The organism is Rhizobium album (genome assembly GCF_003122325.1).
In the GTDB taxonomy this organism is placed as follows: domain Bacteria; phylum Pseudomonadota; class Alphaproteobacteria; order Rhizobiales; family Rhizobiaceae; genus Metarhizobium; species Metarhizobium album.
Genome location: NZ_QFBC01000005.1, coordinates 57,672 through 115,342, shown reverse-complemented (window position 1 = coordinate 115,342; position 57,671 = coordinate 57,672). Strand labels below are relative to the sequence as shown.

At 63.6% G+C, this 57,671-nt stretch carries 45 protein-coding genes (1 of these 45 only partly in view); 25 read left to right on the top strand and 20 right to left on the bottom strand.

The genetic code is table 11. The features are described from left to right. The first annotated feature begins 190 nt into the window (after positions 1 to 190). From DEM27_RS13470 to purU, 5 genes are all read left to right on the top strand, one after another. Entirely contained in the window at positions 191 to 1,099 is a 909-nt protein-coding gene (locus tag DEM27_RS13470) for a class II glutamine amidotransferase (protein WP_109458763.1), read from the top strand. Positions 1,100 to 1,155: 56 nt separating this feature from the next. Continuing rightward, positions 1,156 to 1,842 (top strand): GltB/FmdC/FwdC-like GXGXG domain-containing protein, encoded by a 687-nt coding sequence (locus DEM27_RS13465; protein WP_109458960.1) that lies wholly within the window; start codon positions 1,156 to 1,158, stop codon positions 1,840 to 1,842. Between the two features lie 9 nt (positions 1,843 to 1,851). Further along, positions 1,852 to 3,180 (top strand): FMN-binding glutamate synthase family protein, encoded by a 1,329-nt coding sequence (locus tag DEM27_RS13460; RefSeq protein ID WP_109458762.1) that lies wholly within the window; start codon positions 1,852 to 1,854, stop codon positions 3,178 to 3,180. Between the two features lie 163 nt (positions 3,181 to 3,343). Beyond that, positions 3,344 to 4,651: a type III glutamate--ammonia ligase gene (glnT, locus tag DEM27_RS13455; RefSeq protein WP_109458761.1), complete on the top strand. Its 1,308-nt coding sequence runs from the start codon at positions 3,344 to 3,346 to the stop codon at positions 4,649 to 4,651. A 112-nt stretch (positions 4,652 to 4,763) separates the two neighbouring features. Further along, complete coding sequence (gene purU / locus DEM27_RS13450; protein WP_109458760.1) at positions 4,764 to 5,648, top strand: formyltetrahydrofolate deformylase; 885 nt, start codon at positions 4,764 to 4,766, stop codon at positions 5,646 to 5,648. A 292-nt stretch (positions 5,649 to 5,940) separates the two neighbouring features. Here the strand turns inward: purU and DEM27_RS13445 are convergent, their stop codons facing one another. After that, positions 5,941 to 6,477: an MgtC/SapB family protein gene (locus tag DEM27_RS13445; protein WP_109458759.1), complete on the bottom strand. Its 537-nt coding sequence runs from the start codon at positions 6,475 to 6,477 to the stop codon at positions 5,941 to 5,943. 366 nt (positions 6,478 to 6,843) lie between these two features. On the opposite strand from DEM27_RS13445, the gene DEM27_RS13440 reads away from it, so the two are divergent. From DEM27_RS13440 to repB, 6 genes are all read left to right on the top strand, one after another. Beyond that, positions 6,844 to 8,076, top strand: coding sequence for a 3-methyl-2-oxobutanoate dehydrogenase (2-methylpropanoyl-transferring) subunit alpha (locus DEM27_RS13440; RefSeq protein ID WP_109458758.1), 1,233 nt, complete (start codon positions 6,844 to 6,846; stop codon positions 8,074 to 8,076). Between the two features lie 3 nt (positions 8,077 to 8,079). Continuing rightward, the gene (locus DEM27_RS13435; protein ID WP_109458757.1) at positions 8,080 to 9,093 is read left to right on the top strand and encodes an alpha-ketoacid dehydrogenase subunit beta; all 1,014 of its coding nucleotides are present in this window, start codon (positions 8,080 to 8,082) and stop codon (positions 9,091 to 9,093) included. A 2-nt stretch (positions 9,094 to 9,095) separates the two neighbouring features. Then, positions 9,096 to 10,385: a dihydrolipoamide acetyltransferase family protein gene (locus tag DEM27_RS13430; RefSeq protein WP_109458756.1), complete on the top strand. Its 1,290-nt coding sequence runs from the start codon at positions 9,096 to 9,098 to the stop codon at positions 10,383 to 10,385. 3 nt (positions 10,386 to 10,388) lie between these two features. Next, the gene (lpdA, locus tag DEM27_RS13425) at positions 10,389 to 11,783 is read left to right on the top strand and encodes a dihydrolipoyl dehydrogenase (protein WP_109458755.1); all 1,395 of its coding nucleotides are present in this window, start codon (positions 10,389 to 10,391) and stop codon (positions 11,781 to 11,783) included. A gap of 89 nt (positions 11,784 to 11,872) precedes the next feature. Further along, the gene (gene repA / locus DEM27_RS13420; RefSeq protein ID WP_420028817.1) at positions 11,873 to 13,093 is read left to right on the top strand and encodes a plasmid partitioning protein RepA; all 1,221 of its coding nucleotides are present in this window, start codon (positions 11,873 to 11,875) and stop codon (positions 13,091 to 13,093) included. A gap of 89 nt (positions 13,094 to 13,182) precedes the next feature. Next, positions 13,183 to 14,193: a plasmid partitioning protein RepB gene (gene repB, locus DEM27_RS13415; RefSeq protein ID WP_109458753.1), complete on the top strand. Its 1,011-nt coding sequence runs from the start codon at positions 13,183 to 13,185 to the stop codon at positions 14,191 to 14,193. Between the two features lie 211 nt (positions 14,194 to 14,404). On the opposite strand, the gene DEM27_RS13410 is transcribed toward repB, so the two are convergent. Then, the gene (locus DEM27_RS13410; RefSeq protein WP_165823422.1) at positions 14,405 to 14,977 is read right to left on the bottom strand and encodes a TetR/AcrR family transcriptional regulator; all 573 of its coding nucleotides are present in this window, start codon (positions 14,975 to 14,977) and stop codon (positions 14,405 to 14,407) included. Between the two features lie 209 nt (positions 14,978 to 15,186). Here DEM27_RS13410 and DEM27_RS13405 point away from each other — a divergent pair, with 209 nt between their 5' ends. Further along, positions 15,187 to 18,618: an acyl-[ACP]--phospholipid O-acyltransferase gene (locus tag DEM27_RS13405; RefSeq protein ID WP_109458751.1), complete on the top strand. Its 3,432-nt coding sequence runs from the start codon at positions 15,187 to 15,189 to the stop codon at positions 18,616 to 18,618. A 102-nt stretch (positions 18,619 to 18,720) separates the two neighbouring features. On the opposite strand, the gene DEM27_RS13400 is transcribed toward DEM27_RS13405, so the two are convergent. Continuing rightward, a complete protein-coding gene (locus DEM27_RS13400) occupies positions 18,721 to 19,581 on the bottom strand; it encodes a DUF4344 domain-containing metallopeptidase (RefSeq protein ID WP_109458750.1) in 861 nt (286 codons plus the stop codon). 341 nt (positions 19,582 to 19,922) lie between these two features. Between DEM27_RS13400 and DEM27_RS13395 the strand changes: the two genes are divergently transcribed. Continuing rightward, positions 19,923 to 20,315 carry a hypothetical protein gene (locus DEM27_RS13395; protein ID WP_109458749.1) on the top strand — a complete coding sequence of 131 codons (393 nt, stop codon included), beginning with the start codon at positions 19,923 to 19,925 and terminating at the stop codon, positions 20,313 to 20,315. A 20-nt stretch (positions 20,316 to 20,335) separates the two neighbouring features. On the opposite strand, the gene DEM27_RS13390 is transcribed toward DEM27_RS13395, so the two are convergent. Both DEM27_RS13390 and DEM27_RS13385 read right to left on the bottom strand, forming a co-directional pair. After that, a complete protein-coding gene (locus DEM27_RS13390; RefSeq protein ID WP_109458959.1) occupies positions 20,336 to 20,923 on the bottom strand; it encodes an IMPACT family protein in 588 nt (195 codons plus the stop codon). A gap of 60 nt (positions 20,924 to 20,983) precedes the next feature. Next, positions 20,984 to 22,171: an acyl-CoA dehydrogenase gene (locus DEM27_RS13385; RefSeq protein ID WP_109458958.1), complete on the bottom strand. Its 1,188-nt coding sequence runs from the start codon at positions 22,169 to 22,171 to the stop codon at positions 20,984 to 20,986. Positions 22,172 to 22,263: 92 nt separating this feature from the next. Here DEM27_RS13385 and DEM27_RS13380 point away from each other — a divergent pair, with 92 nt between their 5' ends. Continuing rightward, positions 22,264 to 23,172, top strand: coding sequence for a LysR family transcriptional regulator (locus DEM27_RS13380; protein WP_109458748.1), 909 nt, complete (start codon positions 22,264 to 22,266; stop codon positions 23,170 to 23,172). Between the two features lie 42 nt (positions 23,173 to 23,214). Here the strand turns inward: DEM27_RS13380 and DEM27_RS13375 are convergent, their stop codons facing one another. Then, a complete protein-coding gene (locus tag DEM27_RS13375; protein WP_109458747.1) occupies positions 23,215 to 23,997 on the bottom strand; it encodes an SDR family oxidoreductase in 783 nt (260 codons plus the stop codon). 81 nt (positions 23,998 to 24,078) lie between these two features. Here DEM27_RS13375 and DEM27_RS13370 point away from each other — a divergent pair, with 81 nt between their 5' ends. Continuing rightward, the gene (locus DEM27_RS13370) at positions 24,079 to 24,888 is read left to right on the top strand and encodes a phosphate/phosphite/phosphonate ABC transporter substrate-binding protein (protein ID WP_109458746.1); all 810 of its coding nucleotides are present in this window, start codon (positions 24,079 to 24,081) and stop codon (positions 24,886 to 24,888) included. Between the two features lie 6 nt (positions 24,889 to 24,894). Here DEM27_RS13370 and DEM27_RS13365 read toward each other — a convergent pair whose 3' ends face one another. Continuing rightward, a complete protein-coding gene (locus DEM27_RS13365; protein WP_109458745.1) occupies positions 24,895 to 25,875 on the bottom strand; it encodes a TIM44-like domain-containing protein in 981 nt (326 codons plus the stop codon). 140 nt (positions 25,876 to 26,015) lie between these two features. Between DEM27_RS13365 and DEM27_RS34005 the strand changes: the two genes are divergently transcribed. Next, positions 26,016 to 26,171 (top strand): hypothetical protein, encoded by a 156-nt coding sequence (locus DEM27_RS34005; RefSeq protein WP_165823421.1) that lies wholly within the window; start codon positions 26,016 to 26,018, stop codon positions 26,169 to 26,171. 102 nt (positions 26,172 to 26,273) lie between these two features. Beyond that, on the top strand, positions 26,274 to 27,569 hold the full coding sequence (locus tag DEM27_RS13360; RefSeq protein ID WP_109458744.1) for an O-acetylhomoserine aminocarboxypropyltransferase/cysteine synthase family protein: 1,296 nt from the start codon (positions 26,274 to 26,276) through the stop codon (positions 27,567 to 27,569). Positions 27,570 to 27,671: 102 nt separating this feature from the next. Here DEM27_RS13360 and DEM27_RS13355 read toward each other — a convergent pair whose 3' ends face one another. Then, positions 27,672 to 28,862, bottom strand: a complete 1,191-nt coding sequence (locus DEM27_RS13355) for an acyl-CoA dehydrogenase family protein (protein WP_109458743.1) — start codon at positions 28,860 to 28,862, stop codon at positions 27,672 to 27,674. Between the two features lie 184 nt (positions 28,863 to 29,046). Here DEM27_RS13355 and DEM27_RS13350 point away from each other — a divergent pair, with 184 nt between their 5' ends. Beyond that, positions 29,047 to 29,652 (top strand): RBBP9/YdeN family alpha/beta hydrolase, encoded by a 606-nt coding sequence (locus tag DEM27_RS13350; protein ID WP_109458742.1) that lies wholly within the window; start codon positions 29,047 to 29,049, stop codon positions 29,650 to 29,652. Between the two features lie 358 nt (positions 29,653 to 30,010). Beyond that, positions 30,011 to 31,432 carry an FAD/NAD(P)-binding protein gene (locus tag DEM27_RS13345; RefSeq protein WP_109458741.1) on the top strand — a complete coding sequence of 474 codons (1,422 nt, stop codon included), beginning with the start codon at positions 30,011 to 30,013 and terminating at the stop codon, positions 31,430 to 31,432. Positions 31,433 to 31,443: 11 nt separating this feature from the next. On the opposite strand, the gene DEM27_RS13340 is transcribed toward DEM27_RS13345, so the two are convergent. After that, positions 31,444 to 32,172 (bottom strand): glutathione S-transferase, encoded by a 729-nt coding sequence (locus DEM27_RS13340; RefSeq protein ID WP_109458740.1) that lies wholly within the window; start codon positions 32,170 to 32,172, stop codon positions 31,444 to 31,446. A 56-nt stretch (positions 32,173 to 32,228) separates the two neighbouring features. Continuing rightward, entirely contained in the window at positions 32,229 to 32,477 is a 249-nt protein-coding gene (locus DEM27_RS13335; RefSeq protein ID WP_109458739.1) for a hypothetical protein, read from the bottom strand. 236 nt (positions 32,478 to 32,713) lie between these two features. Between DEM27_RS13335 and DEM27_RS13330 the strand changes: the two genes are divergently transcribed. Next, the gene (locus DEM27_RS13330; protein ID WP_337250473.1) at positions 32,714 to 33,385 is read left to right on the top strand and encodes an HAD family hydrolase; all 672 of its coding nucleotides are present in this window, start codon (positions 32,714 to 32,716) and stop codon (positions 33,383 to 33,385) included. A 26-nt stretch (positions 33,386 to 33,411) separates the two neighbouring features. Here the strand turns inward: DEM27_RS13330 and DEM27_RS34000 are convergent, their stop codons facing one another. From DEM27_RS34000 to DEM27_RS13315, 4 genes are all read right to left on the bottom strand, one after another. Continuing rightward, the gene (locus tag DEM27_RS34000) at positions 33,412 to 33,549 is read right to left on the bottom strand and encodes a hypothetical protein (protein ID WP_165823420.1); all 138 of its coding nucleotides are present in this window, start codon (positions 33,547 to 33,549) and stop codon (positions 33,412 to 33,414) included. Positions 33,550 to 33,903: 354 nt separating this feature from the next. After that, positions 33,904 to 35,988: a penicillin-binding protein 1C gene (gene pbpC / locus DEM27_RS13325; RefSeq protein WP_109458738.1), complete on the bottom strand. Its 2,085-nt coding sequence runs from the start codon at positions 35,986 to 35,988 to the stop codon at positions 33,904 to 33,906. Between the two features lie 7 nt (positions 35,989 to 35,995). Next, on the bottom strand, positions 35,996 to 41,440 hold the full coding sequence (locus DEM27_RS13320) for an alpha-2-macroglobulin family protein (protein ID WP_109458737.1): 5,445 nt from the start codon (positions 41,438 to 41,440) through the stop codon (positions 35,996 to 35,998). A 320-nt stretch (positions 41,441 to 41,760) separates the two neighbouring features. After that, entirely contained in the window at positions 41,761 to 42,684 is a 924-nt protein-coding gene (locus tag DEM27_RS13315) for a PP2C family protein-serine/threonine phosphatase (RefSeq protein ID WP_165823419.1), read from the bottom strand. Between the two features lie 210 nt (positions 42,685 to 42,894). On the opposite strand from DEM27_RS13315, the gene DEM27_RS13310 reads away from it, so the two are divergent. Genes DEM27_RS13310 through DEM27_RS13290 form a run of 5 tightly spaced genes read left to right on the top strand, consistent with a single transcriptional unit; the run spans position 42,895 to position 47,897 of the window. Then, positions 42,895 to 43,413 carry a ubiquinone biosynthesis methyltransferase UbiE gene (locus DEM27_RS13310; RefSeq protein WP_128755503.1) on the top strand — a complete coding sequence of 173 codons (519 nt, stop codon included), beginning with the start codon at positions 42,895 to 42,897 and terminating at the stop codon, positions 43,411 to 43,413. Beyond that, positions 43,413 to 44,588 (top strand): class I SAM-dependent methyltransferase, encoded by a 1,176-nt coding sequence (locus DEM27_RS13305; protein ID WP_109458734.1) that lies wholly within the window; start codon positions 43,413 to 43,415, stop codon positions 44,586 to 44,588. The genes DEM27_RS13310 and DEM27_RS13305 overlap by 1 nt, the downstream gene beginning before the upstream one ends. Further along, positions 44,585 to 46,972 (top strand): SpoIIE family protein phosphatase, encoded by a 2,388-nt coding sequence (locus DEM27_RS13300; RefSeq protein ID WP_109458733.1) that lies wholly within the window; start codon positions 44,585 to 44,587, stop codon positions 46,970 to 46,972. The genes DEM27_RS13305 and DEM27_RS13300 overlap by 4 nt, the downstream gene beginning before the upstream one ends. Positions 46,973 to 46,977: 5 nt before the next feature. Further along, on the top strand, positions 46,978 to 47,526 hold the full coding sequence (locus tag DEM27_RS13295) for a slr1658 superfamily regulator (RefSeq protein WP_109458956.1): 549 nt from the start codon (positions 46,978 to 46,980) through the stop codon (positions 47,524 to 47,526). 32 nt (positions 47,527 to 47,558) lie between these two features. Further along, the gene (locus DEM27_RS13290) at positions 47,559 to 47,897 is read left to right on the top strand and encodes a slr1659 superfamily regulator (RefSeq protein WP_109458732.1); all 339 of its coding nucleotides are present in this window, start codon (positions 47,559 to 47,561) and stop codon (positions 47,895 to 47,897) included. On the opposite strand, the gene DEM27_RS13285 is transcribed toward DEM27_RS13290, so the two are convergent. The 6 genes from DEM27_RS13285 to DEM27_RS13260 all read right to left on the bottom strand — a co-directional run. Then, positions 47,887 to 48,660 carry a protein kinase domain-containing protein gene (locus DEM27_RS13285; protein ID WP_128755502.1) on the bottom strand — a complete coding sequence of 258 codons (774 nt, stop codon included), beginning with the start codon at positions 48,658 to 48,660 and terminating at the stop codon, positions 47,887 to 47,889. The two genes, DEM27_RS13290 and DEM27_RS13285, sit on opposite strands and share 11 nt — an antisense overlap. Before the next feature lie 8 nt (positions 48,661 to 48,668). Further along, the gene (locus DEM27_RS13280; protein ID WP_109458730.1) at positions 48,669 to 50,210 is read right to left on the bottom strand and encodes a class I SAM-dependent methyltransferase; all 1,542 of its coding nucleotides are present in this window, start codon (positions 50,208 to 50,210) and stop codon (positions 48,669 to 48,671) included. Between the two features lie 18 nt (positions 50,211 to 50,228). Then, on the bottom strand, positions 50,229 to 51,320 hold the full coding sequence (tssG, locus tag DEM27_RS13275; protein ID WP_109458729.1) for a type VI secretion system baseplate subunit TssG: 1,092 nt from the start codon (positions 51,318 to 51,320) through the stop codon (positions 50,229 to 50,231). Then, positions 51,284 to 53,119 (bottom strand): type VI secretion system baseplate subunit TssF, encoded by a 1,836-nt coding sequence (gene tssF / locus DEM27_RS13270; RefSeq protein ID WP_109458728.1) that lies wholly within the window; start codon positions 53,117 to 53,119, stop codon positions 51,284 to 51,286. The genes tssG and tssF overlap by 37 nt, the downstream gene beginning before the upstream one ends. A 153-nt stretch (positions 53,120 to 53,272) precedes the next feature. Next, a complete protein-coding gene (tssM, locus tag DEM27_RS13265; RefSeq protein WP_109458727.1) occupies positions 53,273 to 56,782 on the bottom strand; it encodes a type VI secretion system membrane subunit TssM in 3,510 nt (1,169 codons plus the stop codon). Further along, a protein-coding gene (locus tag DEM27_RS13260) for a type VI secretion protein IcmF/TssM N-terminal domain-containing protein (protein WP_109458726.1) crosses the window boundary here: on the bottom strand, positions 56,779 to 57,671 show its 3' portion. It continues 925 nt past the right edge of the window; the window shows 893 of its 1,818 coding nt (coding positions 926-1,818); the start codon falls outside the window, past its right edge — the gene reads right to left on this strand; its stop codon occupies positions 56,779 to 56,781. Before DEM27_RS13260 ends, tssM begins: the two co-directional genes overlap by 4 nt.

The following is a 57,671-nucleotide window of genomic DNA, read 5'->3' as shown; positions in this document are numbered from 1 at the left end:
AACGGGTCCGATGGACCGTCAAGATCATCGGCGCCATGCCGGTCTCCGGTTTCGAGCCGCCATAGGGAATGCGGGCCTTGAAGTGTATACGGAAGGCGTGTTTCTTTTTATGAAATATAATTTCTTGTAAGTTGATTTTTTCACCCGCTGCTGTTAGGCCTCTGTCGAGGCTGGTTTCTGGAGATCGTCTATGTGTGGGATTGTTGGTTTGTTTCTGAAAGATCGGGCCCTTGAGCCGCATCTGGGGGCGCTGCTCTCCGACATGCTGGTGACCATGACCGATCGCGGCCCCGATAGCGCCGGCATCGCCATCTACGGCGCGCCCGATCCGGTGCGCGCCAAGCTGACGGTGCAATCGCCCCATCCCGGCCGCGATTTCGAAAACCTCGAGCACGATCTCGGCGCGGCCATCGGCGACAAGGTCGAGGTGGTGGTCAAGGACAGCCATGCCGTCATCGGCGTCGATCCCGAATGGCTGGGTGTCGCCCGCGCCGTGCTGGCCTCGATCCGGCCGGACGTGCGGGTGATGTCGAGTGGCGAGACCATCGAGATCTACAAGGAAACCGGCTTGCCGAAGGATGTCGTCGGTCGTTTCGATATCCGTGCGATGGGCGGCACGCACGGCATCGGCCACACGCGCATGGCGACGGAGTCGGCGGTGACGACGCTCGGTGCTCATCCGTTTTCCACCGGCGCCGACCAGTGCCTGGTGCACAACGGCTCGCTTTCCAACCACAACAATCTGCGCCGCGAACTGGTTCGCGAAGGCATGACCTTCGAGACGGAGAACGACTCGGAAGTCGCCGCCGCCTACCTGACGGCGGAAATGGCACGGGGCAAGAACCTCGGGCAGGCGCTGGATGGCGCCGTCAAGGATCTCGACGGCTTCTTCACCTTCGTCGTCGGCACCAGATCCGGTTTCGGCGTGCTGCGCGACGCCATCGCCTGCAAACCCGCCGTGATGGCCGAGACGGACCAATATGTCGCGTTCGGCTCGGAATACCGCGCCCTGGTCAACCTGCCGGGCATCGAGACCGCCCGCATTTGGGAGCCGGAGCCGGCGACGGTCTATTTCTGGGAACATGAAAAGGCGGCGTGATCCGCCCCGGTTTTTCGCCCGTTATTTCGATTGAAGACGACGACAAGGACAGTTCCATGCCGGTCATAGACCTCGCGGTCACGCCATTGCGCGAACTCAACCAGGCCCTCCACGATCTCACCTCGGGCAGCAACGATACCCATTTCGAAGTCATCAATCCGCGTGGGCACCACGCCGTTGCCGTCGGCGTCGACCAGCCGGTCACCGTCGATGTGAAGGGCAGCGTCGGTTATTATTGCGCCGGCATGAACGAGCAGGCGACGATCACCATCCATGGGTCGGCTGGCCCGGGCGTGGCCGAAAACATGATGTCCGGCACGGTGGTGGTGAAGGGCGATGCCAGCCAGTATGCCGGCGCCACCGGCCGCGGCGGCCTGCTGGTGATCGAGGGCAATGCCTCGTCGCGCTGCGGCATCTCGATGAAGGGCATCGACATCGTCGTGCACGGCAATATCGGCCACATGTCTGCCTTCATGGCCCAGGCCGGCAATCTCGTCGTGCTCGGCGATGCCGGCGAGGCGCTGGGCGATTCCCTCTACGAGGCGCGTATTTTCGTGCGCGGCGCGGTGAAAAGCTTAGGCGCCGATTGCATCGAGAAGGAGATGCGGCCGGCACATCTCGAAATCCTCGCCGGCCTGCTGGACAAGGCGGGTGTCGCCGATGTGCGGCCGGAGGAGTTCAAGCGCTACGGCTCGGCCCGCAAGCTCTACAATTTCCACATCGACAATGCCGATGCTTATTGAGGCAAGACCATGAGCTATCAGAACCCGCCGACCACACCGCGCAAATCGGCCACCTTCGACGATTTTACGACCTCCGAAATCCGCCGGGCCGCGGCGACCGGCATCTACGACATCCGCGGCGGCGGCGCCAAACGCAAGGTGCCGCATTTCGACGACCTGTTGTTCCTCGGTGCCTCGATCTCGCGCTATCCGCTCGAAGGCTATCGCGAGAAATGCGAGACGAGTGTCGTGCTCGGCGCGCGGTTTGCCAGGAAGCCGATCGAGTTGAAGATCCCGATCACCATCGCCGGCATGAGTTTCGGCTCGCTCTCCGGGCAGGCCAAGGAAGCGCTGGGGCGCGGCGCGACGCTGGCCGGCACCTCGACGACGACGGGCGACGGCGGCATGACCGAGGAGGAGCGCGGCCATTCGCAGACGCTGGTCTACCAGTACCTGCCGTCGCGCTACGGCATGAACCCGCGCGACCTGCGCCGCGCCGACGCTATCGAGATCGTCATCGGCCAGGGCGCCAAGCCCGGCGGCGGCGGCATGCTGCTCGGCCAGAAGATTTCCGACCGCGTCGCCGATATGCGCACGTTGCCGAAGGGCATCGACCAGCGCTCCGCCTGCCGGCATCCCGACTGGACCGGCCCGGACGACCTGGAAATCAAGATCCTGGAACTGCGCGAAATCACCAACTGGGAAAAGCCGATCTATGTGAAGGTCGGCGGTGCGCGTCCCTATTACGATACCGCGCTGGCGGTGAAGGCCGGTGCCGATGTCGTGGTGCTCGACGGCATGCAGGGTGGTACGGCGGCGACGCAGGAAGTCTTCATCGAGAATGTCGGCATGCCGACGCTCGCCTGCATCCGCCCGGCCGTGCAGGCGCTGCAGGATCTCGGCATGCACCGCAAGGTGCAACTCGTCATCTCCGGTGGCATCCGCTCCGGTGCGGATGTGGCCAAGGCGCTGGCGCTCGGTGCCGATGCCGTGTCCATCGGTACGGCGGCGCTGATCGCCATCGGCGACAACGATCCGCGCTGGGAGGCGGACTACAACGCGCTCGGCACCACCGCCGGTGCTTATGACGACTGGCACGAGGGCAAGGACCCGGCCGGCATCACCACGCAGGACCCGGAATTGTCGCAGCGTCTCGATCCGGTTGCGGCCGGACGGCGGCTCGCCAACTATCTGAAGGTCATGACGCTGGAGACGCAGACCATCGCGCGGGCCTGCGGCAAGAACCATGTCCACAATCTCGAGCCGGAAGATCTCTGCGCGCTGACGATCGAAGCCTCGGCCATGGCCCAGGTGCCGCTGGCCGGCACCAGCTGGATACCCGGAAAAGGCGGGTTCTGATCGGTTCCAGCCAAGCTTCCCGTAAGGAGGAGACGGAAGGCGATGCGCGGACCCGAATGACAGGTAAGCGTTTCCTTCCCCGGTCTCGGGGAGGGATCAGGATGAGGAGAACACTCCCATCCGCATCGACCATAAGTGTCTCGAAAATCCAAAAGGGGAACATATGACACTGGATCTTGCAGGCTATGCCAAACAGCATGGCATCAAATATTTCATGATCAGCTATACCGATCTTTTCGGCGGCCAGCGCGCCAAGCTGGTGCCGGCCCAGGCGATATCCGGCATGCAGGCGGAAGGCGCCGGCTTTGCCGGCTTTGCCACCTGGCTCGACATGACGCCGGCCCATCCCGACCTCTTCGCCCTGCCGGATGCCTCTTCGGTGATCCAGCTTCCGTGGAAGAAGGATGTCGCCTGGGTGGCGGCCGATTGCATGATGGACGGCAAGCTGGTGGCACAGGCGCCGCGCAACGTGCTGAAAGCGCTGGTTACCGAAGCGACGGCCATGGGCAAGCGGGTGAAGACCGGCGTCGAGGCGGAATTCTTCCTGGTGACGGCGGACGGCTCGGCGATCTCGGACAGTTTCGATACGGCGGAAAAACCCTGCTACGACCAGCAGGCGGTGATGCGGCGCTATGACGTCATCGCCGAGATCTGCGATTACATGCTGGAACTCGGCTGGGGGCCGTACCAGAACGACCACGAGGATGCCAACGGCCAGTTCGAGATGAACTGGGAATTCGACGACGCGCTGATAACTGCCGACAGGCATTCCTTCTTCAAGTTCATGGTCAAGTCCGTTGCCGAAAAACACGGGCTGAAGGCGACCTTCATGCCAAAACCGTTCAAGGGGCTGACGGGCAATGGCTGCCATTGCCACATCTCGGTCTGGGATGCGGGCGGCAAGGTCAACGTCTTCGCCGACAAGACGGCCGACTTCGGCCTGTCCGCCGAGGGCCGGCACTTCCTCGGCGGCATCATGGCGCATGCCTCGGCGCTGGCGGCGATCACCAACCCGACGGTCAACTCCTACAAGCGCATCAACGCGCCGCGCACCACCTCTGGCGCCACCTGGTCGCCGAACACGGTCACCTGGACGGGCAACAACCGTACCCACATGGTGCGCGTGCCCGGCCCCGGCCGCTTCGAGCTGCGCCTGCCGGATGGCGCGGTCAACCCCTACCTGCTGCAGGCGGTGATCATCGCCGCCGGGCTGAACGGGCTGAAGAGCAAGGCCGATCCCGGCCCCCATTACGACATCGACATGTATGCCGAAGGGCATCTGGTGAAGAATGTGCCGCGCCTGCCGCTCAATCTTCTTGATGCGCTGCGCGAATACGACGCCGATCAGCGCCTGAAAGACGCAATGGGGACGGAATTTTCCGCAGCCTTCCTTAAGCTCAAGCATAACGAATGGAACGCCTACGCTTCGCATTTCACTGAATGGGAGCGCCAGACGACGCTGGATATCTAGCGCCGCCGGGCAAGGCGATGATTTCGGTCAGGAGGCGGGCGCCGGAGGCTTTCCGGCGCTTTTGATTTGATTTAAGCAAGCCGCCGAAGGCCTGCTTTGAAAGGGAAGATCGATGACGAATTATGTTCTGACGGTGAGCTGCAAATCGACACGGGGTATCGTCGCCGCCATCACCGGTTATCTTGCCGAAGAAGGCTGCTACATCACCGACAGTTCGCAGTTCGACGACATGGAGACCGGGCTCTTCTTCATGCGCCTGACCTTCATCAGCCAGGAAGGCGCCTCGCTGGAGAAGCTGCGGGCCGGTTTCGAAGCCGTGAAGACCCGCTTCGGCATGGATGCCGAAATCCGCAACAGCGAGCATCGCATGAAGGTGCTGCTGATGGTGTCGCGCTTCGGCCACTGCCTCAACGACCTGCTCTATCGCTGGAAGATCGGCGCGCTGCCGATCGATATCGTCGGCGTCATCTCCAACCACTTCGATTACCAGAAGGTGGTCGTCAACCACGACATTCCCTTCCACCATATCCCGGTGACCAAGGCCAACAAGCCGCAGGCCGAAGCGCGGATCATGGACGTGGTCGAGCAGACCGGCACCGAGCTGATCGTGCTCGCCCGCTACATGCAGATCCTGTCCGACCAGATGTGCCAGAAAATGTCCGGCCAGATCATCAACATCCACCACTCCTTCCTGCCGAGCTTCAAGGGCGCCAACCCCTACAAGCAGGCCTATGAGCGTGGCGTGAAGCTGATCGGCGCCACGGCGCATTACGTTACCGCCGACCTCGACGAAGGCCCGATCATCGAGCAGGATATCGCCCGTATCACCCATGCCCAAAGTGCGGAAGATTATGTCTCGATCGGCCGCGACGTCGAAAGCCAGGTGCTGGCGCGCGCCGTGCATGCGCATATCCATCACCGCACCTTCATCAACGGCAACCGTACCGTCGTGTTCCCGGCGAGCCCGGGCTCCTACGCTTCCGAGCGCATGGGTTGAAAAAAATATCGACTGCTTGAATTTTTTTCGGGAACCATTCGCCTCCGGAAACGTTTGGGATGTGGCTGAACAACGGGTGGCGATATACGAGGTATCGCCACTTTGTCTTTTTGTCGCGAGATGGAACAGACGGAGGCGCAAACGCCGGTAACCGTGAGGAAATCGGCAGACCAGGCGGAATTTTCCGGGGCAGTTTCTGCTGGCGGGCCACCGATGACGGAATCGTCGGTCTGAATTCGCGCTTCTTCCATCTTTCCCCGTGCCGGCTTTCGCCGGCGCGGGGATTTTCATTTTAGCTGCCGGCTTTTTCATTCCCGGCGGTCGTCAGGCGTTGCTTTTCCTCCACCTCCGAGGCGACCTGTCCCAGGGCGGCCTGCATGCGGGCAAGGATGAACAGCACGACAAGGGCAGCGCCCGTGGCAAAGGCGGCGATGAACCAGTGGCCGAAACCCAGCGCCAGGCCGATGCCGCCGGACAGCCACATGCCGGCGCCGGTGGTCAGCCCCTTCACCTCGCCGCGCGCGAAGACGATCATGCCGGCGGCGAGAAAGGCGACGCCGGCGGTGACGGCCTCGATGACGCGCAGCGGATCGATGCGCACCTGGTCGTCGGCAAAACCCGGCATGTGGACGCTCTCGATTGAGATGATCGCAAACATCGCCGCCGCCAGGCTGATGAGGATATGGGTCCGCAGGCCGGCGGGCCGATCTTTCGCTTCGCGCTCCAGGCCGATGACGCCGCCGAACAGGATCGCTGCCACCAGCCGTGCGAAGATGACGGGATAGGGTGTCTGGGTCTGGTGATACATGTCGGCAACGATCTGCTCCATTTCGCCAAAAACTCCTCTGAAATCCGATTCTGTAAAATCACCCGGCGCTGGCCAGCCGGTCGGCGTCCGAAAGAAACGCAGGAACCGTCTTTCCGGTTCGAAACGATCGTAAAAACATCGTGAATCGCACTTTTGCTGCGAATATCGGCGGCGGGCCGCAAGGGTCTCGCCAAAAGGGCGGTTTTCGGCTCAATTCGAACAGTGCTTCAGAAAAACCGCATTGCCTCGGCCCGCCGTTGCGAACAGTTTTTGCCGGAGCAACCGCCCGTTTGAGGAGACCGGCGAGAGGAGAACGCCAGCATGTGCCGCCGCAATCGAACCGGCCGGCAGGCGCAGGCGTTGTTCCTGCCGAGGAGGAGGAAACCGATGCCTGACGCGCCACGTCTTTCCCTGCATGTGCCGGAGCCGGAATGGCGGCCGGGAGACCAGCCGGATTTTTCGCATGTGAAGATCCCGCGCGCCGGCACCATCCGTCGTCCCGAGATCAACGAAAAGCCAGAGGACATGCGCGATCTCGCCTTCTCGATCATTCGCGTCCTCAACCGGCAGGGCGAGGCCGTCGGTCCCTGGGCGGGAACGCTCACCGACGACGAACTGCGCGACGGCCTGCGGCACATGATGACGCTCAGGGCCTATGATGCGCGCATGCTGATGGCACAGCGCCAGGGCAAGACCTCGTTCTACATGCAGCATCTGGGCGAGGAGGCGATCAGCTGTGCCTTCCGCATGGCGCTGGAACCCGGCGACATGAACTTTCCCACCTATCGCCAGGCGGGGCTGCTGATTGCCGGCGGCTATCCGATGGTCACCATGATGTGCCAGGTCTATTCCAACGACAAGGACCCGATGCACGGCCGCCAGCTGCCGGTATTCTATTCCTCGAAGGAACACGGTTTCTTCTCGATTTCCGGCAACTTGGCGACGCAGTACATCCAGGCCGTCGGCTGGGCCATGGCCTCGGCGATCAGCCACGACCGCAAGATCGCCGCCGCCTGGATCGGCGACGGCTCGACGGCGGAAAGCGATTTCCATGCGGCCCTGGTGTTCGCCTCGACCTACAAGGCGCCCGTCGTCCTCAACATCGTCAACAACCAGTGGGCGATTTCGACCTTCCAGGGCATCGCCCGCGGCGGCTCCGGCACCTTCGCGGCGCGTGGCCACGGTTTCGGCATTCCGGCGCTGCGGGTGGACGGCAACGACTATCTTGCCGTGCATGCCGTCGCCAAATGGGCGGTGGAGCGGGCGCGCCGCAATCTCGGACCGACCATCGTCGAATACGTCACCTATCGCGCCGGCGGTCATTCCACCTCCGATGATCCTGCCGCCTACCGGCCGAAAACCGAAAGCGATGCCTGGCCGCTCGGCGATCCGATCCTGCGGCTGAAACTGCACCTCATCGCCCGCGGCCTCTGGTCCGAGGAACGGCACAAGCAGGCGGAAGCCGAGGTGCTGGACGGCGTTCTGGCGGCGCAGCGCGAGGCCGAGGCGATCGGCACGCTGCATACCGGCCGCCGACCGTCGCCGCGTGACATGTTCGAAGACGTGTATGCGCAGATGCCGGCACATCTTTTGAAGCAGCGCCACGAAGCGGGGTATTGAGCCATGGCGAAGATGACCATGATCGAGGCGATCCAGAACGCCCTCGACATCGCCATGGGCGACGACGACAAGGTCGTCGTCTTCGGCGAGGATGTCGGTTATTTCGGCGGCGTCTTCCGCTGCACCGCCGGCCTGCAGAAGAAATACGGTACGTCGCGCTGCTTCGACACGCCGATCAGCGAACTCGGCATCGTCGGAACCGCCATCGGCATGGCGGCCTATGGCCTGAAACCGTGCGTCGAAATCCAGTTCGCCGATTACATGTATCCCGCCTACGACCAGATCGTCTCGGAGGCTGCGCGGCTGCGCTACCGATCTGCCGGGGAATTCACCTGCCCGCTGGTGGTGCGCATGCCGACCGGCGGCGGGATTTTCGGGGCGCAGACGCACAGCCAGAGCCCGGAGGCGCTGTTCACCCACGTCGCCGGCCTGAAGACCGTCGTGCCTTCGACACCGGCGGATGCCAAGGGCCTGCTGCTCGCGGCGATTGCCGATCCCGATCCGGTGATCTTCCTGGAGCCGAAGCGGCTCTACAACGGTCCCTTCGACGGCTATCATGAAAAGCCGGTGGTTTCCTGGAAGAAGCACGATCTCGGCGAGGTTCCGGACGGGCATCACCTGGTGCCGCTCGGAAGCGCCGCTATTCGCCGCGAAGGGCAGGCGGTGACGGTGCTGGCCTATGGCACCATGGTGCATGTGGCGCTTGCGGCTGCGGAGGCCACCGGCATCGATGCCGAGGTGATCGATCTGCGCACGCTGCTGCCGCTCGATACACCGACGATCGTCGCTTCGGTGCAGAAGACCGGACGCTGCGTCATCGTTCACGAGGCGACGCTGACCTCCGGTTTCGGCGCCGAGCTGGCGGCCGTGGTGCAGCGCGATTGCTTTTATAATCTCGAAGCGCCGATCCTTCGGGTGACCGGCTGGGATACGCCTTATCCGCATGCGCAGGAATGGGACTATTTCCCCGGCCCGGATCGTGTCGGCCGGGCGCTGCAGCAAATCATGGAGGCCTGAACATGGGTGTGTTTTCGGTCAAATTGCCCGATGTCGGCGAAGGCATTGCCGAGGCCGAGCTTACCGAGTGGCATGTGAAATTGGGCGACATGGTGCGCGAGGACGACTTGCTGGCGGCCGTGATGACCGACAAGGCGACGGTGGAAATTCCCTCCGCCGTCACCGGCAAGGTGATCTGGCTCGGCGCCACGGTCGGCGAAACGGTCGCCATCGGCTCGGACATCGTGCGGATCGAAGTCGAAGGCGAAGACGACAGCGAGTTGGCCGTCGCGGAACAGGCTCCCCCGACCGTGGTCGAGCCGGAGATGGTCCGGCAGCAGGAGCGTGTAAAGCCGGCTCCGGTCGCTGCTGCTTCAGAGAAGGAAGCACCGTCTCCGCTCGGCCGGACATTTGCCGGTGCCGGTCCCAGGCGGCCCGAGGGCGAAAAGCCGCTGGCGCCGCCTTCCGTGCGGCTGCGGGCGCGCGAGGCCGGCATCGATCTTCGCCGGGTGCGCGGCTCCGGGCCGGCGGGCCGGATCACCCATGACGATCTCGACGCCTTTCAGCAACAGGACGACACGGCCCGGCCATCCGCCACGCCGGGGGCCGATCTCTCCGTCACGGAAATCAAGATGGTGGGGCTGCGCCGCAAGATCGCCGAACGCATGGCCGAGGCCAAGGCGCATATTCCCCACATCACCATCGTCGAGGAGGTGGATGTCAGCGCCCTGGAGGACCTGCGGACACGCATGAATGCCGAAGGCGTTGCGGGCCGGCCGAAGCTGACCGTGCTGCCCTTCCTGATCCGCGCCATCGTCAAGGCGGTGAAGGAGCAGCCGGCGCTCAATGCCCATTACGACGACGAGGCGGAAATCATCCGCCAGTTCGGCGGCGTGCATGTCGGCATCGCGTCACAGACGCCGAACGGGCTGCTGGTGCCGGTGATCCGCCATGCCGAGACACTGGGGCTTTATGCCGCCGCTGCCGAACTCGCCCGGGTGGCCGAGGCCTCGCGCAATGGAACGGCCCGGCGCGAGGAGCTTTCCGGATCGACGATCACCATCTCCTCCCTCGGTCCGCTGGGCGCGGTGGCGACCACGCCGATCATCAACAGGCCGGAGGTGGCGATTGTCGGCGTCAACAAGATTGCGGTCAGGCCGCACTGGGACGGGCAACAATTCGTGCCGCGCAAGATGATGAACCTCTCCTCGTCCTTCGATCACCGGGTGATCGACGGCTGGGATGCCGCTATATTCGTCAAGCGATTGAAAACGTTGATGGAAATGCCTGCAATGATGTTCGTGGGGGGCTGAGCGATGAAAGATATCATCTGCAAGGTGGCGGTGATCGGCGGTGGCCCCGGCGGCTATGTCGCGGCGATCCGGGCCGGGCAGCTCGGGCTCGATACCGTGCTGGTCGAGAAGAAGATGCCGGGTGGCACCTGCCTGACGGTCGGCTGCATTCCGTCCAAGGCGCTGATCCATGCGGCCGACGAATTTTCAAGGTTGCGGCATTTTGCCGATGGCGGCGCCATGGGGATCACCGCGTCCGATCCGGCAATCGATCTGCGCCGCACCGTCGAATGGAAGGACGGCATCGTTTCGCGCCTCACATCCGGCGTTTCCGGATTGCTGAAAAAGGCCAGGGTGAAAATCGTGTTCGGCACGGCGCGGTTTCTCGACGGCAAGACCCTCGCCGCCGAGACGGACATGGGCGAACAGATCATCCGCGCCGAAAACGTCATCATCGCCACCGGCTCCGTGCCGGTCGAGCTGCCGACCTTGCCGTTCGGCGGCCGGGTGCTGTCGTCCACCGAAGCCCTGGCGCTGACGGCGGTGCCGAAGACGCTGGCCGTCGTCGGTGGCGGTTACATCGGGCTGGAGATCGGCATGGCTTATGCCAAGCTCGGTGCATCCGTGACGGTGGTCGAGGCGGCAGCACAGATCTTGCCGCTCTACGATGCCGAGCTGGTGCGCCCCGTAACGAAGCGGCTGCAGGAGCTGGGTGCGCGCGTGCTCACCGGGGCGGCCGCCAGGGGATTGGCGCCGGATGGCGAGGGACTGGTGGTGCGCCGGGCTGATGGCACGGATGAGACGATTGCCGCCGAGCGGGTGCTCGTGACGGTCGGTCGGCGGCCGCTGACCGAGGGGTTCGGCCTCGACGAAATCCGCCTCGACATGGCCGGGCGCTTCATCCGCATCGACGAGCGGTGCCGCACGTCGATGCGCGGCGTCTACGCCATCGGCGATGTAACGGGCGAACCGATGCTGGCGCACCGGGCCATGGCCCAGGGCGAAATGGTGGCAGAGATCATCGCCGGCCTCCGGCGCGGCTGGGATAAACGCTGCATCCCTGCCGTCTGTTTTACCGATCCGGAGATCGTGTCGGTCGGCCGCACAGCGGAGGAGGCACGGGCCGCGGGGCTGGAGGTCAAGACCGGCAGCTTTCCGTTCCAGGGGAATGGCCGCGCCATGACCATGGGTCGGGACGACGGTTTCATCCGCGTGGTCTGTGAGGCCGACAGCCATCTGGTTCTCGGCATCCAGGCAGTCGGTGCCGGGATCTCGGAGCTTTCGACGGCTTTTGCCCAGGCGATCGAAATGGGGGCGAGGCTGGAGGATATCGCCGGAACGGTCCATGCCCACCCGACGCTGGGCGAAGCCTTGCATGAGGCAAGCCTGCGCATTCTGGGGCACTCTCTGCATATCTGACAGAGGCAGCAGCCGGTATCATTGCGTTTTCATCTTGTCACGGTAATGATCTCCGATAACGGAAATAACCGTGATCAGGGAGAATGAGCGTGAGCAATCGCAGGCATCTGGACAATCTTCCTTCGGTCGATGAGACCATCGGCCAGCATGCGTCGATCCTGAGTTCGCAACTTCAGGCGATGAGCGAGGCGTTTTTCCCGCCGACGTCGCACAAGACCCTACGCCGTTTCACCTCTGGAGAGGCGGCCCGGCTCATGGGGATTTCCGACTCGACGCTGCGCAAGATGGCGCTGGCCGGCGAGGGGCCGGAGCCGACCACCAGTCCAGCCGGCCGCCGCTTCTACAGCCTGCCGCAGATCAACGAAATCCGCCGGCGACTGGCGAGCACGGCGCGGGGCCGGGAGGCTTACGACTTCGTCCCGCGGCGCGGCGCGGGTGATCACCTGCAGGTGCTGGCGGTGACGAACTTCAAGGGCGGCTCCGGCAAGACCACGACGTCGGCGCACCTGGCGCAATATCTCGCCCTTCGCGGCTATCGCGTCTTGGCGATCGACCTTGATCCGCAGGCCAGCCTTTCGGCGCTCTTCGGCGTGCTGCCGGAAACCGACCTCGCCAGCAACGAAACGCTTTACGCCGCGATCCGTTATGACGATCAACGGCGACCGCTGCGCGAGGTGGTGCGGCAGACCTATTTCGATGGTCTCGACCTGGTACCGGGCAATCTGGAGCTGATGGAGTTCGAGCACACCACGCCGCGGGCGCTTGCCACCGGCGATGGCAAGGGCGGCGAGATTTTTTTTACGCGCATCGCGGCGGCCATCGATGACGTTGCCGATCAATACGACGTCGTCGTCATCGATTGCCCGCCGCAGCTGGGCTACCTGACGCTGAGCGGCCTGTGCGCCTCGACGGGCATGATCATCACCATCCATCCGCAGATGATGGACATCGCCTCGATGAGCCAGTTCCTGCTGATGACGAAAGACCTTCTTTCCGTCGTCCGCGAGGCGGGCGGCACGCTGCATTACGATTTCGTCCGCTACCTCATTACCCGCTTCGAGCCGCAGGATGCGCCGCAGACGAAAGTGGTCGCCCTGCTGCGCAATCTCTTCGGCGATGCCGTGTTGCTCAACCCGATGGTGAAGTCGGCAGCGGTCTCCGATGCCGGGCTGACCAAGCAGACGCTGTATGAAATCGGCAGGGAAAGCATGACCCGATCGACCTATGATCGCGCCCTGGAAGCGCTGGATGCTGTGCATGGTGAAATCGAAGGCTTGATCCGCGCCGCTTGGGGACGTACTTCTCGTTAGGATCGACGCGCCGTGCGTTGGGAGCTCCCAACAGTGCGGTGCAAGCCCGACATGATGTTGTGGGTAACGGTTACGACGAGGATTCTGATATGAGCCGGAAAGACACCGTCAATTCGCTTTTCATGATGAAGTTGGGATCTCCCAACCCGACGCCGCCGGAGAAGGAGCGCGAGCGCGTCCGTACCGGCGCCGTCTCCGCCATGGGCGCGTCGCTGCAGGAGCTGACGGAAGGCGCCCGTGCTGCAAGCAAGCTCAAGGAGCAGATTGCCAGCGGTATGGTCGTCGTCGACCTCGATCCGGCCATGGTCGACGGCTCGATGGTCAACGACCGGCTGATCATCGATGTCGATCCGGATTTCCAGGAGCTTGTCGCCAGCATTCGCGAGAGCGGCCAGCAGGTTCCCATCCTGGTGCGGCCGCATCCGGAAAATGCGGAGCGCTATCAGGTGGCTTACGGCCACCGCCGCCTGCGCGCCGCGCAGCATCTCGGCATTCCGGTCAAGGCGGTGGTTCAGCCGCTCAGCGACAACGAGCTGGTGATCGCCCAGGGTAAGGAAAATCTCGACCGCAAGGATCTCTCCTACATCGAGAAGGCGCTGTTCGCGCGCCGTCTGGAGGAAAAGGGTTTCGATCGCGTGACGATCATGGCCGCCCTTTCCACTGACAAGGCGGACCTGAGCCGTTATATCGCCGTGGCGCGGATGATCCCCGAAAGCCTGCTGAACCAGATCGGGCCTGCCCCCAAGGCCGGCCGCGCCCGCTGGTTGGCGATGGCCGATCGGCTGACAGTGGCGGATGCCATGGACAATGCCGAGGCACTGACCGGCCAGCGCGATTTCCTGATGGCCGATAGCGATGGCCGTTTCGTCAAGCTGTTCGACGCCCTGGCGCCGGCCACTGCCTCGAACGCCTCGAATGACCGCGATATTGTGATCAACGGCACCGTGAAGGCGGCCCGTCTGGAGGCGCGGCGCGCCCAGACATCGCTGGTGTTCAACAACAAGATCGTGCCGGAATTCGGGGAATATGTTGCGGCGCAGCTGGATCAGCTTTATCTTCAGTTCCTGAAAGCGAATCGCAAGGACAAGGGGCGCAACTGAGAGCCCGCTCTTCCTCCGAGGTCACGGGCCGCTTTGCTCTGCAGGGGTAAAATCGAAGCGATGATGTCGGCAGGCAGGGAATACCCTGTGACACAAGCTAACCCGCTGTTTGCTTTAACAACGATCGAAAAACGATTTCTATAATTATGGTTAGCAAATCGTTAAAATGCGTCGGAAAACGCGGAATGGGCATTTCCTCCATGGGGTGCCGTCATAGGCTGCCGCTCGGGGGTGTCTGCCGCAGACCGGCGGCCAGGGCCAGGATCACGAGCCGCAACTGACCGCGCAAACTTGCCTCGTCGACGCGGCCAAGCCGATCCTCGATGCTCAACGAAACGATGCCGTGGACGGCGGAATAGATGGTGCGGGCCAACGCGGCAGCCTGGGCCGGGGTCAGTTTCGGGTCGAGTTCCAGCAGCGGTTCCTCGATCATGGCGAACAGGCGGTAGTGATCGTCACGGTGCCAATCGGGCAGGGACCTGCCATCCGGCAGCCGGTGCTCGAACAGCGCGCTCCAGGCATTGCGCTCGCCCAGCGCAAAATCGAGATAGGCATCCGCCATGCCGCAAAGCCGCTGCTCCACCGGCAAATTTCTCGCACTCTCGCGAAGGTCGGCGAGGATCGAGCCGAAGCGGGAGAGCACCCGCGAATTGACTGCCAGCACCAGATCGTCGAAATCGGAAAAGCGTGTATAGATGGAGCCGCCCGAACATCCCGCCCCGCGCGCGATCGACCGGGTGGAAACGGCAGCCAGGCCGTTTTCGGCGATCTGTCGTTCTGTCACGTCAAGGATCCGTTGCGTGAGCTCTTCTTTCTGTTCGGCGGAAATCGGCATGGAGGTTCCCTGGGGCACGGCATCGATTTTATTTTGAGCAATGATCAAAAATGAGATTGATCAGCGTTCAAATTCATTCTATCTTAAAATGAACGATGTTCAAGTTCAATTGTCGAGCCGGTCGAAGTTGGCGGCTCCCAACCGGGGATGGAGTTACGATGCAAGAGCAACAGAAAGCCGGGCCGCTGATCCTGTCGCGGCGTTTTGCGCCGCTGTTCTGGACGCAGTTCTTCGCTGCCTTTAACGACAATTTCCTGAAGAACACGCTGGTCTTCCTCATCCTGGCGAAAATGTCGGCCTCCGAGGCGGCCTCGCTGGTGACGCTGGCCGGCGCCATCTTCATCGCTCCCTTCCTGCTGCTCTCCGCGCTTGGCGGCGAACTGGCCGACCGTTTCGACAAGGCGGTCGTCGCCCGCTGGCTGAAGCTCGGCGAAATCGCCGCAGCCGCCATCGCGGTCGGCGCCATCGCCTTTCATTCGATCGAGGGCATGATGGCGGCGCTGTTCCTGTTCGGCGTCGGATCGGCGCTGTTCGGGCCGATCAAATATGCCATCCTTCCCGATCATCTCGACCGCGAACAACTGCCGGCGGCGAATGCCTGGATCGAGGGCGCGACGTTCATCGCCATCCTCTCGGGCACGATCTTTGCCGGCATCTCCTTTGCCAGCGGCGGCGATCACCCGGCGATCTTCGGGCCGCTGATCATCGGTTTTGCCGCCATCGCCTGGGGCGCGAGCTGCCTGATCCCGCGCACCGGCAGCGCGGCTCCGGACCTCCGCATCGATGCCAACATCGTTCGTTCCACTTGGCGGCTGACGCGGGAGATTTGTGGTGAGCGGCGCATGCTGGTCACCTCGCTGATGGTCTCGTGGTTCTGGCTGATGGGCGCAATCGTGCTCTCCATCCTGCCGCCGCTGGTCAAGACGCTGGGCGGCAGCGAGATCGCCATCACCGCCTACCTCACCATCTTCGCGGTTTCGATCGCCATCGGCTCCTCCATCGCCGCCTGGCTTTCGGCCGGCCGCATCGTGCTGCTGCAGGCGGTGATCGGCACCATTCTCTTCGGCCTGGTCGCCGTCGATCTCGGCATCGTCATCTCCGGCCTGACACCGGCCGCCACCGTTGCGCCCGATCTTTCCAGCTTCTTCGGTTCTCCCGGCACGATCCGCGTCGCCGTCGACCTGGCGCTCGCCGCCGTCACCGGCGCCTTCCTGATCGTGCCGAGCTTTGCCGCGCTGCAGGCCTGGGCGAAGCCGGAGCAGCGTGCCCGTGCCGTCGCCGCCAACAACGTGCTGAATGCCGTCTTCATGGCAGTCGGCGGTGTCGCGGTCGCAGCCATCCAGGCGGCCGGCGCGCCGCTGTGGCTCATCACTGTCGGCCTCGGCGTCGCATCCCTGGTGGCGGCCGGCCTGATGCTGCGGTTCCTGCCGACCGATCCCTTCCGCGATTTCATCTCTATCCTGATGCGCGCCTTCTTCCGCCTGGAAGTCGACGGCATCGAGAACCTGGCAAAAGCCGGCCCGACGCCGATCCTGGCGCTGAATCATGTCTCCTTCCTCGATGCCGCGCTGGCGCTGGCGCTCTCGGATGCCCAGGGCATGCGCCAGCCGGTCTTCGCCATCAACACCGACATCGCCCAGCGCTGGTGGGTGCGACCGTTCCTGAAACTCGCCAACGCCTTCCCGCTCGACCCGACCCGGCCGATGGCCACCCGCTCGCTGATCCGCGCGGTGGAAGGCGGCGAGCCGCTGGTCATCTTCCCCGAAGGCCGCCTGACGGTGACCGGCAGCCTGATGAAGGTCTATGACGGTGCGGCGATGGTGGCAGACAAGACCGGCTCGATGATCGTGCCGATCAAGATCGACGGCCTGGAGCGCACCATCTTTTCGCGTCTCAGCTCCTTCCACACCCGCAAACAGCTTTTCCCCAAGGTGCGCGTCACCATCATCGAGCCGGTTAAACTCTCCGTTTCGCCCGAGCTCAAGGGCCGCAAGCGCCGGCAGGCCGCCGCCGCCGCCCTCTACCGCATCATGTCGGGCCTCGTCTTCGCCACCAGCGGCAAGACCGGCACCATTCTGGAAGAGATCATCAAGGCCGGCCATACCTACGGCATGAAGCGCAACGCGCTCGAAGATCCGCTGACCGGCCGGCTCTCCTATGCGACGATGCTCACCGGCGCGCGGGTTCTGGCGGCGAAATTCGACCGCATGTTCTCCGGCGAAGAAACGATCGGCCTGCTGCTGCCGAATGCCAATGGCGCGGTCGTCAGCCTGCTCGGCCTCGTCTCCGCAGGCAAGGTGCCGGCCATGATGAATTTTACCGCCGGCCTCGCCAATCTGCGCGCCGCCTGCACCGCCGCCGAGATCCGCACCATCCTGACATCGCGGGCCTTCATCAAGCAGGCACGGCTCGAAGCGGTGATCGATGGCCTGACGGAAAGCGGCACGCGTATCGTTTACCTCGATGACCTGCGGGGAACCGTTTCCAAGCTCGACAAGATCCGCGGCCTGATCGGCCGGTCGCGGCCGTTGACGGCGCGGCAGACCACCGACCGTGCGGCGATCCTGTTTACCTCCGGTTCAGAGGGAACGCCAAAAGGCGTGGTGCTGACCCATGCCAACATTCTCGCCAACGTTTCGCAGGCCGCGGCGCGTGTCGATTTCCACAATGGCGACAAGGTGTTCAACGTCCTGCCGGTGTTCCATTCCTTCGGCCTGACGGCCGGCACCATCCTGCCGCTCGCCAGCGGCGTGCCGGTCTATCTTTATCCGTCGCCGCTGCACTACCGGATCATTCCGGAGGCGATCTATTCCAGCAATGCGACGATCATCTTCGGCACCGATACGTTCCTTGCCGGTTATGCCCGCTCCGCCCATCCCTACGACCTGCGCTCGATCCGCTACTGCTTTGCCGGCGCCGAACCGGTGAAGCGCTCGACCCGCGAAACCTACATGGACAAGTTCGGCATCCGTATCCTGGAAGGCTACGGCGTCACGGAGGCAGCCCCCGTTATCGCCCTCAACACGCCGATGTACAACCGGCCGGGAACGGTCGGAAAATTGATGCCGGGCATCACGGCGCGGCTGGAACCGGTGCCGGGTGTCGATGAGGGCGGCCGCCTGTTCGTCAGCGGTCCGAATGTCATGGCCGGTTACCTGCGGACGGAAAATCCCGGCGTGCTGGAAGTCCCGGCCGATGGCTGGCACGATACCGGCGATATCGTCACCATCGACGAGGACGGTTTCGTCACCATCCGCGGCCGCGCCAAGCGGTTTGCCAAGATCGGCGGAGAGATGGTGTCGCTGGCGGCGATCGAGGCGCTGGCGGGCGAAGTCTGGCCGGGCATCCCGGTGGGCGTGGTTGCCGTCGCCGATGCCAAGAAGGGCGAACGCCTGGTGATGGTGATCGACAATCCCAAGGCGAGCCGCGCAGACCTGCTCGCCCATGCCCGGGCCAAGGGGGTGAGCGAACTGGCCATCCCCGGCGAGATCCTGCAGGGCAGCGTGCCGCTGCTCGGTTCCGGCAAGACGGATTTCGCCGGTCTCAAGACCTATGTGGACAGGCGCCTCGCCGAGCGGCAGGCGAGTTAAAACAAAGGCCGGAGCGAACCTCGCCGCTCCGGCCTTTTTCTGTTGCGGTGGAGATCACCCTCGGCATCTGCGGCGTGACGGTGGCCTCGCGTAAAGCTGCAATTATTCTCTCGCGCTACCGGCATCACGGACGTCGCCCGCATCGCCGACTTCCTGCTGGAAGGTGCCGGCCATGGCCTGGGTATACCACTGGGACAGTTCGTAGCAGTAGGTCAGTTCCCGGTCGTCCGCCGACCAGTAGGCATTGGCATCGCCGCATTCGGAAGCCGTCAGCTTGATGCCGTCCTTGAGCTTGTACATGGCGGCGACCTGCTGGACGATTTCCAGCATGCTGGAAACCTTGACCAGTTCGGCATAGTCGGAAAGGTTCTTGTCCTTGGGGTTCTGGTAGCTGACGGTGAAGCCCGGTTCCTTGCCGGTCTTGCGAACGTGCTTTTCCAGCAGGCCGAACCAACTGGCATGCGCCTTTGTGTAGTCGTCGGCGCATTCCTCGCGCCGATCGTCCGGCATCTCCAGATCGTTGGCCACCTTGCGGAATTTCTCCGCGTTCTTGCCGACCATCATGCAGACCATGTGATAGGCGCGCTGCCGATCGAGGGAATGGGTGTCCCAGAGATCGGGCTCCTCGCCGGCCTCGTAGGACATTTTCCAGCCCTCGACGCTGTCGGCGAGCGCCTTGTCGAACACGGCATCGTCCATCTCCAGCAGGATCAGCGTCGAAAGGGTATCGGCGGCATCCTCCTCCCGGCCGAGCACCGGCAGGTCGAATTCCGAGATCAGCATGTGCCCCATTTCGTGAAACAGGAAGAAGAGGCCGTTGTCGAAGGCGAACTCGACCGTCGTTTCCATCTGGCTTTCGGTCAGCCCGCTGACATCATCCTCGAAGGTCGTGGTTTCGGCGGAAGCGGCAGTGGTCGCGAGCAAAGCGGTGGCGGCGATGAAGGCGAGCTTCAGGCGGTTCATGGTCGGATCCCTCGGGGCGAAAAATGCGCTCCGGTATCCTTAGGCGTTGTCTTGCTAATTGCCGGTAAATTCCCAAGTAATTTTCAGGATATATACTTATTTTATATTAAAGATATGTTTGAAATGATTTATATACCATGGCGCGGCGGTCTTTCGATGTGGCGCGGATCGTCGTTCGCCTGCATTCCGAGTTTAGATTTTATTGGGCCTCCCTGCCTTTTCTGCGGGCGGGCGGGCGGCCGGAAACGCTGCCTGCAAGGAACATTTGCCGCCGGGCGCCGTTTCCAATCCGGACGCCTTCTTCATTGCAATCCGGCAAACCGGCGTCCGGAGGTGATAGCATGGCACAATATATCGACGAGCGTGGCGATGTGGTTTCGACCGCGCAAACCAACAGGCGAGAAGAATTGACGCCGGTCGAGGCGCGCCAGGGCCTGCTGGGCCGGCCGGTTCTCATGGTGCTGATTGGTGGCCTGATCCTTGCCTTTCTGGCCTGGGGCGGCGCGGAAATGTGGGGCGGAAGCCAGGACCGCGATTCCGCCGCGCCAACCACGACGACGACATCCACGACGGACAATACCGTCGCCAACCAGCCGAGCGGCAGCGGTACGTTCGACAACAACACGCCGGCCGGCGAACCGCAGCAGACCGTTCCCACCGACCGGGATCCGACGCCTGAAAGCAGCACCGGCGGCGCATCGCAGCAGGTCACGCCGGATGGCACGCAGCAGTAATGCGTGGCTTACCGTCGATGTCAGTCGCCCAGGCGAAGTTGCACCTGTCCACGGGTCAGGTCTTTGATCATCGCCTGGATGGGCGCTGCCCATTCCAGCGCGATACGAATGGAGATATCCGCGCCGCTTGCGGTAAACTCCTCCGACAGCACCTGAACATGCGGCAAGGCGGCAAGCCTCGCCTGCAGCAGCGCAAGATCGGAAAAGCCGCAGGCGATGGTTCCGGTGACGGTGGTGATCTGCTCCACCTTGGCGGCATTGCGCAGGCATGAGGCGGCGGTGCCGCCATAAGCACGGATAAGCCCGCCGCTGCCCAGCAGAATGCCGCCGAACCAGCGCGTCACGACGGCTGCGACACCATCCAGCGACTGGCCGTCGATGGCCTGCAGGATCGGTTTGCCGGCCGTACCACGCGGCTCGCCGTCATCGCTGAAGCGGTAGGCCTGACCGAGGCGCCATGCCCAGCAATTGTGATTGGCGGCGATATCGGAATGGTCGGCGAGGAAACGTTTGGCGTCTTCCTCGCTGGAAATGGGACCGCAGATCGCCAGAAACCGACTCTTCTTGATGTCCTGTTCAAAAGTGGCAGTTTCGGTCAGGGTGAACATCGGCGCTTCCATTCGCCGATGTTCATAAGATGAGGGCGTTGCTGTTGCCAAGCCCGGCGATCAAAAGAATGCCTGGATACCCGTCTGCGCCCGGCCGAGAATGAGCGCGTGCACGTCGTGGGTGCCCTCGTAGGTGTTGACCGTCTCCAGGTTCTGGGCGTGGCGCATGACGCCGTATTCGATCTGGATGCCGTTGCCGCCATGCATGTCGCGGGCCTGGCGGGCGATATCGAGCGCCTTGCCGCAATTGTTGCGCTTGACGATGGAGATCATCTCCGGAGCGAACTTGTGTTCGTCCATCAGGCGGCCGACGCGCAGCGAGGCCTGCAGGCCGAGGGTGATTTCCGTCTGCATATCGGCCAGTTTCTTCTGGAAGAGCTGGGTGCCGGCCAGCGGCTTGCCGAACTGCTTGCGGTCGAGGCCATATTGCCGGGCGCGGTGCCAGCAATCTTCCGCCGCCCCGAGAACACCCCAGGAAATACCGTAACGGGCGCGGTTGAGGCAGCCGAACGGGCCCTTGAGGCCGGAGACATTCGGCAGCAGCGCATCTTCACCGACTTCGACGCCATCCATGACGATTTCGCCTGTTATCGATGCCCGCAGCGAAAGCTTGCCGCCGATCTTCGGTGCCGAAAGACCCTTCATGCCCTTTTCGAGGATGAAGCCGCGGATCTGGTTGTCGTGGGCAGCCGATTTCGCCCAGACGACAAAGACGTCGGCGATCGGCGCATTGGAGATCCACATCTTCGAACCGCGCAGGCGGTAACCGCCGTCGATCTTCTCGGCGCGGGTGAGCATGCCGCCCGGATCGGAACCTGCATCCGGCTCGGTCAGGCCGAAGCAGCCGATCAACTCGCCGGAAATCAGGCCGGGCAGGTATTTCTGCCGCTGCTCTTCCGAGCCGTAGGCCTGGATCGGATAGATGACCAGCGAGGACTGTACGCTCATCATCGAGCGATAGCCGGAATCGATGCGCTCGACTTCACGGGCAACCAGGCCGTAGGCGACGTAACCGGCACCGGCGGCACCGTATTGTGCCGGCGCGGTGATGCCGAGCAGGCCCGTTTCCCCCATCAGGCGGAACAGGCCGGCATCGGTCTTCTCATCCAGATAGGCATCGTGAATGCGCGGCAGAAGTTCCGCCTGCGCAAAACCGGCCGCGGTGTCGCGGATCATGCGCTCTTCTTCGGTCAGCTGATCTTCGATCAGGAAAGGATCGCTCCAGGAAAATTCCACACGCTCTGTCATCATCGCCTCCAAGGTTGAGCATGAAATAGCGCCGACGCCCTTGTCACGCAATCCACGTTTACGCATCGATCTATTCCATCTAGTAATAGCGGATGATCGGTATACCACGAAAACTCCTGCCTTCGAGCAGTGCGCTGGCGGCCTTCGATGCGGTGGCGCGGCTGGGCAGTTTTTCGGCCGCCGCCAACGAGCTTTCGCTGACGCAAGGCGCGATCAGCCGGCAGGTGGCGGGCCTGGAGGAACAACTGGGCACACGGCTTTTCGAGCGCAACAGCCGCGGCGTGTTTCTGACGCCGGTCGGCACGGCCTATGCGGAAAGCATCGGCCCGGCGCTGCGGATGATCCGCCAGGCCTCGTTGCAGGCGATGACGAAAACCCAGGCAAACAGCCTGCATCTTGCCATCCTGCCGATGTTCGGCACGCGCTGGCTGATGCCGCGCATTCCGCGTTTCGTCGCCCGCTATCCGCATGTCACGCTGAACTTTGCGACACGCATCGGCCATTTCGATTTCGAGCGTGAGGCGATCGATGCCGCGATCCATATCGGCCAGCCGGACTGGCCCGGCGCGGTATCGACTTTTCTCATGGATGAGTTCGTCGTGCCCGTCTGCAGCCCGGCTTTTTTCGCGCAGCACACGATCGAGGCGCCGGAGGATCTTTTCGGCCTGCCGCTGTTCCACATGGCATCGCGGCCGGGCGCCTGGGATCACTGGTTCGGCAGCCTGGGCCTGAAGCCGGCCTCCGGCCGCGGCATGTGGTTCGAGCAATTCTCGAATGTCTCGCAGGCCTGCATCGCCGGCCTCGGCATCGCGCTGATGCCGCAATTCATGATCCGTTCGGAGCTGGAGAGCGGCCAGTTGCTGATCGCGGTGCCGCATGCCGTGAAAAGCCCCAGCGCCTATTACATTGTGGCGCCGCATGCGCGCATGTCTCACGCGCCGGTGGCGGCGTTCATTTCATGGATATTGGAAGAAGTGGCGGCTGAAAGTCCCGCGGCGTAAACGGCCGGCGAGGCCGGCTTGGTAAACCGCCGCTGACACAGTCTATCGCAACAGGCCCTGGCCGCCGTCCACCCAGATAGGGCTGCCGGTCACGTGGCGGGAGGCATCGCATGCCAGGAAGGCCACCACGTCGGCAACGTCCTCGCTCCTGCCGGCCTCGCCGCGGGTGATCGGAATGTCGCCTTCGGGCCAGACGACCGGAATTTCCGTTTCCCTCTGGCCGCGTTGACTGGTGCTTTCGGGAATGTTGGTCTCGATGAGACCCGGGCAGACGGCGTTGACGCGGATCCGGAATTTCCCAAGCTCCAGCGCCAGCTGCTGGACCATCGCCACCTGCGCCGCCTTGGTGGCGGTATAGGCGGTGGCGCCCGGCGTCGAGAAGGTGCGGGTGCCGTTGATCGAGGAGACCACGATGATGGAGCCGCCGCCCGCCGCCTTGAGGTGCGGCACGCCGTAGTGAAGCGTCAGGTAGGTGCCGCGGAGGTTGACTGAGATGGTCTTGTCCCATTCGGCGGGGCGAAGGTCGTCGATCGGCGCCCAGACGCCGTTGATTCCGGCATTGGCGACGATGATGTCCAGCCGCCCGAAACGCGCCACGAGACTTTCGATGGCGGCCGACATTTCCGCCTCGTCGGCAATGTCGGCCGTGATCGGCAAACCTTCGCCGCCCAGATGGCCGATCTCTGCGCAGGTCTGTTCGATGTCGGCGGTCGTACGGCTCAGTACCCCCAGCTTTGCGCCCTCGCTGGCCAGTGCCAGCGCCGTCGCCTTGCCGATGCCGGAGCCGCCGCCGGTTACCAGTGCCACCTTGCCGGTCAATCTCATCCGCGGCTCCCCTGTCGTGTCGGACCGTGATATCAACATCGCGCCTTTCGAAAAGTTCCGCCCTTTTATCCCGGTTGCCTCATGCGTCTTGCCAGCCTCTCCATGTATGTCGGTCCGCCACAAGTCGCTCGGGCACAGGAAGAGTTTTGGGCCTTTCTGCATGATTGGCTGAAACAGGCAGGCGTTGCGGAGGTGCCGGAACAGCTCGACGGGTCGGTCGCTTATAATGCTGCATGGTCTGATCCGCGGCTGCTTCTGGCGCAGACCTGCGGTTACCCCTACGCAAAATCGCTGCGCGGCATCGTCCGTCTCGTCGCGACGCCGGTCTATGATCGGCCCGGCTGCGACGGACCCTCGATGTGCAGCCTGCTGATCGCCCGCCGCAGCGAAACGGGTGCTATGCTTGCGGATTTTCGGGGCAGGATTGCCGCGCTCAACGCTTATGACAGCAATACCGGCGCCAATCTTTTCCGCGCTGCGGTGGCGCCTTTGGCCCATGGGACGCGGTTTTTCGCATCGGTGGTCGAGACGGGCAGCCATGCGGCCAGCATCGATGCCGTCGCGGCCGGTCAGGCAGATGTCGCGGCGATCGATTGCGTCACCTACGGCAACTTCGCGACCCATGCGCCGGAGCGCGTCTCCGGCCTCAGGATCATCGGGGAAACGCCGAAAGGGCCAGGCCTGCCCTTCGTCACACGCACGTCGGCTTCCGATGCGGAGGTGGAGATCTTGCGGCAGGCGCTTGCCGCCGCCATCGCGTCACCGGTCCTTGCACCGGCGCGCGCTGCCCTTGCGCTCAAAAGTTTCGCCATCCTCGGCGATGCGGCTTATCAGGGGCTCCTGGACATGGAAAAGGCTGCGGAAGCCGCAGCCTATCCCGTCATCGCTTAATGTCGGTCAGGCCGACTGGATAGCCGACAGCAGCCAGTCACCGCCGCTCTTGCGGACGAATGTCCAGAGCTCGACCGTCTCGCTCGGGTTGACGGCATCGCCATCGACGACCTTGCCGGTGGTGCGATCGACCAGCGCATCGATGCTGGAATAGCGCATGGCGAGCGTCGCATACTCGACCGGACCTTCGCGCCAGGCTTCGGAAATGTCGCCCTGCAGCAGCTTGACGTCCGATACCGTGTTGCGCACGCCGTTGGTGGCGTTGTCGCCGAGTTCTTCCGCCAGGTAAGACATGGCTTCCGGCGTCGAAAGACGGCGCAGCGTCGGATAATCTTCCCGCCCGTAGGCCGACTGGATTTCAGACAGCAGTGCTTCGAAGCGGTCGAGATCGGCCGGCGACAGCTGAATATCCTGCGTCACCGGTTTGGTGGTGCGGGCCGTGGCTGCCGTACCGGACCCCATGCTCGGGATCTGGAAGCCCGGCTTGTTGCCGCCCGCACCAGCGTAAGCTTCCCGCTGCATGTTGCCGCCGGCGGCATAGGCCGATGATTGGCGACGGTTGGCGAGGAAGCGCATCAAGAGCATGCCGAGGCCGACGATCAGGGCGATCTGCAGCAGCATGCCGAGGAAACCCATCATGCCGCCGAAGCCGCCGCCGAGCAGCATGCCGAACAGGCCGCCGAGCAGCAGGCCGCCGAAAAGCGTCCTGCCGAAACCGCCGAAGAGGCCGGGGCGTTGTGCCTGCTGCTGGCCGGCATTGCGTTGCGGCTGGGCGGAATTCTGCTGAGTCATGGTGCGGTTGATCGGCGAGGCGTCGGACGGCGCGGTGCGGGTGACCGAAGGCGTATCGAACGTCCGGCTGCCACGGCTGCCGAAGCCGCCGCTTGCCCGCCGCGCCTCGGCCACATCGATGGCGGCGAGCGACAGGGCAAGGCCGATCGCAAGCGCTGCGACCAGGCCGGAATAACGCGAAAGACGACGTAACATTCAGTTCTCCTCACGCGCGATGATGATGCGGCGCGTGCACTCCATATAGTGAGCGCTGCGCAGAATATAAGAGATTTACCGTTATCCGGCGGGCGTTTGGCGGCGGAAGCGGGTTAAATCCGGAGGATTTTGGGGAGATCATGCAAAAAATTCAGGCATGTCGCCGCTGGAAAAAGCGGCTTTTGCCGCCTTTCCAGCGGGATTCTTCTCCGCTTCGGGAAATCTTTTCCTTGCCATCGCGCTACGGCAACAACTATTTCAAACAGGCCGCAAAGATCGCAACAATCGTCCCATGAAAAGCCGGTGATATCGATAAGATGGCGCCCGAGAGGTGGGGCGGAACGCGGTGCGGAGTGTCCTACGCGAATTTTCATTCTGTCTATTTGGGGAGTATTCATATGACTGAAGCAAACCTTCGTCCCGAAACGCTGGCGCTCCACGCCGGCTGGCGAGCCGATGAGGCGACCGGCGCCGTTGCCGTGCCGATCTACCAGACGACCTCGTTCCAGTTCCGCGACGCCGAACATGCCGCCAATCTCTTCGCGCTGAAGGAACTCGGCAACATCTACACGCGTATCGGCAACCCGACCGTCGACGTGCTGGAAAAGCGCCTGGCCGCCATCGAAGGCGGTGTCGCGGCACTCGCCCTTGCCTCCGGGCAGGCGGCATCGACCCTGGCGATCCAGAACCTGGCACGCGCCGGCGATAACGTCGTCACCTCGACCAATCTTTATGGCGGCACCTGGAACCTCTTCGCCAACACGCTGAAGGAACAGGGCATCGAAGTTCGCTTCGTCGATCCGGTCGATCCGGAAGGTTTCCGCCGCGCCACCGACGACAAGACCCGCGCCTATTATGCCGAGACCCTGCCGAACCCGAAGCTCGCCGTCTTCCCGATCGCCGAAGTGGCCGCCATCGGCCGTGAATTCGGCATTCCGCTGATCGTCGACAACACCGCAGCGCCGATCCTGACGCGTCCGCTGGACCATGGCGCGGCCATCGTCGTCTATTCGGCAACAAAATATATCGGCGGCCACGGCACCTCGATCGGCGGCGTCATCATCGACGGCGGCAATTTCGACTGGGAGAAGCACAAGGAGCGCCAGCCGGCGCTGAACACACCGGACCCGAGCTATCACGGCGCCGTCTGGTCCGAAGCCGTCAAGCCGCTCGGCCCGGTCGCCTACATCATCAAGGCCCGCGTCACGCTCTTGCGCGACCTCGGTGCAGCGCTTTCGCCGTTCAACGCCTTCCAGCTGATCCAGGGCCTGGAAACACTGCCGCTGCGCATCGAGCGTCACTCCTCGAATGCCACGGCCGTGGCCAAGTTCCTCTCCGAGCAGTCGGACGTGGTGAGTGTCATCCATCCGTCGCAGCAAAGCGGCATCGACCGCGAGCGTGCCGAAAAATACCTCAAGGGCGGTTTCGGCGGCCTGGTCGGCTTTGAACTCAAGGGCGGCCTGGAAGCCGGCCGCAAGTTCATCGACGCGCTGAAGCTGTTCTACCACGTTGCCAACATCGGGGACGCCCGCAGCCTGGCGATCCATCCGGCCACCACCACCCACTCGCAGCTGTCCGAAGCCGAACAGGCTGCCAGCGGCGTATCGGCCGGTTACATCCGCCTGTCGATCGGCATCGAGCACATCGACGACATCCTCGCCGACCTGAAGCAGGCGCTGGACGCAGCCCGCTGAGACCAGACCGGATAAACTGAAGCGACCCCGGCCGTCATGGCCGGGGTCGTCTTGTTTGTAGGGTTTTCAGTTGCAGTGCCTGCCTTGGGTGTCAGGCAGACGTCAGGCCGGGCTGCCCGGAGCGATCGAGGCGCTGCTCAGTTGTGTCGTGCCCAGTTCGCGGTGAATCCGGCGCAGGGGCTCATCGGCCATATGGGTGCGGATGTTGCGCCAGTGGCGATCGAAATTCAGGCCGATCTTCGTGGCGGCGGGGCCGGCGAGTTCGAACAGGGCGTCCACCACATCAAGCGCGGTCCGGCTGGCCGTCGCTCTGGCGGCGGCAGCGGAAACGACGGCTTGCGCGATCTGGGCGTCATTGCCGTTGACCTGGGCGAAATCGATCTTCTTGCCGGCCCGCTCTAGCATGGCGGTTGCAGCCTCGAGGGCGACGACGATCTGGCCGATGCGGGAATGCGCCAGCGGGTCGCCGACGATGTCGGTTGCCGACTTGCTCCTGAGAAAGCCGAGAAGATCGGCAAAGGCGGCGCGGGCGATGCCGAGATCGATGCTGGCATGAATGATCTGGCCGATGGAGGCGATGGTCGAATGCGGCTCGGCGGTCTTGTCGCGCACCACGGAGTCTGCGTTGACATAGACGTTCTGCAGCACGGTCGTGCCGCTGGCGGCGGTGCGCTGGCCAAAACCATCCCAGTCGTCGATGACCTGCAGGCCGTCCGCTTTTCGCGACAGAAGGGCGAAGACGGGTTTTTCCTGGAGATCGAGCGCCGAGACGACGACCCAATCGGAGAAGAGCACGCCGGTCGAATAATATTTGCGGCTGTTGATGCGATGGCCGATGCCCTCGGAGGTGAGGCGGGTCGGCTGCCCGTTCTCCGCCCGCGGCTGTTCGACGATGGCGCCGGCGAAAAGATCGCCGGCCAGCGCCCGCGCATAGAAGAATTTCTTCTGTTCCTCCGTTCCCGCCAGGCGCAACGCCTCGATGAACTGGAAATGGCTCTGCGGCACCTCGGCAATAGCACTGTCGGCTTCCGCAAGGATGGCGATGACATCGGCGAGAACGGCATTGGAAACATCGATGCCGTCATATTCGCTCGGCAGCGTGATCCCCAGAAGTCCGGATTGTGCCAGAAGGTCCAGTTCCGCGTAGGGCAGGACGCGGTTGATATCCCGGTCGCTTGCCCCTGGCGCAAATTCGCCGGCAAGAGTGCGGGCGATATCAAGGGCTTCCTCCTCGCTGGCGATACGGTGCGCGACTGGCCGTGTCCGGTCGTGAAGATGCGATACGGTTCCCATGGGCCAACTCCAGTGTCAGATGACTTTCCATGCCTGATGCATGCGGCCGGAATAAGAGAAGTTATTCTATCGATCTTGTAGAGATTGAACTTTCATTCCTTATGCTTTTGTCGTTGGCAAGCATACTAGGCAGAAACAGACCGGCACGACAACCATGCGCCGGTCCGCATCAGCGAGGTGCGCCATGTCGAAGACATTGCTCGTTCCCGGCCTGAACGGTTCGGGTGAAGGGCATTGGCAGCGGTTCTGGGCTGCCGATCATGACGATGCGGTTTTGATTGAACAGGACCGCTGGGAATATCCGGTCCTGCGCGACTGGCTGTCACGGCTGGAGGACGCCCTGCTTGCGACATCTGGCGCCTATCTCGTCGGGCATAGCCTCGGCTCGGTGCTGATTGCGCATCTGGCCGACCGGCCGGCGGGGCGGCTGGTCAAGGGCGCGTTGCTGGTCGCTCCCTGCGATGTCGGCCTTACCGGGGTTCTTCATCCGGGGCTGCTGCGCTTCGGCGAGATGCCGCAGACGCCGTTGCCGTTTCCGGCCCTGGTTGTCGGCAGCCGCAACGATCCCTACATGCCGCTTGACGGGCTGCGCCGTCACGCTTCGGCATGGCAGGCGGATATCGTCGATCTCGGCGAGGCCGGGCACATCAACATCGCCAGCGGCTTCGGCCGGTGGACCGGCGGCTACGATCTCCTGTCGCTTCTGAGGGCACGAGGCCGCCGCCGCAAGGGCGGTAAAGGCAATCCGGTACAAGACATGGCCGAGACCACCGAACGCCCTGCGCCGTAGCCGGGCCCGGGCGGGATGACGGCTGAAATGCAGAAAAAGGCCAATGAACAGAGACGGTTAGGACGGGCGCGGAACAATGCGGTTGAATCGGCCGATGTTTCGTGCCTTTAATAAATAATTAAAATAATAGACTATTGAGAGGGTCGAACGTGCCGGAACATGCCGGCAATCATCTGCAAGCGATGCGCCGGAACGCAAAGAGGATGTGGCGCATTGTTAGGCGAGGCGGGTAGAACCAGCCTCATCGACGGAGTCTTCCTGAAGAAGATAAACCAGGCCGTGCGTGCGGACGTTCGAAGTTTCCTGCGTTGATCTTGCCGCCCTGTGACGCTGCCTGCTGAGCAAAAAAGGAGATGACATGACACTTCATGGCAGTTTCCTCCCCCAGGCGCGATTTGGGGAGCCGGGGATTCCCGTTCCGCGTTTTGCCGTGATCGGCCGCGGCTTTTCCGGGCTGATGATGGCGATCGCCTTGTTGCGTGTCGTGCGGCGGCCTTTCGACCTGCAACTGTTCGATCCCAATCCGAATGTCAGCGGCGGCCAGGCGCTGGCGTCGCTGCAGATCGGTGAAATCCTCAACAGCCGCGTTCGCGATCTCTCCGTCGCCGACGGCGATCCCGATGATTTCAATCGCTGGCTGCTCGACAATGCGGAGTTCCGCAGCGCCGTTTCGGCGGCAATTCCGGGTTTCCATCAGATCTTCGTGCCGAAAAGCATTTTTAGCGATTATGCCTACCGGCGCTTTTCCGAGGCGCTTGCCTCCCGGCGGGATGTCACCGTGCGCATCTGCACCGATGTCGTCCAGACCGTCGACCGCATGCCGGATGGCCGCTACCATATCGCCACCTGCGACGGCGAACCGGCGCTTTACGATACGGTGGTTCTGGCCACCGGCTACGGCACGGGCCACGCTGCAGCACCCGCGGAACCTGTGGTGGAAGGGACGGTGCGGGCGCGTCGCCTAGTCGATTGTCCGCATGCGCTGCTTCTGGGCAGCGGCATCCGTGTCGTCGATCGTCTGTTCCAGCTGCGCGACAGCGGTTTTGCCGGCCGCATCACCATTCTGACAGCACACGGTTTTCTGCCGCAGAGCCATACGCGGCTGGCCGCCGATCCCGTCGAGTTGACGGCGCCGCTGCCGGCCAATCTGCGCGACATCGTCCGGCATCTGCGCCAGGCCTGCCAGCAGGCGGAAGCCTCCGGCCAGGACTGGCAATCGGTGATGAACGCCTTCCGCAAGCAGGCGCGTTCGTTGTGGCGCTCCTTGCCGGCGCGGCAGAAACGCCAGTTCAACCGGCATCTGCGGGCCATTTACGACAGCCACCGCAACCGGCTGCCGGAGCCGCATTACCTGCGCCTGCAGCGCGAGCTTGCCATCGGCAACACGACGATCCGCAAGGGCCGTGCCGGCCCGGTGACGAGCAAGGGTGCGATGGTTCGCTGGCGGGATACGGCGAGCGACGAATTCCTGGCGGCCGATCCGGTGATCGATTGCCGCTGCGCGGCCCCGGATCTTGCAGCCCCGCTGCTGGCCGGTCTGCTGCAGGCCGGATTGGCCGTTCCCGACGAACTCGGGCTTGGCCTTCTCGTCAACGCCACCGGGCAATTGCTGGTGGACGGCAAACCGACCGATGATCTTTATGCCGTCGGTCCGCTCGGCCTCGGCAGCCTCCCGGATATCGATCTCGTGCCGGAAATCGTCAGCCAGGCCTATGCGGCGGCCGAACGGGTCGCCGACAGATGCCTCGACGTCGGCCTGGGCGTCGGCAAGGCCTGCTGATGTCAGCCGCCTTACCGGTCGAGTTCCGGATAATGGCGGAAGATGCCGGCTTCGTTGAAGGCCAGCCGGCGCTCGGATGCCAGGTAGGCCTTGAGCCTCGGGCGCTGCATGACCGCGTCGTGCAGCGCAAGCAGCAGTGGTATGTCCTTTTCCGCTGATGCCATGGCCTTCGGGAAGGCATAACGCAGGCCTTCGATGACATGGAAAAGCGACAGGTCGACATAGGTCGCCGTATCACCGACCGGATGATCCGACCCGGCGGGGTTCTGCTGCAGCACGCGCTCGAAATACTTCAGGAATTTCGGCAGGCGTTCCGCCAGAAAACTCTCGGTCCTTCGCTTGGCCTCGGTCTTCTGATCCTCGTAATAGAGCGAGCTTGCGATCGGGTGATGGCAGTCGTGGATTTCGGCGACAAAATCGGTCAACGTCAGCTGCAGCCCGTTGGCGAAGACGCGGCCCTGCTCATCCTGCGGGGCGAGGCCGAGCCTGGGACCAAGATAGAACAGGATGTTGGCGACATGCGAGACGAGAAACGCGCCGTCCTTGAGGAACGGCGGCGCAAAGGGAATGCAGGCTTCCTGCTTGTTGTCGAGGATCTCCAGCATCGCGGTCGTGCCTTGTCCCCGGGCTTCCGGGCCGCGGACGATATCGACATAGTCCGCTCCGGCATCCTCCAGAGCCAGCCTGACGAATTCGCCCCGGCCGGGAATGCCGTCCCAATAATACAGTTCGTAAGCCATGCCGCGTCTGCTCCGCCGGTTTCCAACCTCTCCATCTAACGTTGTTTGCGGCCTTTCTACCAGCGGGAACGATCACCATGGCTGGACCCCGTCCCCAGCAGATACCCCAGCACGAAACCGATCACGCCGACGGCGAGCAGGGCGCCGGTCGTTGCGGTCGGATGATCGCGGGCGGTGTCGGCAACGGCAGCGGCTTCCTCCCGCACCGTGGCGGCCACCTGTTTGGCGCGCTCGCCGACCTTCGGTTTTTCTTCGTTGACAGTGCCGGTGAAGCCGGCGCGCAGATGTTTCGGTGCTTCGGCCATGGAAAGCCTCCTCTTTCGGTTGCCCCGGAAAAACTGGCTTTGTCCATGTTTGGTTCCAACCTTCGCCGGCGGGAGATTGCGGCAGGCGGCACCCGGTATTTTACCGTAGAACGGCGCGGCGGCGGATGCCGGCTCTCGACTTGCCGGACGACATTGCCTAAACATGTCATCCTTTCCGGATATCCTGTCCGCACCGGATATTCATCCGCTTCCCGCCCCCCGCAAAGGAAACTCCCTTGTCCGCCGCCGACCGCAAGATCTTTTCCCGCCCGCATGCCGCCTTCCTGTTCGACATGGACGGCACGCTGCTGAATTCCATCGCCGTCGTCGAGCGTGTATGGGGCGCATGGGCCGAGCGTCACGGCCTCGAACCGGAGGTGTTTCTGAAAACCGTTCACGGTGTCCGCGCCGTCGATACCATCCGCAATCTCGCATTGCCGGGCGTCGATGCCGAGAAGGAAGCCGACGATCTGCTGCAGGAAGAAATGGAGGATGTCGAGGGCATCATCCCGATCCCCGGCGCGCTGGATTTCCTTGCCGCGTTGCCGGAGGACCGCTGGGCGATCGTCACCTCGGCGCCGCGAGATCTGGCGCATCGGCGGATGATCGCCGCCGGCATCCCGTTTCCGAAGGTGATGGTGACGGGCGAGGATGTCTCCGCCGGCAAACCGAGCCCGGAATGTTACCTGCTCGGCGCCGAGCGGCTGGGTGTTCCTGCCGACCAATGCGTCGTCTTCGAGGATGCCGTTGCCGGAATCCTTGCCGGAGAAGCCGCCGGGGCGGAGGTGGTGGTCATCACCACGACACATGCCAGCGCCCACGACACGCCGCATTTTTCGATGGATAGCTATGAGGCGCTGCCCGTCGGCAAGACCGCGGAAGGCCTGCTCACGCTGTCTCGCCGGTAAAGCGCCATACCGGCGGCGGGTTTCCGTCAGGAAAAATTGCCGATCAGTTTTACACCGATGACGATCGCGTAAACCAAAAGGCCGGTAATGACGGTGGCCATGCTGGCGGCAGGTCTGCGCTCCTGGACATATTGCGGCATAGCCGGGTCTTTCCTGTGTTGCATCCGATACTCCATGCGGACTGCCGGAAAAGCGCCTGCGCGCCGTTTCTCCGGCCGGTCCGTCACTTCGGCGTGATGTTTCGTCCCAGCCCGCGCCAGGCCGCGCGGTGCGGTTCTGCACGCTGGGCCGGTCATGCGGTCACGGGACGCTCTCACGCCGTGATGTCCGGATTTTAGGGTGGTGGACAGCTATGCCGTGTATCCGAGGATACAGGAGATTTCGGCCGTTTCGGCGGGTTGTGCTTGTTTGCGACGCTTTTCGGCCGCAATTTTGGCGGACGGGATGATGCGCACCCTTATGTCAGGACGGCGGCCGCATCCCAGAGTTGAATATCGAGAGCAAGTCGGCCCGCGCCGTCACTCGATGAAAACCCTGACGGTGGCCGCGCGACCCATGGCATCGATCACGGTCAGGGTCGAATAGCCGTTGCCGTCGGGAAGCCATTGGGTTGTCCGCCGCCGCGAGGCTTCTTCCAGCGGCTTGCCGTTGGCGAGCCAGCGGAAGGGGGCGCGTCCGCCCTGCAGCTTGAGGGCGAGCGGCATGAGTTCGCCGCTCGAAAGGCTGCCGAGTTCGACGCGGGCGCCTTCCGGAGGATAGATGATCTGCGGCGCCGCTTCGCGGGTGGACGAGGCGAGCAGGCCGCTCGACGTCATGGAGAAACGCCGCTGGCTGATCGGCAGGTCCGCCTGCTGGATGCGGATGGCGCCGGACGGCGCCCGTGGCAGGGCGGTGATGGCAATGCCGGATTTTGCAAACCCTTCGAAGAGGATCGGCGCCGCGGAGGCAAAACCGGTCAGGCCGGGCACCGCGCCGTTATCCGGTCTGCCGACCCAGACGCCGAGCACGTAATTGCCATCGAAGCCCACCGACCAGGCATCGCGATAGCCGTAGCTGGTGCCGGTCTTGTAGGCGATGCCGCGCTGGACGGCGCCGAGCGGCGGCACGACGCCGGAGAGGATGTCGGCGACATGCCAGGCGGCCACCGGTTCCAGCAGCGGCTCACCGTCGATCTCGCCCGGAATGTCGCGGATGCCATCGCCGAGCCGCACCGGTTTGCCGCGGTTGGCGAGGCCGGCGTAAAGCTGCACCAGATCCTTGAGCGTGATGCCGACGCCGCCGAGGCCGATGGCAAGGCCCGGCGTTTCGTTGGCGGGCAGCACGGTCTGCACCTCGCCGCGGCGGAACCGCACCATCAGCCGCGTCGCGCCGACGGCATCGAGCAGCCGCACGGCCGGCACGTTGAGCGAGAGCTGCAGCGCCTGGCGGATACTGACGTCCCCCTGGTAGGTCATGTCGAAGTTGCGCGGCCGGTAGCCGAAAAAATCCGCCGGACGGTCTTCGATGATGGTTTCCTGGGCGACGAGGCCCTGTTCGAAGGCCAGGCCGTAGATGAAGGGTTTCAGCGTCGAGCCCGGCGAGCGGTACACCCGGCTCATGTCGATCCATCCCGAGCGGCTGGTATCGAAATAATCCGCCGAGCCGACCTCGCCGATGATCTCGCCGGTGTGCACATCGGCCATGACCATGGCGATGGAAACTTTCGGGCCGAGCTTGGCGGCCGCCTCGCGGGCGACGGTTTCCAGCCCCTGCTGCACCTTGCGGCGCAGCGTCGTCTTATGCTGCATCACGCCCGGCTCTTTGCGCAACGCCGCTTCCGCCAGGTGGGCGGCAAAGGCCGGCAGTTGCAGCCGGCGCGTCGGAATGGCGGAAAGCTCCGCACGGTCGGCCTCGCCTTCGCCGATGACATCGACGACGGCCATGCGGCTCAGCACCCGCTTGCGGGCCGCTTCCGCCGCCGCGAGATGCCGGTCCGGCCGGCGTTTTTCCGGCAGCTGCGGCAGGGCGACGAGCAGGGCCGCCTGCGCCACGGTCAGCCGCCGCGGTTCCTTGCCGAAATAGGCAAGGCTTGCGGCGCGCACGCCTTCGAGATTGCCGCCATAAGGGGCGCGGGTCAGGTAGAGATTGAGGATGTCCTGCTTGCCGAGCCGCCGCTCGATCTGCACGGCGCGGACGATCTGCCGCAGTTTCGAGCCAAAGCTGCGGCTGTCGCGCGGTTCGATCAGCCGCGCCACCTGCATCGACAGCGTCGAAGCGCCGGAAACGATCCGCCCATTGGTGACGAGCTGGTAGGCGGCGCGGCCAAGCGCCATGAAATCCACGCCGGCGTGGTCGTAGAAGCGCCGGTCTTCATAAGCGACCAGCATCTTGAGGAACTGCGGATCGACATCTTCGGTCGTCGCCTTCAGCCTCCAGCGGCCTTCCGGCGTGGCAAAGGCGCGCAGAAGCTGGCCCTCCGCATCCAGGACCTCGGCAGAAACCGTCGCCGCCCCTTCGAGCGGCGGCGGATAGGCGCGGTCGGCGGCATCGAGCCCGTAGGCGGCGGCAGCGGCGATGCCGGCTGCCGCCACGAGTCCGATGCAGACTTTGCGCCAGATCGCCATGACCGCCTTACTCTGCTTTCAGGACTTCCATACGGCCGGTCGCCGTACGGGCTGAAAACTGCGGGCGATACATGTCCTCGACATTGGCGGCCGGATGGTCGTAGGTGCCGGGTGTCACGGCGCGGACGACATAAGCAAGCGTGATATCGCTCTTGTCGCCTTCCTCGCGGGTGTAGGCAGCCACGAAGCGGTCGCTGCGGAATTCGGTGTGGGCGGCGCTCTGTTCGCCGATCCATTCGAAATTCGCAAGCTGGGCGCTGTCCACCAGGCTCGGATTGTCGATCTCGAACCCGGCGGGCAGAAGGTCGCTGATCAGGATGCGCGAAGCCCAGGAGTTCTTCTCCACGACCTTCAGCACCACGACGTAGCGTTCGTTCTGCTTTGCCTGGCTGACATTCGCCTCTTCGCCGTCGAGCGTGTAGTAGGTGCGCTCGATTTCGAAGCCGTCGCCGCCGGCCGGCAGCGGCTGCAGCGGTGCCGCGACCGTGGTCACCACGGCGGTGACCGGGTCGTTCGTCCGGTTGGTGACGGTGACCGGCTGCTGCAGCAGCTCGTCACCGGTGATCCGGCTCTGGTAGCCGCCCTGGTGCTCGCTGCCGTTGATGTCGATCTTCAGGTCGGTGTCGGAGTTCTTGATCGCCCGGGCAGCCAGCAGCATCCAGGTCTGTTCCTGCGTGCTGGTGTAGCGGGACTTTTCCCAGTCCCTGGCGACGATCGCCGAGAGCGCCGGGATGATTTCCGGAACCGGGCGGCTTTCGGCGGCCAGCGCCAGCACGGCAGCGTCGTCGCGCAGGGCCGAACCGTAGTCCGAACGCGACAGGCTGACGTTGGTCACCAGCGACGACATGTCCAGCGCCTTGGCGAAGACGAGGCGCGAACGCTGCGCATCGCCATACAGCGCCAATGCCGCGGCGATATGCGCCTTGGCGAGCGGTGTCTGGAACTCGTCGATTGCCGTATCGGCATAGTAGCGCAGGTCGCTGATCGCGGCCTTGCGGTTGCGCGCCAGCACATAGGTCGCATAAGCGATCTCGTTGCCGCGGCCGGTGATGTTGGTGTCGTAGCCGACGGCGTTCTGCAGGTTGTCGAGCGCCACGACCAGCGACCGTTCCGGAACGTCGTATTTCTGTTCGCGGGCACGGGTCAGGAAGTCGGTGACATAGGCATCGAGCCAGAGATCGCCGGAACCGGGGCTCCACAGCCCGAAGCTGCCGGTGGACGACTGGTAGGAGAGCACGCGGTAGATCGCGTCCTGCACCCGCTTCGGCACTTCCGTGTCCTCGGCGATATCGGACTGCCTGGAAAGCTCGCTCAGATAGAGCAGCGGCATGGCGCGGCTGGTCGTCTGTTCGGCGCATCCGTAAGGGTAGCGGTCGAGGCTCATCAGCAGTGCCGGGATGTCGAAGGCGGCGGAGCGGGTGACGTTGAGGCTGACGGACGCGCCCTGCAGCATGCTGTCTGCCAGAAGCTCGCTATTGATCGTCAGGCTGCCATTGGCGGCAACGGTGATCGGCCGGCGCGTGGTGATCGGCAGCGAGGACGGCCGCACCGGGATATTGACCGACTGTTCCCAGCTGGTGCCATCGGCACCGGAGAGGCGGATAGTGATCAGGCCGTCGCCGGCATAACCGCCCATCAGCGGCAGGGTGATGTCCGACTTGCCGCCGGCTTCGAGGCGGATGGTCTTGTCCGTTGCGCCCGGATCGACGGTTACCACGTCGTTGCTTGTCACCTGCAGCTGGTAGTCGCCGGCAGGCGCATCCGTGTTGGCGATATCGATGCGCAGGTCCGAAAGATCCCCGGGAGCGAGGAATTTCGGCAGGCTGGCCGTCACCACCACCGGATCGCGGATGATCACGTCGGAGGTGGCATGGCCGACGCCATGCTTCGACCAGGCGACGGCCATCACCCGCGCCGTGCCGTTGAATTGCGGGATGTCGAAGTTGACGATCGCCTTGCCTTCGGCGTCGAGCTTGACCGGGCCGGAGAAGAAGGCGACCAGCTTTTCGGTCGGAGGGCTGCCGTTCAGCGGCCCTTCGCCACCGTCGCCGCCGGTGCGCAGGCGGCCCATGGCCCCCAGCGAACCGTCGATCAGACGGCCATAGATGTCGCGGATTTCGAGACCGAGCATGCGCTGGCCGAAATACCAGCCATCCGGATCCGGCACCTTGTAGCGCGTCAGGTTGAGGATGCCGACATCGACGGCGGCGAGTGTCACATAGGCCTCGTTGCCGACATCGGCGCCGCTGACCTGGATCGGCACGGAAAGCTCGCCGCGCGGCAGGATCTTTTCCGGCGCGCTCAGCGTGATCTTCAGCTTGCGGTCGCCGGGATCGACGGTCAGCCATTTGATGCCGATGGCGCGCATCGGCATGCGGCTTTCCTGTGCGTCGCCCGGCCGGTAGAGCGTGGCGGTGACATAGGCACCGGCACCCCAATCGGCGGTGACCGGCAGTTCGACTTCGCCGCCTTCGGCCGGAATGCTGGCGAGCTTGGTCTTCAGCAGGTTTTCGGCACCGACGGTCACCAGCAGTTCGCCGGCAAAGCGCGGGCTAACCTTCAGCCTGGCGACTTCGCCCGGCGCATAGCTCTCCTTGTCGAGGGCGATTTCCAGGCCATCCGGCGTTTCCGTCGAGGTCGCCTCCACGTACCAGCCGGCATCGAACTCGACGCTCGACTGCGGGCCGTCGACGGCGGCCGTCTCGACTTCAAGCCGGTAGCGTCCCCAACTGACCGGGGCCTCGATGGCGGCGCCGTCGGTGGTGGCGTTGACCGTGCCGGTGGCGACCTGGCTGGTCGTCAGGATCGGCTCGTAACGCCAGCTGTTGCCGTCGCGATACCATTGGTAATTGCGGGAAACCGACAGGAGTTTCCACTGCAGGCCCTGCATTGCCTGCTTGTTGCCGGCGGCATCGACGCCGATGACGTTGAAGCGGGCCAGCGTGTTTTCGGCCAGGTCGGTGCCGAATTCCGGCTTGATGCCGATGCGTGCCGCATCGGACTTGACCGGCAGCGTCAGCGACCGCTCGACGGCACGGCCGCCGGCTTCGCGCATCCGTACCGTGATGTCGGCGCTGAGCAGCTGTGTCGTGGACGGCACGTCGGCGACGGTGACGTCGATCACCGCCTTGCCGTCGTCGCCGATGGTCGGCAAGCCTTCCAGCGGGAAGCGGGATTCGTCGTCGCCGGCATCCTCGTCGGCAAGGCCGAAGAAATACCCCTTGAAGGCGTCGCTGGTGCGGGTGCGTTTCAGCGCCACTTCGCCTTCGAGTTCGAGGCCTGCGGCCGGTGCGCCGTAGAGGTAGCGACCGTCGATATCCACCTGGGCCGGCGTGCCGATCTCGATTTCCTTCGCCGCGCTCGTCATGTCGAATTCGACCCGGTCGGGCACGAAGTCCTCGACGAGGAACTGCTTTTCGGCGATCGCCGTGCCGTTTGGATCGGTGAAGATCTGCATCGACCAGGTGCCGCGCATGGCGTTCGGCAGGAGGTCGAGATCGTAGGTATAGCCGCCCATCGTGTCGGTGCGCACGACACGACGGTCCTCGACGCCGTCCGGGCGGTTGAAGATGAAGGTGAGCGGCAGGTTCTCGATGGCAAGGCCGGCGCTGTCGCGGGCGAGCGCCGAAGCGTGCACGGTTTCGCCGACGCGGTAGATGCCACGTTCGGTCCAGCTCAGCACGTCGATGGCGCCGGGAGAGGCGCGGCCGGTAACGCCGCGATCGGACAGATCGAAGCCGGCGCGGGTCATGTCGAGGAAGACATAGTCCTGCTCGCCGTTCTGTGCGGTGATGATCGCCGGCACCATGGCGGCCGTGCCGCGCAGCAGGCCGGCGCTGAACGTGGCGCGGCCTTCCGCGTCGCTGGTCGCTTCGCCGAGGATTTCGTTGTTCTTGGCAAGAAGCTGCAGCTTGACGCCGGCGATCGGCTTGGCGGTGGCCAGCGACCGGGTGAAGACGGTCAGGCCGTCCGTGCCGGTATAGGTGGACAGACCGGTGTCGGAGACGACGAACCATTGCGTGGCGCGGTTGTCCCAATATTCCTGGTGCGCCTCCGGCACCTGCGCCGTCAGCACGTAAACGCCGGGCTTGCGCTGCGGCAGGGCTTCGTCGACGGGGAAGCTGGTGACCACGTCCTTGTTGAGGTCAGGCGTGATCTCCAGCGAACCTTGCCAAACGAGCTCGCCCATTTCGTCGCTGATGCGGCTGGCATTGTAGCCATCCATCTGCGTCAGGAATTGCGAATTGGTCAAAAGCGTGGCGATGTTGCGGTCGCCGACGCGGTAAAGCTGGAGATTGGCGCTGGTGGCATTGACCGAAACCAGCGGAATGCCGCGGCGGGCCGTGCCCGGCAGCACGAAGCTGTCGCCGGTGAAGCGGACGCTCGCCGAGCGATCCTTGACGTAGATGTCGATGTCCACCTGCTTTTCGAGGTTTTCCTGAACGGAGGAGGGTAGGCCCGGCCGCAGGCTGATGCGGTAGCGGTCGCCATGCACGAGGCCGTCGATGCAGATTTCCGTGCCCTTGGCTTCCAGCCCCTGCGGCGCGGCGCCGTTGATGGTGACGAAGGTCGAATAATCCGTGCCGCTCTTGACCAGCGCCTCGGAGAACTGCACGCAGGCCCGCGGCGTGGCGCTGTCGGCGTCGATGGTGTGGTTGGTGACGCGGAAACCCTGCTGCTCGCGTAGCGTCACGTAGTCGGAATGGACGAGCGGATCGTCGACCAGCGCCAGGCTTGCCTTATAGGCGTTCAGCGCGTTGCGGTAGTTTTCGGAACCCGCCAGCGCCGATGCGAAGGCAGCCAGGGCCTGGGCCCGCGTCCCCGTCGTGCGGCTGGCCTGATAGGCGTTGAGACCGGCGAGCGTGCCCTGCCGGGACAGGTCCGTGCCGCTCGATGCCTTGGCGCCGGTGCGCGTCAGCTCGATCCACAGCCCGACATTGTCCTTGTCGTAGGCGAGCGCCGACTTGAACGCCGTCATCGCCCGTTCGAGATTGGATACCGCGCGTTCGGCGAGACCGGCGGAAGAAAGCCCGAGGATGCCCTGGCCGCTCTGGTCGTCGACCGTCAGGCTGTCCCTGAATTCGCGCGCCTGCTGCACCAGTTCGTCGGAGACGAAGGGCAGGGAAGGAGCGGCGCCGATATCCTTTTCGGCGCTGACATCGACGACCTTGCCGGCGATAGCGCCGGGGAAGCTGTTGATTTTACTGAAGTCGGACTTCAGGAAGCACCACTTCACCTTCGGATTGTAGGTGAATGCCCGGCAGGCCTGATCGCCGAGGCAGATCGTCTGGCATTGATCGAGCGACACCTCGGTTTCGGTCCTGAGGTCGAAACCGAAATAGTCGCCGTCCTTGACGGTGACGATCTCGCGTTTCGTTTCCGCGGCCGTCGCCGGAAGGAACGGGGCGAAGAGAAGGAGAAGAAAGGCGGTAAAGCGGATGAGTGCGCGCATAGACATAAAGTCCTCCCAACGCTGCCCGTTTATCGGTCCAGTCTTCCGGCTTCTGCACGGCTTGTCAACGCATGGTCATGCGACCGTCTGCGTGATGCGTGATTGCAACCAAAAGAGGTGTCCCCGACGAATCAATACTGAATTTAAGCCAACGCGTTCCGCAAAGTCATCTTTCCGGACCACATGGGTTTTCAACGGAAGGGGGTGGGAATTTATTCGCCGGCCCGAGAAAAATCTTCGGCGCGGCTTTTTCCGCGACTATTTTTGGGCTTTATTTTGGTCGCCTGCGAGGGTGAGGCCGCTGTTCCCCCGCAGGCATGTCAGAAACGCACTTCGAGCAGCGAAAAATCGTCGGGCAGCGGCCCGTCGCTGTTGAAGGTGCGGACCCATTCGTGGATAGCCGTCGGGGTGTCGCCGTTTTTCGCCGCGAACGCCGCCAGATCGTCGACGGAGAGCATGTCGCCTTCCGGGCCGTTGACCTCGAATGTGCCGTCGCTGAGGATCAGCAGACGGTCGCCGGGTCCGACATGGACGGACTTGCATTCGTAGTCGATATCCGGGAAGGCGCCGATCGCGATGCCGCCGATGGTGATGAGCAGTTCCGGCTCGGCCTCCGGCGCATCGGCGCGGATGAGGATCGACGGCGGGTGGCCGCCGGTCGCATAACGCAGCTCCCCGGTGCTCTTGTTGTAAACGCCGTACCAGATGGTGAAAAACATATTGTTTTGTTTTTCCATCGGAAAAGTGGCGTTGAGCGCGGCAAGCACCTGAGTCGGATCGCGGAAATCGGCATTGGTGAGCGCCGAGGCGCGCAGCACGTTGATCGCCGTGACGGACAGCAGGGCGGCGCCGACGCCATGGCCGCAGACATCGAGGAGGTAGAAAGCGAAGTGGTCGTCGTCAAGGGCGTGATAACCGAAGGAGTCGCCCCCCAGTTCCGTCGACGGCACCAGCAGCCAGTCGGTCTTCGGCGCCTGGTTTCTCTTGTCCGGCAGGATGGAAAAGACGTAACGCGTCGCGTCGGAGAGTTCCTCTTCCAGGCGCGCCTGGGTCTTTTCGAGAAGCAGGTTCTTCTCGGCCAACTGATCTTCCACCGCTTCGCCATGCTCGATCATGGCTTCGTAGAGCAGTTTGAGATCTTCGAACTCGGCCGAGAGCCGCTCGATTTCCGCATGGGCGCGGTCAAGTTCCGCTTGCTTCTCGTCCTGGGACAGGGATTGTTGGTCAGACTGAGGATTTGACATTTCGTTCATGTTTCTGTGTGATTTTGGCTGCCAGTCGCCGAGAGAAGTGCTTGATTACACTTTAAACTTGAAACAATGAGAAAAAATCTCGCGACGGGCATCGTTCTTTTCGTTTCAGGCCTGGAGTGAAATGTTCTCGGCTTTCCTGTAACCCTTCGTCCGGTCGGTTATCTTTTCGGGTGATCGATCAATCTACACTGGAATTGCGGTATGAATTCAAGAGCGGAACCATCAGAAAAAACAAACTTCGCGCTGTTGTTGCAATTCGACATGCAGATCGACGGTTTTTCGTCCAATTGGGCCTATTGCGATCGCTTATCCTCTTTCGTGGCGCGGATGATCGGCCACAACAGGACGGATTCCCTTTTGTATTCGAACCTATTCTCGTCTGCATTCAACGAATTGCTGGAGACGGCCTTCCGGATTCACGCGCCCGGCAGCGATTTCGTCTGCCGCATCTGGCGCAAGGGGCCGACCGACCGGATCGAGCTGACCATTCCCTGCGATACTGAGTTGAGCGCGTTCTACAAGGACGCCGTCGACACGCTGGGCGAGAGCAACCTAGCCGAGCGCTATCATTCCGCGCTTTTCTCGGACGGGCCGCTGCAGCCTTCCATCGGCCTGATGGAACTGGCCGTCGACTACAAGGCCCGCCTTTCCATAGCAGCAGCGGGTGACCGTGCTATCCAACTCGTTGCAGAGTTGTCTCTTGAGGATGTAAACCAGTGATGCTCGACACGTTAACGCCAACCTATACGGCCCGGTTTGACGAAAACAGCCAGGAACTTTCGCTCATCGGTTCGATGCGCCCGCAGCACGAGGCCGACATGGCCAAGTGCCTGCAGGTGCTCGAACAGTCGCTGCGCCTGGTGCGCGGCACGCTCTACATCAACGTCAAGCGGTTGGTGCGGGTCAACAACATCGCGTTCCGCATCCTGGCGGCAGCACTTGTCAACGCCGCGACGGAACGGCCGGACCTGAAGATCAAGATCATCACCTCCAGCGTGGTCGGCTGGTCGACGAAAAAGTTCGGCGTGCTCAGCGCCGTCAACGCAAACCTCATCATCGAGGAATATGACAACGAATTCTATCCCGGGCAGACCTTCGTCGAAAACAGCGATTTCATCCACGTGCTGCGCACGCAGACGAAGATGACCTGGCGCCACGAGCGCAGCATCCTGCCCCGTCACGGCCTGAAGCCGGGCATGAAGGTTGCCGACATCTGCTCCGGCATCGGCGATTTTGCCGTGCTGATGCAGAAGGAGTTCAACCCGTCGCGCATCGTCGCGCTCGACCATTCGAAGTCGAGCCTGGCTTATGCGCGCGGCGTCGCCGAAGAATTCGGCATTTCCGGTATCGAATATGTCTACGGCGACGCTTCGGAAATGCTGCTGGAAGACAACCAGTTCGATTTCGTCACGTGCCGCCACGCGCTGCAGGTCTTCGACAGGCCGGAACTGATCCTCAAGGAACTGTTCCGCATCTGCAAGCCGGGCGGCCGTGTCTACGTGACCAACGAGAAGAACTCCCATTGCCTCGGCGAGCCGCATGGCGAGTCCATCCAGTGGACCTATACCGAGGTCGCCAAGCTCTGGCACCATTTCAACATGGACATCGAATGCGGTCCAAAGAGCCGCCGGCTGCTGCAGGACAGCGGTTTCGACAAGATCCAGATGGAATCCTTCATGGTCACCAATCTCGATGGCGACCCGCAGGATTTCGCCGATATCATCGAGTCCTGGAAGAACCTGTTTGCCGGCGACATGGCCAAGCAGCGCGGTGACTCGCCCGAATTCATCGAGCGCTTCAAGCGCGGCTTCGACGACCATATCTTCGCAGCGCTGCATCCCAAGGGATATGCCGGCTGGCCGATCTGGGTGGCTTCGGGACGGAAGCCGCTATGACCGATATCCAGGCTCATTCTGATAGCCTCGGCAAGGTAGGCTATCTTTCTCCACGCAGTTTCCGGGCCAAGTTCATCCTGGTCGTCGGCGCAGCTGTGCTGTTCGACCTGCTTCTGGGCGGCGGCATTGCGATCTGGAACGTGCAGCATCTGTCACGCGACGCCGCCAACCAGGTGGGTGAAGGTTTGACGGAGGCCAACCAGGAATATCTGAAGACTTACATCGAGACGACGGCGTTGCGCGCCGACCTGCTCCTGGAGCAGGTGCATTCCGACGTCACCACGCTTGCCAACACGATGCAGAGCCTCAGCGACCATCCCGAAGTCGAGGCCGCGATCGGTACGGCGCTGGAAAAAAGCCCGGCATTCTCGACCTCGCTGGTCTATGACCAGAAGGGCGGCTGGGCGCAGAATTCCGCCGGCGCATCCTCGGCGGTGAGTGTCTGGGGTTATCTGCTCGGCCCGGATCACCAGCCGGTTCCTGCGGCGCAGGAACAACTGCGCAACAGCGAGATCCTCGGCCTGCTCGGCCCGGCGCTGATGACGACCGGCTCGCCGAAACTGCAGATGTATTATGTCGGCCCCAAGTCGGCCTCGATCATGCGCGCCACGCCCTATTCCGAGCAGGCGCAGACCTTCGACAAGCTGTATCCCGGCCATAATAACGGGCCGAATTTCTGGGATTTCTTCTTCCCGGGCGTCTATGAGGGCTGGCAGTCCTGGATCGCCAATCCCGCCTCCCGTCCCGTCGATACCGATATCGTCACCACGGCGCCCTATATCGATGCCATCACCGGCAAGCTGATCGTCAGCTTCTTCCATCCGCTGTGGACGGCGGATCGCAAGGACGTCGACGGCATGGCCGCCGTCGACATCACTCTCGACCAGCTTTCGGGCCTCGTCCAGAGCGTCAACATCGCCGAGACCGGCTTCGGTTTCCTGGCGATGTCGAACGGCAACGTCATCACGACCAGCAAGATCGGCGAAGAGACGCTCGGCCTTAAATCCAGCGACCAGAGCGGGCAGGGCGTCACCGGCATCGACCGGTCGCTGAAGGGCAGCACCCAGGAGGCGATCGCATCGTTGGCGTTGCCGAGCGACGGCAGCACGCACATCCTGCACATCAACCTGAAACGCAACGGCGAGGATATTCCGCATCTCGTCGTGCTCAAGCAGCTCAAGCCCGCCAATCTCTGGGACGGCAAGGGTATCGTCAAGGAAACGATGACGCTCGGCTTCGTCGTCTCCGAGAAGGAGATCTACCAGTCGCTGATCGCGGCGCAGGACGCCCTGTCGTCGGCCACGAGCCGGATCGTCAACTACCAGATCATCGCCCTGCTGGTCAGCCTGCTTATCGTCTTCATCGCGGTCTTTGCGATTTCGGGCCGTATCACCGCCGGTCTCAGCGCACTCGCCGATGCGGCGCGGCGGCTGCAGAACAAGGATTATTCGGTGCGGGTCGATATTCCGAGCCGTGACGAAGTCGGCGCCGTCGGCATCGCCTTCAACCGGATGGCCGAGGAGATCAGTTTCCACACCGAAAACCTGGAAAAACTGGTCGAGGCGCGCACGCACGAACTGGCGAACGCCAACACGGAGATCAACGAACTCAACAAGAAGCTCAAGAGCGAGAACCTGCGCCTCGGCGCAGAACTGGACGTCGCCCGTCACATCCAGATGATGGTGCTGCCGAAGCCGGCGGAACTGGGCGCTATCCAGAAGATCGAGGTTGCCGGCTACATGGAACCGGCCGACGAGGTGGGGGGCGATTATTTCGACGTCCTGCACGACGGCTCCCGGATCAAGGTCGGCATCGGCGACGTGACCGGCCACGGCCTGGAAAGCGGCGTCCTGATGCTGATGGTCCAGTCGGTCGCCCGCGCGCTGCAGGAGCAGGGCGACGAAGACCCGCGGACGTTCCTCGAGGTCCTGAACCGGGCGATCTACAAGAACATCGAGCGGACCAAGACAGACAAGCATCTTTCGCTCGCCTTCCTCGACTACCAGGACAAGCAGATCACGCTGTCGGGCCAGCACGAGGAGGTTCTGCTCGTTCGCAAGCAGGGTGAAGTCGAACGGATCGATACGGTCGATCTCGGCTTCCCGATCGGGTTGGAAAGCGACATCGCGCCGTTCATCTCGACCCGCGACATTCCGTTCGACAGCGGCGATATCATCGTGCTGCACACGGACGGCGTGACCGAGGCGGAAAGCCCGACGGGCGAACTCTTCGGGCTGGAGCGGCTTTGCGAAAGCGCCCGCAAATACAGGGATTGCGACAGTGCCGAAGACATCAAGGAAGGCATCATCGCCGACCTTATGGCACATATTGCGACCCAGAAGATCCACGACGACATCACACTCGTAGTGATGAGGCACAGATGAAGGCCATGACAATTCATTTCGGCGACATCATTTTCAAGAACGAGCCGACGGCGTTCGGCAACCGTCTGCAGCTGGCGGAAGGTCCCATCGACCTCAACTGGTATCATTGCAGCGTGACATCGGAATTTCTCGGCGAATTTTTCGCGCTGCGGTGCGGCGCGACGAACATGGACTACAACGAGGCGCGCCACAGCATCGGTTATCTCGTCAACGAGCTCCTGGAAAATGCCATCAAGTTCCGCGCACCGGGTGACATCGTCATCGAAACGACGCTCGATGAAAACCATTTCGAGGTCAAAGTCACCAATCTGATCAACGTGGAGACTTCCGACCGTTTCCAGCCCCTGCTCGCCGAGTTGACCTCGCGCGATCCCGGGGAACTGCTGATCGAACGGATCGAAGCCAATGCGGAAGACGCATTTTCCAGTGGATCGGGGCTTGGCCTTCTGACGTTAATGAGCGACTATGGCGCCCGACTGGGATGGCGATTCAGCCCTGTTGCCGAAGGCAACAACATTCGTCTAGAAACTTTTGCTGCCCTTGATTTCGCCTGAGGTCGGGCTCTTTTTGGAGTATATTGAGTCATATGGAAATCAAAACAAACGAATATCGTGTGTGGAGCGACGGCGCGGCGATACACTATGAGGGAACGATGCGCCTTTCGGGCACGGAAGCTTATGCTCCCATCCTGGAACTGATGCAGGAGGTCATGGCCTCGAAGCCGCAGACCATCCTGCTCGACCTCACCGAACTGGAGTTCCTGAACAGCTCGGGCATCAACCTCCTGGCGAAATTCACCATCGAAGTGCGCAAGCAGCCGGGCATCGGCCTGTCCGTCAAGGGATCGACGCGCATCCCGTGGCAGTCGAAGTCGCTGCCGAACCTGAAGAAGCTTCACCCGGCGGTCGCTCTCGTCATCGTCTGAGGCAGAGGGCGGCAAGTTCCCTTGCCGCCGGCCGGTCTTCCCGGGGACCGAGGCCGCGCGCAAGCGCGGTCACCAGATCCGGATCCGCCCGTCGCCTGGCGGTAGCCCAATCGAATTCAGGGACGGCGCCCAGCCGTCTTTTTCGTATGATGTCTTCGCCATCGCCGCTGAATGGCCGCTCGCCCGTCAAAAGCCAGAGGCCAACGGCCGACAGCGCCCAGATATCGGCCGGCGGACCGGTTTCCCCTGACAGTTGTTCCGGCGCCATCCAGGCCGGTGTTCCCGCCAGTTCGACGGCATGGAGCGGATCGTCGGCCGACAGCGCCGCTATGCCGAAATCGATCAGCACCGGTTCTTGGCCGCGAAACAGGATGTGGCCGGGCTTGATATCCCCATGGACGACGCCGCGGGCGTGAAGATAGGCGACGGCTTCGGCGAGCGTGCCCAGCAGGCGCCTGACGGCGATGTTGTCGTCGAAGCGCGCCGCCTGCTCCGGCGTGGCGAGGGAAGGCTGCAGATATTCGAACCCCAGCCAGTCGCCGCCCGCTTCGAGGAGGGCGGAGAGCTGCGGATGGGAAAGCGTCGAGGCAAGTCGCTTCTCGCGCTCGAAACGCCGTGCCGCAACCGGATCGGTGCCGTCGAAGCCCTGAGAGAAATGCCTGACGACCATGGGCCGGCCGGTCGTCGAGACGGCTTCGTAGACCCGCAGCCCGCCCGCTTGCCGCAGGAGCTTGAGGCAGGCAGGCGGGGTTTTCTTCGACATGGCGGCGATCAGATCGCGCCGATCCGTTGCCACAGCGGCAGGGCACCGGCGAGGATGACTTCGGCGTTTTCCCGCAGGATGCGGCGGTTCTCCTCGGCATCCTGAATGAGTTCACCTTCCTGGCGAAGGCGGTCGCCCCGCTTTTCGAGAAGGGCCCACATGGCGTCCGTCAACGCTTCTATTTCCGGCGCCGTCCCGGTGACCAGCACCTCGTAGGCAAGCATTTCGATCAGGCGGACCGTGACCGCCGAGCCGGTCGCCGCCGCGGCCAGGGCGCAGACCGCGCGGCCCTCGTCGGCGCAGGCGGCGAGATGGGCAAGGTTGAAGGCACGCACGCCGGCAAGCGCCTCTTCCGAGATCGAATTGGGCATGAGCATGGCCTGGCGGGTGCCGACCATCATGCCGAGCACTTCCCGCGGGGAGGCGCTTTTGGCTGCGGCATGCGGCAGGTCGCGCAGTTCACCGATCGTATGCGGCTTCTCCGTCAGCGCCTCGAAGGCTGGCGTGTAAAAACCCTCGTTCAAGGTCGCTTCGCCGCGCGGGATCTTCACCGTGCGGGTGATTGCCGACGGCGGGACGACCAGGGAGAGGCGCTTTTCGCTGATCCGATGATCCAGCCGCCGCTCGGGAATGGGCCGGGCGCCGCGCATATAGACATCGCGGCGGAACGTGCGCTGCAGGAAATAATCGCGCGCCGTTTCGGACAATGCCGGTGGCAACTGGGCGAGGAGGTCGCGTTGCTCTCCGCTCAATGAAAGGTCCGGAAAGTTTTCCAGCAGGTTGGCGGTGCCGACAAAGGACAGTTTTGCGCCGGAGAGGTCCCTGGCGACATCCATCTGATAACAAGGAGCCCAGTGCTCGTTGAGATATTCGTGGGACAGATAGGCGACATTGGCGTTGTCCCGCTCTTTCTTGAGGCCTTTCAGCATCTCTTCCGAAAGGCCGACGGCGCCGGCATCGGCGAACTGCAATGCACGTTCCAGCGATTGCACCACCCGGCGGTCGGAACGGTCATGTCCCACGCCCGAAAACATCAGCAGCATGCGCTGTAGCGGGATGACGGACGCCCAGCCAGGCAGGGCGTTGTAGGTCACGTAGACCATGCCGCCGGGCTTGAGATAGCGGTCGATGAAGCGGACGATATGCTGGCGATTTTCCAGGCTTACCCAGCTCCAGACGCCATGAAGCGCGATGTAGTCGAAAGAGGGCAGGCCGCTGACCTTTCCGGCGTTGAGCTCCTCGAACGACGCTTCCTCGAGCTGGATGTTGCCGACCTTGCCGGCCCCCGCCAGCGCGCGGGCGCGGGCAATATGGGCGGGATTGAAATCGAAGCCCCAGACATGGCTCTTCGGGTTGGCGGCAGCGATCACCAGGGCCGTCTCCGCGACGCCGCAGCCCAGCTCGCAATAGGTGAAGGGCTGTCCCTGCGCCACAGGCGGCTCTACGCCGCGCAGCATGCAGACGGCATCGAGATGCGCCGGCGTCTGTTCGGCGTAGAAGCCTGGCAGGTATTCGATGTCGGAAACGTAACCTTGCGTCCAGTCGTTCATTGAAACATCCTGATATGTCTATCGTAAATGGGGGAGCGGTTTAAATTCGGTGGTCACCGCCTGCGTGCGCGGTTTTGGCGAGGTGAGCCAGGTGTTCCAGCCGAGGCGGCTGGCGGTGGGGCTCTGGCTGTCGGCCTCCAGCGTCAGGTTCGGCACCTCCGCCGCCTTGAGTTCGAGGCGGATGCGGAAAACCTTGTCCGGGCCGAGCGCATTGGCGGCGACGTCGCTGAGGAGCTGGGAACGGTTGCCGTCCGGCAGCAGCGAGCGAAAGTCGCGATAGTTGAGGGCCCGCACGCAGATCAGCACGGTCGAACGGATGTCGAAGGTGCGCTCCCCGATCACCAGGTCGTCCCCAAGGCGCGCGAAGGCGCCGTCACGGTCGTCGCGATGCGGCAGGCGGCTGCGGTCGGCGGGCGCGATTGCCAGCCATTCGCCATGAAACTGCTCGATCTTCAGCTGGTGGCCGAGCGTTCCCGACAACGCCCTTTCGATGGCCATGGCCGAACGGCCCTGGCGCCCGAGAAGGCCGCCGAAGAAGACGAAGGTGGAATCAGGCGCGGCGGTGCGATTGGCGGTGGAGGGCAGCCCGAGCCCGACGATCGACTTCAGCGCATGATCGATCGGCTGGCTGGTGGTCAGCATCGCGGCGCGTTGGCGCTCGACGCTGATGCGGTATTTCGCCCAGGCGCTGTAAAGCAGGCCGGCAAGGCGGTTGTTGAACAGGTCGAAGAATTCGCGCAGCGCCATGTTGCGCTCGCGCACGCTGACCTGCACCAGTTCGCTGAGCGCATGCGGCAGGACACCCGAGGGGCCGGTCAGCCCGACGATGGTCTGCGTCAGTTCGACCGGGCCGCCGCTGCGCGGCCGGCGGACGGAGCTGACCTCGGCGGCGGCGAAGCCCAACGGCACGGCAGACCGGATGTTGAGCGCGGCATTGGCCGGATCGACACCCTGTCCCACCGGATCGACCGGCGGCAGGCCCAGCCGACGGCTGTCCTGCGCCGCCATCGCCTCGATCAGCTGGATCGCCTGGAACAGTTCGTAGAGCTGCGGTTGCTCGAAGAGATCCGCCTCTAGAGAAGTGCGCGGTCGCCGGCGCGTGCTGGCCATGTCTTCAATATCCCGGTGCGGCCTTTCACCAGAGCGGTGAGGCGTGAGAAAGAATTGACGCTGGCGTAGAGCCCGAGGAAGCGTTCCAGCACGCTTGCCATCAGGTAGACGCCGTTGCCGGAAAAATTCGGCTCGTCGAAGGTGATGTTGACGTCGATGCCGCGGCAGAAGGCGCTCTGCCCCTGGCTGCGCACGCGGGCCGTGCCGCTCTTGGAGGAGAGCCCGACGATGCCGTCGATCAGTGCCCGCGTCTCGGCGGAATCGCGGAAATCGTAGAGCAGCAGGATTTCGCGCAGCGCTTCGATGCCGCCGTCCGACACCAGGGACAGGTGGTTGAGCGACAGATGCGAAATGAGCCGCCAGCGACCGCCCTGGCCGAACAGCGGCCGCAGCGTCGAGGTCGGCGCCGTCAGGAGCCGCATCGATTTCACCATCGGCATCGGCTCGACCATGCGCAGTTGCGGCTGGCCGCCGCCGAACGGCAGCCGTTCCGGCCGGTTGCGGTTGAGGCAGAGCGTTTCGATCGCCAGCACCTCGTCGGCCGGCACGCTGGCGCGAAAATCCGGATCGGCGAACGAGACATAGACTTCGCTGCCCGGATTTTCCGGGGCCGCCGCCTCGCGCCGCGACAGCCACCAGATCTCATCCTTCCTGCCTTCCTTGAGGCGATCGGCGCCGGCGGCATGCTCGACGCTGTAGAAGCGGTGCACGTCGTTCTGGTTGCCGTCGGAATCGATCGAGACGACCGACTCGATGCTGTAGACTTCGAGACCCTGCGGCCGGCGGCTGTCGGGAACGACGCGGTATTCGGGGCTCTTCTGGTTGAGCGTGATCGGCTCGGCGGTCTGCGGAAAGAGGTTGACGACCGGGACGCATCCGAGCGCGAAGGCCGCTGCCGTCAACGAGCGTTCGAGGCTCGGCGAGGGACGGTTGAGGTAGACAAAGACATCGAGGGTGCGTCCCTTGCGCGCCAGCCGTTCCCGCGCCGGGAAGGCGAGATCGACGAACAGGAACTTTTCCGGAAAGGCGAAATATTCCGTCAGGATGCGGTAGCCGAGATGCGACGCCTGCGGATAGGGCAGCAGTCCCTCGTCTTCCGCGAAGCCGCCGGGCGAAAAGGCGCTGCCATCCAGAAAAACCGGATCGGGATCGTTGGCGCCCTCGGCGAAGGCAACGGCGATCGCGTCGTTGAGCAGCAGTTCGTAGAGCGGATAGACGAGTTGCGGCTGGCCGCGAAGGAAGAAGCGCAGCGATTGCGGCGCGTGGCTGGCGAAACTGCCGTCCGGCACCGAGACGTCGAGGGTCAGGCGCAGGCAGGCGGTGGCGTTGAGCGCCCGCGTCGTTTCCGGCGCCGTGATCGGCCGGCCGGTCAGCGTGGCGGAGCGGATGGTGATCGGATGCAACGCCACGTCGAAAGCGGTGCGATAACGGCAGCGTTCGCCGTCCACCTGCTCCGTGTCGATCAGCGTCTTCGCCGGCACGGTGTAGACGTCCTGCAGTTCCTGCTTCGGGTCCATCTGCAGGATCGACATGGAGGGGATCGGCCGGTCGAGATGCGGATAAAGAATGCCCAGCATGGCATTGGTCAGCTCGGGAAAATCGTCGTCCATCTTCTGCCGCACGCGGGCGGTCAGATAGGCGAAGGCTTCGATGAGGCGGCCGACATGCGGGTCCTCGATCGCATCTTCCGAAAGACGCAGCCGGCCGGCGATGCGCGGATTCTCGCTGGCGAAAGCGGCTGCTGCCCGCCGGATGTTCAGCAATTCCCGGTTATAGTGAACCAGCAGGTCATCGGACATGGGCCGGGCTCATTCCTCTCTGTCGCGGCGTCCGGCTGGGGGCGCGGCACCGGTCTTTCAACGAACATTGGCGGAAGATTTTCCGCCAAGTCAAGGCGATCAAGTCAAGGCGATCAAGTCAGGGCGATCCCGGCCGTCGAACGGTCGCGCCGGTCACAGAACCGGGCAGCTGTAGTCGGCGAGAATATCGCGGGCGAAGGGGTTGCGGCTCGGCGGCGCGGCGAGCCGCAGCAGAACCTGCCGGCTGCCGACGCGGAACTGGTAGGTGACGATATCGGTCGGGCTCTTTTCCAGCACGCGGCCGAGCTTCAGCATCCGGAACAGCGCCCATGCCCCCTGCCGCGACAGAATGTTCCGCTCGCCTTCCAGCTCCGGCATCATCGACATGTTGGCGCCGACGGAAATGTTCTCCGACGGCCACTGATATTGCATATCGACCGGCGGGCCGTGATTGTAGAGCAAGGCGGGGCCGCCGATATCGAGAACGAAGGCGCGGGCACGCATGTCGAGCTTGCCCGGCGTGATCGTGAATTGCACCGAGGGTTTTTCCTGGTCGCCGAAGAACACCGTCGTGACGTTGTCGGCCTTCTCAAGCTCGGCCAGCGTCTTGTCGTCGTAGCCGAGGCCGATCTGCTGCCCGGTCTTCCAGCGCCACGGCCGCGTCGACGAATCGATGAACGGCTTGAGGTAGTTCTCGCGGAAACCGGCAATGGCGCCCTTCGGACCGAACAGGCGGGCGAAATCCTCCAGCGAGGTGTCGTTGATGCTGTTCGGATCGAAGGGATAACGCGCCGTCGTCGTCGCCTCGCAGAGCGGCAGCACCGTCGTCTTCCAGATCTGCGACAGGCGCTCGCGGGAACTGCCGCCGGTGATCGCCGCCACCTGCGCCAGGATCCGGGCAAACAGCGGCTGCAGCGAGGCCGGCAGCTCACCGTTGCGTTCCGAAAGCTGGTTGAGCAGCGTCTGCGGCTCGGCGCCGAGTTCGAGCACGTCGTTGCCGGTCGCGACGTGGTTGAGCATCCGGTAGAGCGGCTGCATCGCCACCAGCATGGCATCGACCGGCGCCTGCTGGCCTTCCGGCGCGGTCACGGCGTTGCGGAAGGATTTGTAATGTTCCGCCACGGTCTTGGCGACATTGACGACACGCCGGGGCTGCAGGGCCGTATTCACCTGGGCAGCTTTGGCGCCGGCGCCGGGGATGGCGTCGAGCACGGTGGTCGACGCTGCTTCCAGATCGGTTTCCGCGGCGATGGCGGTGACGAGCTCCTTCACCGGCGACGGGTTGCCGGTGATGATCGCCATCGAGCGGGCCACTTCGCTGGCCGCCGTTCCGCCGCCAAGGCTGAGATCGGAAAGCAGCGTGTCCCATTGGGTGATGTAGTCGACGCGGTAGAGGTCGAGCAGGCCGTCGCGGATGCGGGCTGCCTCGCGTTCCTGTTCGACCAGATTGTCGGCATTGCCCATCGCCCACAGGTCGTCGGCGATGCGCCGCGCCACCCGGTTGGCGCTGCCGAGCATCACGTCCTTGAGGCCGGTGCGGGTGTAGATGCCGGGAATGCCGTCCCACAGGCTGCCATTGTTGGCGCGCGCCAGCGCCTGCGGCCCCTGCAGGCCCATGTGATCGACCGGCCGCCAGACGGGAAGCTGCTGCACGTCCGGCAAAGCCAGCACGTTGTCGTAGGCAAGCCGCGCCAGCGTATAGTCGGCGATGCGGCGGCGGGCGCGATCGACGAGCGCCAGATCGGCGGGCGGCGCCGTTACCCTCGTGCCGGCCAGCGCGGCGAAATGCGCCGAAATGCGCCGGTCGATATCGGCATTGCGCTCATAGGTCAGCCAGTTGGCGGCAAAATCGGGGCTGATCAGGGCGGCCGTTTCCTGGTCCGTCGGGCGCGTCCCGGTCAGCATCAGGTAGAATTTCAGCTGCTGGAACCGCAGCGCCGCCGGCGTGGCCGGATTGTCGAGCCCCTCGCGCAGATAGGACCAGACGAAGGGGAAGAACAGGTTGGCCAGCGCGCGGTCGTAGGCCTCGCTGGAGGCCTGGCGAACCGAGCCGGTGGTATAGAGCCCGAAGGTGGTGCTGCGCGGTTCTTCCTGCGACAGCGTCCGCAAGCGGTCGAGCACGTTGAGCACTGGCTCGAATTTCGAAGGAATCTTGCCGTCCGGCGTCGCCTCGGTGATGTTGGCGTGGGTGACGGTGACGTGTTCGTTGATGCGCGCCGTATAGGCGCGGCCTTCACTGAAACCCAGCCACCAGATGCCGAGCAGCACCAGCAGGGTGATGAACAGGACGATATTGGCTGCGACGTCCTGCAGGCGCGTCACCAGCAGCGCCGGCTTGGTCAAGCCGCTGAGATTGGCTTCGGGAACGATGACGTCGCGGAAGAGGCCGGTGAGGAAAAACGGCCGGGTGCGGCGCACGCCGGCATCCTGCGGCAGGGCCAGGCCGCCGCGCCGCTGGCCGAAATTCGTCGACAGCGACTGGCCGAGCAGGTCGGAAAACTCGCCGGACTGGTTGGTGCTGGTGAAGAACAGGCCGCGAATGTTGGGCGCCTGGCCGAAGCGATGCGTCGATGCCAGATGTTGCAGCAGCGGCTCGAGCCTGGTTTCCAGCAGCGCGAACTGGCCGGTGAATTCGAAGATCCGCCTGCGCCGCAATTCGTCCGGCTCTTCCTGCATTCGCAAAAATTGCTGCTGCGAGAAACGCTCGATGATGCTGGAAAAGCCGTTGGCGAAGCTGCCGCTGGCGCTGGCGCCATCGACGGACCGCAGCGCCGACAAAGGCACGCCGAGCACGGATGTCCGTTCTTCGGCCGTCAGACTTTCGAAAAACTCTTCGAACCCGACGACGAGATCGAGCTTGTTGACCAGCAGATAGACCGGGGCGACGGTCCGCAGGCGGCCAATCGTTTCGTCCAGCCGCTTGCGGATGGCGGCGGCGTAATCGGTGATCTGTTCTTCCTGCATCGCCAGCAGCTCTTCGGTGCTGGTGACGACAAGGATGCCGTTGATCGGCTGCTGGGCGCGTTGCCGCTTGATGTAATCGAGCATGCGCTGCCAGAGCAGCACGAAACGCCTTTCCGGCTGGGTCAGGAATGCACCGGGAAATTCCGCAAACACGGCGCGATCGGTAATGTGAAAATGGACGCTGCCGGCGACGGACGGCGCGGCCGTCTCGAAGGGCAATGCAAGGCCGCTTGCCCGGACGACGCTCGACTTGCCGGCGCGATCGTTGCCGAGGACGATGTACCAGGGAAGGGAATAGCGGGCGCTGACGAACAGGCTGCTACGGCCCCTGCGCAGGAACTGGATGACGGTGCGGACCGCCTCCCGGAAGGCGGAGACTTCCGCGTCGAGCGCGGCTCCCTCCTTTTCCTCGGCGATTTCGGTCTCTTCCTGCTGCTTGCGCAGGGCGGCCAGCATCGAGGTTTCCTCGCTGCTGCGCACGGTGCGGAAGAACAGGCTGCCGATACCCCAGAGAAGCGCGATGGCAAGCAGGCAGGCCAGCCTGACGGCGACCGGGCCGAGCGGCTGGAAGTCGCCGAAGGCGATCAGCGGCCCGACGAACCAGATCAAAAGCGCCAGGACGATCAGGCCGAGGGATATCAGGACCCCCGGACGACGCAAAGTGTTGCCCAGCCATCTGACGAGCTTGCGCGGGCTCACGTCAGGCTTTCCTTGTAGGCGATCAGCCGGCGCGCCGCTTCGAGGTAAGACGGGCCGATGCGCAGGCCGCCCGCTTCGCGGATGGCGACCGGCGCCTCGCTTTCGAGCGTCGCCTTGTCATCGGCCGCAAGGCTTGCGGCGTTCTGCGCCACCCAGTCGAGCAGGATTGGCGAATCGACGTTGCGCGCATCGGTGGCGACGGCCAGACGCTTGCGCAGCGTCTCTGCATCGGCGTTGACGTCGATCAGGTCGGCTTCGAGGCGGGCGGCGAGGTGGAAGACCAGCGCATTGACCCGCAAGCCGCGTTCGGCCAGCATGAAGCGCTTGTCCAGCTGCGGCCCCACCGAGAGGCCCGGAACCGGATAGGCGACGGCCAGCCGCGGCGTGCCGAGTGCCGCCTCGATCTGCCGCAGCTGCCGGAAACTCTGCAGCAGCGCCGGCAGGTCTTCGCGCTTGGCCGGATTGGCGACAGGCTTCAGCACGGCCAGGCGGTCGGAGAGATTGCCGGCGAACTTGATCTCTTCGTCGAAAGTGCGGAAGATCCAGTAGCCGCTGCCGAGGCAGGCGAGCACGGTCGCCGCGATCAGCGCCCATTGCAAGAAGAAACCGGCGCCGCGGCGTTTGCCGCGCAGCACCAGTCCGGCCTCCGGGATGACGATGCGTTTCAAGACGCCGGTGATGAAATATCCCTGGTCCTCTTCGTCGAGGCCGAGATCGGGCGGCAGCATGCCGATGCGCGGCATGGCGAAACGCCGCGACAGTTCCGGCAGCAGCGCGTCGATCGACAGCGGTTCCTGACGGGCGCTGGTCAGGAAGATGCCGCGCATCAGCGCGCCCTTCCAGTTGCGGTCGTGTTCCGGCGCCAGGTTTTCGAGCAGCGGCGTGATGG

What these genes read in the sequence shown, in the direction of transcription:
- DEM27_RS13470 (WP_109458763.1), top strand. Translation starts at nt 191, where the DNA reads ATGTGTGGGATTGTTGGTTTGTTTCTGAAAGATCGGGCCCTTGAGCCG.
- DEM27_RS13465 (WP_109458960.1), top strand. Translation starts at nt 1,156, where the DNA reads ATGCCGGTCATAGACCTCGCGGTCACGCCATTGCGCGAACTCAACCAG.
- DEM27_RS13460 (WP_109458762.1), top strand. Translation starts at nt 1,852, where the DNA reads ATGAGCTATCAGAACCCGCCGACCACACCGCGCAAATCGGCCACCTTC.
- glnT (WP_109458761.1), top strand. Translation starts at nt 3,344, where the DNA reads ATGACACTGGATCTTGCAGGCTATGCCAAACAGCATGGCATCAAATAT.
- purU (WP_109458760.1), top strand. Translation starts at nt 4,764, where the DNA reads ATGACGAATTATGTTCTGACGGTGAGCTGCAAATCGACACGGGGTATC.
- DEM27_RS13445 (WP_109458759.1), bottom strand. Translation starts at nt 6,477, where the DNA reads ATGGAGCAGATCGTTGCCGACATGTATCACCAGACCCAGACACCCTAT.
- DEM27_RS13440 (WP_109458758.1), top strand. Translation starts at nt 6,844, where the DNA reads ATGCCTGACGCGCCACGTCTTTCCCTGCATGTGCCGGAGCCGGAATGG.
- DEM27_RS13435 (WP_109458757.1), top strand. Translation starts at nt 8,080, where the DNA reads ATGGCGAAGATGACCATGATCGAGGCGATCCAGAACGCCCTCGACATC.
- DEM27_RS13430 (WP_109458756.1), top strand. Translation starts at nt 9,096, where the DNA reads ATGGGTGTGTTTTCGGTCAAATTGCCCGATGTCGGCGAAGGCATTGCC.
- lpdA (WP_109458755.1), top strand. Translation starts at nt 10,389, where the DNA reads ATGAAAGATATCATCTGCAAGGTGGCGGTGATCGGCGGTGGCCCCGGC.
- repB (WP_109458753.1), top strand. Translation starts at nt 13,183, where the DNA reads ATGAGCCGGAAAGACACCGTCAATTCGCTTTTCATGATGAAGTTGGGA.
- DEM27_RS13405 (WP_109458751.1), top strand. Translation starts at nt 15,187, where the DNA reads ATGCAAGAGCAACAGAAAGCCGGGCCGCTGATCCTGTCGCGGCGTTTT.
- DEM27_RS13400 (WP_109458750.1), bottom strand. Translation starts at nt 19,581, where the DNA reads ATGAACCGCCTGAAGCTCGCCTTCATCGCCGCCACCGCTTTGCTCGCG.
- DEM27_RS13395 (WP_109458749.1), top strand. Translation starts at nt 19,923, where the DNA reads ATGGCACAATATATCGACGAGCGTGGCGATGTGGTTTCGACCGCGCAA.
- DEM27_RS13390 (WP_109458959.1), bottom strand. Translation starts at nt 20,923, where the DNA reads ATGTTCACCCTGACCGAAACTGCCACTTTTGAACAGGACATCAAGAAG.
- DEM27_RS13385 (WP_109458958.1), bottom strand. Translation starts at nt 22,171, where the DNA reads ATGACAGAGCGTGTGGAATTTTCCTGGAGCGATCCTTTCCTGATCGAA.
- DEM27_RS13380 (WP_109458748.1), top strand. Translation starts at nt 22,264, where the DNA reads ATGATCGGTATACCACGAAAACTCCTGCCTTCGAGCAGTGCGCTGGCG.
- DEM27_RS13375 (WP_109458747.1), bottom strand. Translation starts at nt 23,997, where the DNA reads ATGAGATTGACCGGCAAGGTGGCACTGGTAACCGGCGGCGGCTCCGGC.
- DEM27_RS13370 (WP_109458746.1), top strand. Translation starts at nt 24,079, where the DNA reads ATGCGTCTTGCCAGCCTCTCCATGTATGTCGGTCCGCCACAAGTCGCT.
- DEM27_RS13365 (WP_109458745.1), bottom strand. Translation starts at nt 25,875, where the DNA reads ATGTTACGTCGTCTTTCGCGTTATTCCGGCCTGGTCGCAGCGCTTGCG.
- DEM27_RS34005 (WP_165823421.1), top strand. Translation starts at nt 26,016, where the DNA reads ATGCAAAAAATTCAGGCATGTCGCCGCTGGAAAAAGCGGCTTTTGCCG.
- DEM27_RS13360 (WP_109458744.1), top strand. Translation starts at nt 26,274, where the DNA reads ATGACTGAAGCAAACCTTCGTCCCGAAACGCTGGCGCTCCACGCCGGC.
- DEM27_RS13355 (WP_109458743.1), bottom strand. Translation starts at nt 28,862, where the DNA reads ATGGGAACCGTATCGCATCTTCACGACCGGACACGGCCAGTCGCGCAC.
- DEM27_RS13350 (WP_109458742.1), top strand. Translation starts at nt 29,047, where the DNA reads ATGTCGAAGACATTGCTCGTTCCCGGCCTGAACGGTTCGGGTGAAGGG.
- DEM27_RS13345 (WP_109458741.1), top strand. Translation starts at nt 30,011, where the DNA reads ATGACACTTCATGGCAGTTTCCTCCCCCAGGCGCGATTTGGGGAGCCG.
- DEM27_RS13340 (WP_109458740.1), bottom strand. Translation starts at nt 32,172, where the DNA reads ATGGCTTACGAACTGTATTATTGGGACGGCATTCCCGGCCGGGGCGAA.
- DEM27_RS13335 (WP_109458739.1), bottom strand. Translation starts at nt 32,477, where the DNA reads ATGGCCGAAGCACCGAAACATCTGCGCGCCGGCTTCACCGGCACTGTC.
- DEM27_RS34000 (WP_165823420.1), bottom strand. Translation starts at nt 33,549, where the DNA reads ATGCAACACAGGAAAGACCCGGCTATGCCGCAATATGTCCAGGAGCGC.
- pbpC (WP_109458738.1), bottom strand. Translation starts at nt 35,988, where the DNA reads ATGGCGATCTGGCGCAAAGTCTGCATCGGACTCGTGGCGGCAGCCGGC.
- DEM27_RS13320 (WP_109458737.1), bottom strand. Translation starts at nt 41,440, where the DNA reads ATGCGCGCACTCATCCGCTTTACCGCCTTTCTTCTCCTTCTCTTCGCC.
- DEM27_RS13315 (WP_165823419.1), bottom strand. Translation starts at nt 42,684, where the DNA reads ATGTCAAATCCTCAGTCTGACCAACAATCCCTGTCCCAGGACGAGAAG.
- DEM27_RS13310 (WP_128755503.1), top strand. Translation starts at nt 42,895, where the DNA reads ATGAATTCAAGAGCGGAACCATCAGAAAAAACAAACTTCGCGCTGTTG.
- DEM27_RS13305 (WP_109458734.1), top strand. Translation starts at nt 43,413, where the DNA reads ATGCTCGACACGTTAACGCCAACCTATACGGCCCGGTTTGACGAAAAC.
- DEM27_RS13300 (WP_109458733.1), top strand. Translation starts at nt 44,585, where the DNA reads ATGACCGATATCCAGGCTCATTCTGATAGCCTCGGCAAGGTAGGCTAT.
- DEM27_RS13295 (WP_109458956.1), top strand. Translation starts at nt 46,978, where the DNA reads ATGACAATTCATTTCGGCGACATCATTTTCAAGAACGAGCCGACGGCG.
- DEM27_RS13290 (WP_109458732.1), top strand. Translation starts at nt 47,559, where the DNA reads ATGGAAATCAAAACAAACGAATATCGTGTGTGGAGCGACGGCGCGGCG.
- DEM27_RS13285 (WP_128755502.1), bottom strand. Translation starts at nt 48,660, where the DNA reads ATGTCGAAGAAAACCCCGCCTGCCTGCCTCAAGCTCCTGCGGCAAGCG.
- DEM27_RS13280 (WP_109458730.1), bottom strand. Translation starts at nt 50,210, where the DNA reads ATGAACGACTGGACGCAAGGTTACGTTTCCGACATCGAATACCTGCCA.
- tssG (WP_109458729.1), bottom strand. Translation starts at nt 51,320, where the DNA reads ATGGCCAGCACGCGCCGGCGACCGCGCACTTCTCTAGAGGCGGATCTC.
- tssF (WP_109458728.1), bottom strand. Translation starts at nt 53,119, where the DNA reads ATGTCCGATGACCTGCTGGTTCACTATAACCGGGAATTGCTGAACATC.